The sequence below is a fragment of the Bradyrhizobium cytisi genome, assembly GCF_008123515.1.
Classification (GTDB): Bacteria; Pseudomonadota; Alphaproteobacteria; order Rhizobiales; family Xanthobacteraceae; genus Bradyrhizobium; species Bradyrhizobium cytisi.
Window position 1 is genome coordinate 1 of sequence record NZ_VSSR01000040.1, and the last position, 43,163, is coordinate 43,163.

Here is a 43,163-nt window from a genome sequence, read left to right on the forward strand (position 1 = left end):
TCGTGGCCGCAGGGTACTTGCAACCTGATCGGTTAACGCTCTAAACCGAGCATTGGCTTCGGCTGAACCTCACACGGTTTGCCGGTACTCAAACATTTCAACGTTTCAGACGGAAGGCCCCTGCACGTCGGGGCCTTTCAAGATCATCGGGCCGGTTACATCCGTCGCGCCTTCCGATCGTTGATGTCGCCGATCACCGGATCCGATCTGTTCAGAATGCGGCAACGGCTGCGACATCGGTGTGGGCGCACTCGGCTCGTGGCACGGGCTGCGACATCATTGGCGTGACCACGTTCGGCTCGAAAGCGGTTCGCTGTCAGTTCGCGCTTGCGCCACTCGGTTCGGCGCTCACGTTCTAACGCCAACGCCTTCTGCGCCTCCATATCCCAAATGACCTTGTCGATCTCGGCGCCGGCCAACGTGCGCTTGATCCGCAACACAAGTTGCAACGTCATGATGACCGGGCCATAGGGCAGCAGCAAGTCGCGCGCGACGACATCGCGCCCCAGGAACGTGTCGATCGCCTCCTCGCTCATGCAGATCAGCAAGGCCAGCTCACGAGCCTGCCGGAGGTCATCAGCGGGCACAGCAGGCTCACCATCGAGCAGCATGCGCTCGGCAGCGCGACCGGCCAGGAACTCGATACATTTGGCATAGACGCTGGCGAACACATCGGCCACAGGACGACTATCTTCGCCCGCCTGCGGCACGTGCGAGGCAAGCGCCTCGCGAACGTCAGCAGCGTCGCCCCGATCTTCCGTGAACGCCTCCGCATGCCCAACATCCCAGCACAAACCCTCGTAACCACGGGTCGCGTCCGGGGTGACGGTGACACCGCCAACCTGATGCCCGAGTAGCCGAGCGCAGACGGCGTGACCACTTTCGTGCACCGCAATTCGTACATCCTGCTCGTATGTCCGGTTGAGCGAGGCAAGCAAGGTCTCGTATTCGTCGACATCCGCATTGGCGCCGCTGCCGTCGTCGGTCGTGCCTCCGATGCCGGCAGCGGCCTCCATCCCGGCGAGAGACGCCGCTGGTGTGTTGCCTTTCTCGACCGGATTTCCTTCAGACATGTCAGACATGACCCAACACCTTCTTGTGCCGCGCGACCATGCGCCGATAGATCGCAGCGACAACGTCATCGCCAGGGTGCGGCATCGCACGGGCGATCATCGCGGCCACGACGGCCGGGACGCGAACTTCGTTCTCGGAGTCGATCAGCCAGCCATCGACACGCGTCACGATTTTGTGCGCCTGCCAGCCAGGAGGAGCTGAATTTCTGCTCACAGGCGCGGCCCCTCGATGGTGAGCGTGCGCGTTTCGGTGCTGCGATCGATCTCGACGAAGTTGGCTTCGCTCAGCACGGGATCGAGCTGCATGTGCGGCCCGCGCTTCGGCTCCTCGATGGCGTCGAGATCGACAACGTCGGAGGCATTCGGTTCGTAGTCACCGCCGCGCGTGCCACGGAATGGCAGGCTGGTAGCGATGGAGGTGTCGCCTGCCACCATCCTGAGGACTGATTATCGTCAGTAGCCACTGGCGTTCGGCACGAGGTTGTGACCCATGTCTTAGGTACGACCTGTTACCTATGTCTCCGGTCTGGACACAGGGGGCCGTTGGTAGCGGGAGACCGCTACCGCCTTTCCCCACACGACGCAAATATGCGATATTTCCTCCGATCGTCCACCTAAACGCACAAACTGTTCGAATTCCGCTTCAACTCGAGCGCTATGCGATCGTAACGCCGGACTTCGCCAGTCGCACGCGCGTACTGATGACAATACCCCGGGGAAGGAGCGCACCGACGTGGACGACATGAAGTCAAACAAAAGCAGCTACACCAGCCTCATTGTTCAGACGGCCATCAGCAGCGTCATCATGTATCTCGTGATGTTCGTCATGATCGATGGGCTCGACAGCTTCTACAACAATCTCAACATGCGCTACATGACGCTGATGATGGTCGTCCCGATGGTGGTGCTGATGATCGTCGCGATGCGGCACATGTTCCCGTCCAAGGGTGCCAATGCCGCGATCCTCGGGGGCGCTGTCATTGTGTTCGTCGGCAGCTTCGCCCTGATCCGCACCCAGACGACAATCGGCGATCGTGCCTTCGTTCGCTCAATGATTCCGCACCACTCGGGCGCGATTCTGATGTGTCAGCAGGCAAAACTGACCGATCCAGAAATCATTAGCTTGTGCGGTGAAATCGAGCGGTCTCAGCGCCGGGGAATCGACCAGATGAAGGCGATCCTCCGGCGGGTATAGTGGCCGCGCTTTGCGTCGCCTGTTTGCCGGGCCGCTCCCAGCTGACGAACTGGAATAGCCGCGCCGTGCTGCAGCGAAATTCATGAAACAGCAGCAACAGCCAATGTCCCTGGCTTTCTCATGGTCGTCCTCAGCGCAAACAACAGGACCGTCCCTCCTCTGTTCCCAAAATCCCATTGAAGATGCGCGGATCTTGCTTCACCGCCGGTCGGAAAAAGTCATTGCCCGGGTTCCTGCCGCCAGCGCCGGCCGGGCAGTTCGCGGCTGCATGTCCGCCGGCCGCATCGTTTTTGTAGATCGCGCCCGGTGCATCTTTGGAACGCGCAGCCAATGCGTCTGTTTAGGCGGTGTTGAAGAAGCCTGCAGTTGCGGGAGTCCAATACATCTGATCGACAAAGGAGATGACAATGAAGATCAGCGAAGTGATGACTCGCGACGCAAAGATCGCAAGCCCGACCGACACACTCCAGCAAGCAGCGAAGCTGATGAAAGCCTGCGATTGTGGCGTGTTGCCGGTGGGTGAAGGTGACCGGCTCGTGGGCATGATCACCGACCGCGACATCGCGGTGCGTTGCGTCGCAGAGGGTAAAGGGCCGGACTGCGAAGTCCGCGACGCGATGACCAAAGAGGTCAAGTATTGTTTCGAAGACGAGGACATATCGCAGGTCTGTGCGAATATGAGCGATATCCAGGTGAGGCGGTTACCAGTCCTGGATCGGAACAAGTGCCTGGTCGGAATCGTATCGCTCAGCGATTTGGCGCGCCGGTCGGCGGGAACGGCGAAGGCGTTGCACGGAATTGCTCAGCCGAGCCAGCAGCACAACCAGAGCTTCGCCGCAATCTGAGCCGCAAGCAAAACGGGACAGCTGGTGTTCAAGGCAAGCGACGCTTCGGCCCAACCGCTTCTTGACCCCATGAAGCCGGATGCGCAGGCGAGCGCCCCTTCGGTGCTCGCCGCGCCGGCGGAATGGCCTCTCCCGGAGCGGTCTCCGTCCTAGGTCCTATCACCGGAAGGGACTGCTCTCAGCCGCTGTCGCGACTGGACGCAGCCCTTGACGATGTCGCAACCACTTTTGAACGACGTGCCCGGGCTGGCGTACGCCTCCGGCGCGACCAGCGCAGCCGCGACGTTGTCGAACCGGTGGGCGCTCCTGTTACTTGCCTGCCCGGTCTCATCGCTTAGCTGGCGAACGCGACCGCGGTTCATGTTGTCAACGGCGGACGTGCCGCAAATCGCGGGTTCGCGGTCGCGTCGAGCATCGAGGCAGACGCTCACCGCTCCTTTCGGCCGCGCTGCGGATCCTTGACCTTCGCTTGCCTGCTGCCTTTCGGCGCGGCGGCACGTTCAGTGCGAACCCCGTCGCGGTTACCTCCGTGCGTGCCGAACGAACTCCGTTTCTTCGCCGTAAGGGCTGCCTTGCTCTTGCCCATGACCTATCATTTCCTTCGATACCTGCCAGGCTGGAGTCAGTCCATCGATTCGGGCAAGGTTCATCCCAGCTCGAGGCGACCTTTTGAATCAAGCGGGTGCAGCACAACAGAAGCTCGAAAACGAGCACACGCGCGGCAAGGTCGTGCGCAACTTGGCGGCCTGAGCACGGGACTGGCTACACTTGTTCATTTGGGCAAGGAGAATTCAACATGGCCAAGACCAAGAAGCAGGCGCAGGCGCTTGCGATCAAGTTGTCGCGCGAGCGACGAGCTAGCAAAAAAGTTCCTGCACCAGGGAAGCTACAGCGAGGCGAAGCGGCGGAGGGTGCGCCGCGATCTTGATGTCGGACAAACAAGCACGAAGCGCCGCGTGAGCAAGAAGAAGCGCACATAGGACAGAAGCGAGAGCCAACTTCAATCAAAGCGCTGTTTGGCACAACGCGACAACGCGGCACCAAAGCGGGCCCGCGGTCAAGCGGGCTCGCGATGCCTCTTAATGCATCCGGTTCTCGATAGGCTTGCCCTTCAGCCCATCGTGCGAGTGTTTTAGATCCAGTGTCGGCGTTGGCTGCTCCTTCACGAAGCTTTGCGCCATCTCTCCTGGACCGCCCTTCGCGATGGTCGTGCCGCCGTCGGCAAATATCAGCGCTCCGGTCATGACACTCGCCTCATCCGAGGCGGCGAAGGCGAACACATTCGCTATCTCCTCCGGGGTGCCACGGCGGCCGAGGATTGTACCGGCAAGGGTCTGCTTCTCCATCTGCGCATTCATTGGCCCGGTTTCCTTATGTGTCCAAGCCGTATCGACCGGACCCGGGCATACGCAAAGCGCACGCACTCCGTACTTGCCCTGTTCGTAAGCCACCCCTCGCATGAAGGCATGGATAAAGCCCTTCGAGCCACCGTAGGGCGCCGCCGTCGGCTCGCCCATTTCGCCGGCCTCGGATCCGGTCGAAATCACGACACCACGCGAGCGCTGAAGATGGGGCAGCGCGAACCTGGTCATGACGAATGCCGAACGGATGTTGTTACGAACGATGTAATCGAACAGCTCGATGGAATGATCCTGGCATTCGGCAATTTCAGGAAATACACCGGCATTGTTGATGAGGATGTCCAGTCCGCCGAATGCGTCAAGCGCAAGAGCGATACAGGCTTGTGCGTCGATTTCATCGGCGAGATCGCCCAGAAACGCTTCAGCCATGCCGCCATGCCTTTTAATCGCCTGGACGACATCGTCCACGGGATCGGTGGGTAATCCGGCAACAACGACCTTCGCGCCCTCCCTAGCAAATTTGTGCGCGATGGCCTCGCCGATGCCCGTTGCGGCGCCGGTCACGATTGCTGCTTTGCCTTCCAGTCGACCTGCCATGATTGCCTTCTCCGGGTTGCTTCGCTCATGGCGTTGAACGGCTCGTAGCAGACGATGTTCCATTCCGCCGCGGCAGATCACCGAACACAACCTGCTGCACAAGGTGCAGAAGCTCCGTTCAAACGTCCCGCCCTTGAAATTCTACGGAACCGCCCAATCTCTTTAGCTCTGACAGCCCCAACGGGAGCGTTCGATGAAGCATCATTCGAACCCGATCAGTGAGGACTGGGAGCGCATTGCGCTGGATTTTCAATCGACCGCACACGATTTTCCACCTGGTGACGAAAAGAAAGCCGCGGAGCAAAAAGCGCAGAAGATCAGGAAGGCCGCCGAAATCAAAAACTTGCTGATATGGCCGGAATTACAACCGCCTCGCTGATTGCTTGCGTCGCGGCACGTAGCGGGATGCGTTTGGCCGAAAAAAAAGAGAGCCGACAGCCATCCGCATCCATTCCGTCTGGAGCGCCGTCAGCGCCGCATCATCAGGTCACGTCTAAAGCGTCGAAGCGATCACCAGAGCGACAAAAGCGATGGCGGCGCAAACGGCCCGAGCGAGCTGTGAGTACTCCCAGCGGTCACGCACCAATCGCGCTCCGCTGCCGGCGCGCCGGCAAAAAAGCTTGCACCGAGTTCGCTCAAATGCGCACCAGTCAGCCAGAATCGGTTCACCGGCTGCGTCACCATCCAAAAGATCGCGTGCATGGCAATAAGCGAGACCAGCGCGGGGACCGCGAGCCAAAGCGCCACAGTATGCGACTGCATCAGCACCACTGGCAGTACGATGAGAATGCTCAACGGTTCTGCGGCGCCGCCGACCGTGAAGCCGGGATAGTAGACGGACTGCATTGCCAGGTAGCTGTCGCGATCCAGGCGATATTTGCCGGGAAGCTCCAGCGCATGAGCCAACGATAGCGCCATCGGAATCGATGTGACTATCACCGCGAGGATTTTAAGAGTTTGCATCATAGGCGATCACCGAACTATGCGGGCCAAAGAGATTGGCTTCCTTTGCTCGCAGGCGCACGATTCCAATTTCGGGACTGATGAAGCTCCGCAGTCGCTCCTCTCGTGTCCTCGTCCGACTTGCGCGCGCTGCGGACGCATCCCTCCCCGTTGCACCGCCGTAACGGCAATGTAGCGCCGGGATCAGCGTTCGAACTGCAGCACTTCGTGAATGGCGGTTTTGGTGTTCACGGTCGGCATGCCGTCTGATTGGAAGCCTCCGCCGGCCACGTGCAAGGCACCACCGATCAGTCCTGCCGCGAAGCCATGACGGGCGAGTTGCATCCTCGGCAAGGTCTGCCACTGTCCGGTGGCCGGATCATAGCTTTGGATCGCCCAGAAGGCTTTGGCGCCCTCCCAGTCCTGATACTCGCCTCCCGCGACGTAGATTCTGCCGTTTGACGCGCCACCGGCCATTCCGCTGCGCCGGACTGGTGCTCGCCCCTTGTTGAGCCACTGGTCGCGTGCGGGGTCGTATTCTTCGATGACGTTGGTTTCCTCGGCGACGGTGATCTGCGCCGAGCCGATTCGGCCGCCGATCGCGTAGATCTTGCCTGCGACCTCCGCCGCGAGCAGATGGTTGCGCGGCGTCGGCATCGGCGCGCGGGCACTCCATCGGTCGGTACCCGGATCATACTCCTCGACCGTCCCCAGAACCCGCTGCGGACTTCCCGGCGAGAGAGGCGCCGTCGCGTTGCCGCGGACATCCGCTTGAACCCCACCGATCACATAGATCTTGCCATTGAGAGCAACAGCCCAGCCTGCGCCCCGAGGCGTCGGCATCGGCGCAAGCGATTTCCACCTATCGGACAACGGATCGTAGATCCAGCTGCTGTCGACCGGTTGCCAGCCAGCTTCATTGGTCTCCTCCCGCCCGGCCGGTGGATTCATGAAGCCACCGAAGACGTAGATATTGCCGTTCAACGCAGCGGTCATGACGTGATGAGCGGGCTGCGGCATCGACGTCTTCTGAGTCCATCCGCCGGTCTTTGCGTCAAACACGTAGACCAGACCAAGCGGCCGATGGGTTGCGGTATCCAACCCGGCGAGCACGTACCATTCGTTACCAATCACCGCGCCCATGATCTCGCCGACGGGGGCGGGGAGCGGCGCAGCCATTCGCCATTGCGCCTGTGCGCCCGAGATCGCACTAAGTACCGTGAGCGCAGCCAGCCAAATCAACGATGCTCGGGCTTTGCGCATGATTCGATCCGCTGCTATGCCGGTTCCGCAACGCTGTGGTATTGGTTGCGCTGGAGAACGCGAAAACCGAACCAGCCCCAGTAGACACAGTGGCGCTGGATCAGGCCATCGTCATCGAGCTCCATCGCCTCCACGAAATCCATCTGCTCGCCCTTTCCAGCGTCACGCGGATATTCCCAGATCAGGCGCTTGCCGTCGGTGAGATATCCTGTTCGGTAATACTGCCGCACCGGCGGCTTGCGGATCGCGAGCAGATCGAACAGGGGACGAAGCTCCTTCCGGCCGCGGAGCCAGCCTCTCTCGATGCCGAGGAGATGCGGGACCAGCGGACTCTCGAACCAGGCGTCCTCGGCATAGAGTGCAAGCAAGGTATCCGCGTCATTTTGCGAGAGTGCGTCGTTCCAAGCGAAATACATGCGCTCGATTGGCGTCGCTCCGGCGGTCATCAGATCTCTCGGTAAGCTCGCTTCGTTCATGGATGCTCTCCATCTTTTTTGTCGGTTCGGTCTTGCTCCGCGAATTTCGACCGTGACGCCGGCGTTCGTCAGAAATCGCCCTCGCGGATGTAGGGCTGTGACCACAACGTCACTTGCAGGATCACCGACTTCCACCAGGCGTCGTACATCCGATCGACGATTTGCTTCGGATGCGCTTTCTTGGCGAGGAACGCCTTCATCGGGACGACGATCGCGGCGCTGAAAGCAATCAGATCGCGCGCGCGGATATGGCCGAGCGTGTGGCCGTTGTCGGTCTTGTTCTTTTTCGCCCGATGGTGGCGCAGGCCGATCTCATACTGATAGTCGAGCCAAGCCTGATCATATTTCGCCCGTGCGGTGTCGAGCACCCACTGGCCGAATCGTTTAGCCACCGCCTTGGCATATTCCGTATCCACCTGGTGCGTCTTGGGATCCTCGTCGTAAGCGCGCAGATGCGGATGGTCGAAGATGATGCCGCGCCACACCTTGAGCAGATCATCCACCTGATCGACCAGCACATCTTCCGACATCCGCAGATACACGACGTCCTCCTCCGAGAAGAGCGCCGATTTCTTCAGTTCCTCCCACTCCTGCATCGAAATGGGGGATCTGGCGATCTTGTTCGATCCGTAATCGTAGCCCGCTATCTTCTGCTCGGCCTGAGCGTTCATCGGTTGTCCTCCTGCTGCCGGCGCTTGCATTCAAGCGACGTGTTGCCCGCCATCGAGACCGGGCTTCGAATTGGGGCGATCAACTCGCTGATCCGTGATTGCTCCGCGGGAACGCGTCCGGCGGCTGTTTCATTGACGCATAAACGCCACCTCAACCGACCGCATGACCGAAGTTTCCAAAGAGCGGTCAAAGTTTCCGTGACAGCGGTGGCCCGCGCCACGTGCCGTGGACTAGGTGTTGGCTGTGAACCAAGTGGCGCGCCGGCGTAGACAAATTGTTCATCGCGGGGGCGCAAGCTGAGCCAGCGTTCGGATGGACGCACGAACTTTCGGAACGCGTGTCTGCACAAGCTGTTGGAAGCTATATGCTGTACGAGGCATCGGAGGTGCGCCATGCTGGACCTGGCCTACGCACGCGATCAGATGGTCGAGCGGCAGCTTGTCGCGCGCGGCATCCGCGACACTCATGTTCTGCACGCCATACGTACGGTGCCACGTGAGGCGTTCGTGCCCGAGGGCTTGCAGGAGTTCGCCTATGAGGACACGCCGCTGCCGATCGAGGCGGACCAGACGATCTCTCAGCCCTATATCGTGGCGGCCATGATCGAGGCGGCCGCGGTCCGTCCCGGCGATCAGGTCTTGGAGATCGGCGCCGGGTCCGGCTATGCCGCCGCGGTGCTGAGCCGGATCGCTGCTCACGTGTATGCGGTCGAGCGGCACGAGGCTCTGTCGCGCCTCGCGGCGCAGCGTCTAGCCCGGCTCGGATATGACAATGTCGAAATCCGCACGGGCGATGGCACGAAGGGCTGGCCTGAGGCCGCGCCGTTCGACGCGATCCTGGTAGCCGCCGGAGGGCCCGCCATTCCCCAGGCCTTGAAGGATCAACTCGACGTGGGCGGCCGGCTGCTCATTCCCATCGGCGAGGACCCGCGAGATCAGCGCCTCATTAAGGTGACCCGCAAGGACGCCAACCATTTCGAGGAAGAAGACCTCGGCGGAGTGCGGTTCGTGCCGCTGATCGGTGAACAGGGCTGGCGCGAACCAAGCGACGACCTGCAGCCGGCGGAACGGCGCGGCTTCCGGGCGCCGATGGTCCGGTCAGTTCCCGAGCTCATTGCGGAAGCCGCGGAGCCGCTGCCCGAACTCGACGACCAGGCGTTCGGCGTGTCGTTCGACCGGTTCGGCGACGCCCGGGTCGTGCTGCTGGGCGAGGCGAGCCACGGCACCAGCGAGTTCTACCGCGCGCGGGCGGCCATCACCCGACGGCTGGTCGAGCGGCATGGCTTTGGCATTGTCGCTGTCGAAGCAGACTGGCCGGATGCTGCGAGTCTCGACCGCTATGTGCGGGACTGCCCAGCGCCCGCCCACGCTGAGCCGCCGTTCCGGCGATTTCCCACCTGGATGTGGCGCAACACCGAGATCGAGGTCTTCATCGAAAATCTGAGGAGCTGGAACCTGCGGCAGCCAGCGGACAAGCGCGCCGGCTTCTACGGTCTCGACCTCTACAACCTCTCCGCCTCGATCCGCGCGGTCCTCGACTATCTGGATCGAGTCGATCCAGAGGCGGCGCAGGTGGCGCGTCAGCGCTATGGCTGCCTGACGCCCTGGGCCAACGAGCCTCAGGCCTATGGGCGTATGGCGCTCACGCACGGCTACGCCGCCTGCGAGCAAGGCGTGGTGAAAACCCTGACTGACCTCCTCGCCAACCAACTCGAATATGTCGGCAGCGACGGCGAAAGCTTTATCGACGCGGCGGCGAACGCGCGTCTCGTCAAGAATGCCGAAGCGTACTATCGGGCTATGTACTACGGCGCGGCCGAGAGCTGGAACCGGCGCGACACGCACATGTTCGAAACCCTCTGCGCCTTGCTCGAGGCGAAGGGATCAGACGCCAGAGCCGTGGTCTGGGCTCACAACTCCCATATCGGCGACGCTACAAAGACCGAGATGGGCACGGTGCGCGGGGAGCTCAATGTCGGCCAGCTCTGCCGCGAACGGTTCGGCAACGGCGCCGCCCTGATCGGCTTTGGCACCCACACCGGCACTGTGGCCTGCGCCAGCGATTGGGACCAACCGATGGAAATGAAACGGGTCAACCCCTCCCGGCCGGACAGCTACGAGCGGCTCGCGCACGATAGCGGGCGCGTGCGTTTCCTGCTCGATGTCCGCGCGGGCGTGCACGAGCGGCTGCGCGCGCAGTTGCTCGAGCCGAGGCTCGAGCGGTTCATCGGCGTCATTTATCGGCCCGAGACCGAGCGCTGGAGCCACTATTCAGCTTGCGTGCTCCCGGAGCAGTTCGACGCCTATGTTTGGTTCGACGAGACGACGGCGGTAACGCCGTTGCCGACGCGCGTTCGCGAGGGGCCGGAGGAGACCTATCCCTTCGGGCTCTGAGCTCTGTTGCCATGCATCTCCGGCGTTGTCGTGACCTGGAAAATGCAGGAAGACCTAAGGGGCCCTTATCCTGGCTATGGCCTGGGCGCGCTCGACGCCTTCAACGGCTACGTCGTTTATCGCCCGGCCACCGCCTCGGGCAGCCGTAGGAAGGTGCTGTAGACAGGATAATGACGGCATACGGCTTGTATCATCCGAATCGGTTCCGCAAGGCGCCATGCTCGCACAACCCGCGACTGAAACGCTTTGGGCGGGAGGGCGTTTCATGCCCGTAAGAAAAAGCGGGCTTGGCCGTAGCTTTTGGCCGTAGCTTATTTCAGCCACGACCTTTGATCGTTGGCGGAAAGCTGTCGATGACGAGGACTGGTAAATTGTCCGATCGATAAGACAGCGCGCGACCTGGACGCAACTGACGGCGGCGACATTTCAGGGATCTCCGATGGATATTCCAGAGATCTCCGATGCCAGAGAACACCGGAGGTGATGATATGGCGGAAGCTCCAACTGTTGTTGATGTCGTGGCCGACGGCCTGGTCCGCCACGGCGTCGAGTTCATCCTGGGACAGAGCGTGCCGACCGCGCTCGTGCTCGCCTGCGAAGATCGCGGTATCCGCAACATCACTTATCGCCAGGAGAATGCCGGCGGTGCTATTGCCGACGGGTTCGCGCGCGCCTCCGGCCGGGTGACGGCCATGATCTGCCAGAACGGTCCCGCTGCTGCGCTCGCGGTCGCCCCCTTTGCGGAGTCCATGAAGGCGGGAATCCCGATCGTCGCGATCGTGCAGGAAGTAGACCGCTCTCACATCGGCAGGAACGCTTTTCAGGAATATGACCACAGAGCTCTGTTCGCCCCGGTGGCCAAGTGGTTTCACCTGCTCGAGAGCGCAGACGGCGTCGCGGATCACCTCGACCGGGCGTTCATGGCCGCCACCAGCGGCAAACCAGGCCCGGCGGTGCTCATGCTTCCGGTCGATCTGCAGAAGGCTCGTGCCGGCAAATCGGCGCATCGTGAAATGCAGCTCGGCAGCTGGCCGCTCGACCGACCGCGGCCGGGCGATACGATGATCGCAGAGGCGGCAAGGCTCATCGACGGCGCCCGTTTTCCTGTCGTCATCGCCGGCGGCGGGGTGCTCAACTCCGGCGCAGGCAACGCGCTGCTCCGCTTTGCGGAGAAAGCCGCTACACCCGTTGCCACGACGAATATGGGAAAGGGAGCGATACCCGAAACCCATCCGCTCGCGATGGGCGTGATCGGCAATCTCACCGGTCCGGGCGGGCTCGGGAGGTATACCAAACCGCTTGTGCAGCCGGCCGACGTCGTGCTTCTGATCGGCAATCGCACCAACGAGGACGGCACCGACCATTGGTCGCTGATTCCGGACGACGCGCGGGTGCTTCACATCGATATCGATCCGCAAGAGATTGGCCGCAATTACGAAGCGATGCGGCTCGTCGGCGACGCGCGGGCCACACTCGAAGCGCTCACCGACGCGCTCGGCGGCCATTCCCGCGACCGGGATGCGATTGAGCGCTGCGTCGCCGACGCCTGGGCTACGTTCGAGCGCGAACGTGCGCCTTTCTTGGCGGATGCCGAACCGATCCGTGCCGAACGCGTCCTTGCCGCGATCCAGAAGCGCCTCGGCGCCCAAACCATCGTCGTATCGGATGCCAGCTACGCGTCGAGCTGGGTCGCCGGCCAGCTTCGCATCACCCATTCGACCACGCGCGTGATCTCGCCACGCGGACTAGCGGGTCTCGGCTGGGGCTTGCCGCTCGCGCTCGGCGCGAAGCTGGCGCGTCCCGCGGGAGAGGTCATCGTCGTGGTTGGCGACGGCGGCTTTGCGCATGCTTGGGCGGAGCTGGAGACCGCTGTGCGAAGCGGCATCAAGGTGACGGTGGTGGTGCTCAACAATGGCGTGCTCGGCTACCAGAAGGACGCCGAGAAGGCCAAGTTCGGCCGCTACACGGCGGCGGGCCATCTCGGTCACGTCGACCATGCGGCCATCGCGCGTGCCTGTGGTGGGCATGGTGAAACGGTCGAGCGTGCAAGCCATCTCGATGCCGCGTTCGATCGGGCGGCCAGGTCCGATGTCATTGCGCTTCTCGACGTGCTGACCGACGCGGGCGGTCATCCGCCGATCTCGCTTTACGACGGGACGCTCGATCGGCTGGAGCACGGACGCGTCGTCCAGGATCCCGTTCCATAGACGCGTCGGCGGTACGGCGATAACTTGGAGCCCGCAGATCGCCATGCAACGGCTGGACAACAAGGCTTGTATCGTCACGGGCGCCGCGCGAGGCATTGGCCGCGCTATCGCTGAGGCATTCCGTGCGGAAGGTGCAACCGTCGTTGCGACCGATAAGGATGCGGCCGGGGGTGCGTCCATGGCCGCAAGCACGGGCTGCCGCTTCATCGGCCTCGACGTTCGACGCGAAGCTGATTGGGAGGCACTCGCGCGTGAGATTCCAGAGGCCGATGTGGTGGTCAACAATGCCGGTGTCGCGGGGTTCGAAGCCGGCACAATTGCGCACGATCCGGAGCACGCGACCCTGGACGCCTGGCGCGAGGTTCATCAGGTCAATCTTGACGGGACATTTCTGGGTTGCCACTATGCCCATCCGCGCGATGAAAGCACGCGGAACGGGGTCTATTATCAACATTTCCTCGCGTTCCGGTCTGGTGGGCATTCCGCTGGCGGCCGCGTACGCCTCGTCCAAAGCTGCGGTGCGCAACCACACGAAGACAGTGGCGCTCTATTTTGCGCAACGGGGTTGGAAAATCCGTTGCAACTCGATCCACCCCGCCGCGATCCTCACGACAATGTGGAAGACAACGCCGGGAATCGGCCCGGACCGCGAGGCGCGCATGACCGCCCTGGTCGCTGACACGCCCTTGAAACGTTTCGGCCGGCTAGACGAGGTCGCCGCACTCGCCGTGATGCTCGCGTCCGATGAAGCGCCCTACATGACCGGCGGCGAGTTGACCATCGATGGTGGACTGCTCGCAGGGTCGGCGTCACCGCGGGGCCAGCCCAGAACATGAATCTATTCGCTCTATGTTGCCGCCTTCGTACGTCGGCGGCGCAGTTCCCGGCCGGCGCCGAAAGTCAGGATAACGGCCATCTGGAGCAGCATAAGCGCATTTTTGCTCTCCGATCTGACCGTCCCACACTGCTAGCAGGCGGAGGCGTCCTCAGTTGCGCCCCCTTCTCCTACCAGCAGATCGCGGTGCTCGAGACCGGTGCGCTTCAGTGCGTTTTGTTTCTCCTTCGGGTGCGGCGGTCGAGCGGTGTGCCGCTTCGATGCAAAGCTCTACCGCCTTGCGGAGGGACTTCGCATAGAAATCCGCGCCGATCGGTTCGTGATCCAGGCTCTCTTCATTCTCCGAATCTTTGGTCGACCCCCATAGGCCGACAAGCAGCGTGGCGTGTGGCATTTTGCGACGCAGACGCCGAAGAAGGAAGCGGAGATGCACCGGACTTCCGCTTCCAAGGCAAGATACGCACACCATCCCGATGTTGGCTGTATCAAGCCCAAAGATGTTGGAAGCCGAGGCAGCCGTCGAAGGCTCGACGCGGGCGCCGATGCCATGTTTTGCGAGAAGCTGCGCGATGATGTTCGCCGTCGCTTCATCAAGAGGATCTTGCGCGCCGATGCACAATACAGGCTTTCCGTTTCGCCAATCGGGTCTTGACGTTCCAGTCGGTACAACGGGCGGCGATAGATCGGGAGTTTCGATCACCTCGATTTCAAGTGTGTTGGAATCATGGAGGCCCTCGTGGCTCATGACAGGTGGTGCGCAGTCATCGTGATCGGAAAGATCGTCGATAACGCCCTCGACAGTTTCCTTAATCCGTTGCAGGCGCTCCAGGTCCAGAGCGCCGCGTCGCGCGTCAGACCGCGCCAGCAGTAACCCAGGGATCGCAATCTCATCGTAAAAGGCGCAGAGGGATTTTTCCTTCATAAACTTCTCGGCCTGGTCCGCGGCCTCGTCGGGATCACCGGCCAGCATACGTTGAAAGAAATTCTGTTCTGGCGTGAGCGCCGGCTGGTCACCTAGGATCACATCCAAGAACTCCAATCGCTCGACGTGACGCCCCAATACGACCAGGCACACCGTCAGGGGTGTCGAAAGCAGAAGTCCAATTGGTCCCCATAACCAGGTCCAGAAGGCTGCAGCCACCACCACAGCTACCGGCGAGAGCCCTGTGTTGTGGCCATACAGCATGGGTTCCACAATTTGGCTCAGGATTGGTTCTACGATCACGAACAATGCCAACGTCCATAAGAACATGGACCAACCCGGATCAACCGCGATGGCAAGCGCCGCAGGGACTGCGGCAGCGATGAATGCGCCGATATAAGGAATGAAGCGCATTAGAGCCGCGAAGATGCCCCACAACACTGGGTTGGGAATGCCGATCACCGCAAGACTGATCCCGATGACAATCCCAAACGTTGCGTTGATGCAGGTTTGCGTCAGGAAATACCGGCTCAGCCGTCGACCGGCATCGTCGATTGCTTCAGACGTGCGCCCCAAATCCTCTGCGCCTGCGAGCCGGACAAAACGGCCCCGCAGATCTTCGCGAAAAAGCAGCATAAAAATCACGAAAACGATAACAATGCCCGTCGTCGCCAGAGGCGCCAACAGCGGCCCGACGATTGTTTGCACGACATCGAACGGTTTAGGCGGCGGCTGTTGGATTTCCACCGGCAGTGGCTTAGCCTCGGGTTCTCCTGCAGAAGTCTGGGCGGGTCCAGGAGCATTCTTTCGTCCTTGCCCCTGCGGCTTGGACATTTCCTGCCGCAGATCTCCGAGCATATCCTTTAGCCGATTGAAGATTCCCGGACTGAGCGCGACGTCTTGGACCGAATGAATCTTATCGCTGATCGTCAGCTGATAGCGGGGCAGGTTCTCGGCGAGTTGTGCGACCTGCTGGGTCATAATGGCGCTGAGCCCGAAAATCAGCAGAAATGCAAGCGCCACTGCGGCAAGAACTGAGCCCACACGGCCGGCATAAAAGCGACGAAAAAGCCGAACGACCGGAGCGAGCACGAAGCTCAACAGCAACGCAACGACAACCGGCACGAAGAGCTCACGCCCGAAATAGAGCAATGCCACAAGGGCCAGACCGATGAAGAGATTGCTCGCGACCACCGCAGGCAAGAGAGAGCTCGCGATGTGGCTTCCAGGCAAAGTCCACAGGCGGGATGTACCCGGCATATCTCAAAGGCTCGGTTTCGGTTCTACTCAGCTCACCCCCTAATTACGGTCGGATGTTCCCTTTTGTTCCTCGGCTGCGATCGGCGTATCTGCCTTACGTGCCAGAAGAATTTGTTGCAACACGGCAGGAACACGGCTCAAACATTGATTTTCTCACATGGCCTTTTGCGAGCCGCGGGAATGCGCGGTTTGTCACATGATCTGCCGGTCGCGCCCAAGCAAACGTCTACGGGTCGTTTCCGATTGGATGAATCAATCGTACTCGTCAAGGATCGTGACGGGCGGGCCGTCGAACTGACGGCATGTTCTCACGTGAGGAAGAGCATGCAGGATGACGCCTCGGACGCATGAGTTGCTAGGGGTTCTGGGATCTACAAATCGGCCCCATGGCAAGCAGATTGGAACGGCCGACGGATCCTTTTGGTGGACGCTCTAGCCACCCATCGCAATTGATAGCCGCCTGATGGCCTTGATGGCGGCTCCAGGGCCGCGCCACCCTAGGAATTTAAGCTCCTTGTCTTCGAGCGCGTTCGTCGCGCGGAAGAACTGTTCGAGCTCCTCGACGGCCCGAGACGGCAGATCCCTGATGTCTTCAAGATTGCTCTCTAACGGCGAGCGCTCTGGCGCAACGAAGATGCGATCGTTGCGCTCCTCCTTGCCTTTCCGCTTCTGGAGGATTTCGAGGATTCCGATCGGCCGGCATCGGAGCACAACGCCCGGATACGTCTGGGATGCGTGGATGATGAGGACGTCCAACGGGTCGCCGTCTTCGGCTTGTGTCGAGGGAATGAAGCCCCAATCATACGGATAGGTGAGCCCCACCATTAGGGGCTTCGCAAGCGTGAACACCTTCAGCTCCGGATCGAACTCCAATTTGCAGGTGCTTCCACGGGGCGTTTCGATCACGGCGTAGATGTTGTTCTCGTCGGCCCACGTCGGGAGCTTGCTCAGGTTCGTCATGGGCTGCAGTCGCTGCGTTGTCTGGCCTTTGAAACGGCAACGTGAATCGTTTGTTCCTCCCTCCACGCCGCGCCGGCGTTACCCACGCCGACGCGCAATAGCCCCATGAGGCTCGACCGTGGTTTTTGTCGATCCGTCCGGCGCCGGCTGCATCCGTGGCGGGCTTTGCCCTTGGGGACTTTCCGGAGGCGCACCACCTGAACCGGTGTTGGTAGGCCCGGTCCAGCCCTGCGGCTGCAATTGACCCTTGTCTTCGGGTGCCGAACGCCCGCTCGGCGCGCCAAGGTCGTCCGCCGGCCCGACAGGCTGTGCTATCGCCAAGCCACCGGACAGCACAAGACATATCGATGCTAGTCGGACGCGCACTGACACCTCCGTTGACACTGATCAACGACTTGCCGCCGATCTTGCCGTTCCTGTTCATCGGAACCGAATTGCTGATTCCTTCGTTCAAGAATGACCTACAGGAGGACTTTAATGGCAAGAGCATCATGGAAGCGACCCGGCTCGCCGATCGGCAAGAAGGGCCCGCGCAAGGCAAATCCCTCATAATACAAGCGTCGTACGCGTGAACCGTGGTCGACCGCAGATGTAAAAATGCTCAAGCAGCTCGCGAAGGGCAACACGCCGACCGGAGTCATGAGTGTCAAACTTCAACGTCCCGTCGCGGCTATCCGCAGCAAGGCGCAGCGCGAAGGGATTTCCGTGAAGCCCGTCAACCGTTCACCCTACAATCGGCGCGGTTCGCGTCGCTAAGCCTCATTGGGCTCAGCCGTTACATCGTGAGCCTCCTCCTGCCGACAACTATGGCATCCCGCGCCGTACTGACGCCCATTGGGTCCTGGGTCCAAGCTAGCTGCGGATCGTTTTCACGAACCCAGCAAATGCGCAGATTGGGCTATTCTTGCTCCTAGAGGCTATCGGGGGTGCGCATCCGAGAAGATTTGTTCTGATTTCGCTACTCTTGTCGGGCCAATTCCCAAAATTCCTTGTCGCAGCCTTCAGGCCGCCCGGCCTTTTCCCAGAGCTGATGGGCGTAGGTTCGTATCTCGTCCTCATTCGCTTGAGCCATATGCTCTTGGGTTCTAGCCTCCCCGTTTGTGCAGGCCAAATGCCGGATGCACTTCATTGGCTCCAGTGGCTTCGGTCGCCCCCAGATGCGCGATGGCTGGTACTACGTACGGGAAATAGGACGGAAAGAATCCGAGATACATCGGTTGGGCGGTAGGAGGATTTCGCCGACACCAAACCGCCGCTCCCATCCCAAGGCGGAACTCACGATACGGACACGTTATCAACAGTGCACGGAGCTCTGCACCAAACCTCGGCCATTTAGGACCCGTCATGTCACAGGTCGGGCCGCTTCCTTGACAGCCTGGGCCGTGGTCGCCATTCCGGCGGCGTAGGCCGCTCCCGCGCCAAGAAGAAGGGCGCAGAAGCTTGCAAACATTGCATATGCGAAGTGCGTCCGGGCTGCATCAATTTGAGCGGGCGTTGCAGCTCTCGTTGTCGCGCCGACGGTTTCCCGTCCCGTATTGTTCGACCAGTACGCGATGCGCGTGCTGGCGGAATATGACGGGCCGACGAGGTTGCTGGCGATGCTGGTCGCCGAAGCCGGCAACATCGCCGCCGCACCGACCACCACGACGGTTGCGACCGCCCAGGCGGCCATCGCATGCCCGACTCGACCGAGGGCGGTCTGATCCGGCGAATTGGCTGCCGCAACGGCGCCACCCAGAAATGCGGCGATGATCCCTGAGACCGCCCACCACACGAATGCGGCCCAGCCTGCGCCAGCAGGCGCCGATGCAGCAGTGGGAATGTCGATCGCGAGCAGACCGATGCCAAACCCCAGCATGGTCAGCAGGATCTGGACAACCAACGAAGTGAACACGCCGGCCAGTACGGCTGACCATGTCCAACCAAAAAACACATTGGGAACGGTGCGTGTAGCCATGGCGAACTCCTCCAGTAGCTTATGCTCTGGTTCCAACGCGCGGTTGAATCGTCCGTTCCTGTTGCAGGAACTTCGGGCGGCTTCTGGACTTGGTTTTCCGGGAAACAACAGGAGGATAGCGCCATGACACTTGGCAGAGGCGCTTTATTGTGGCTGCTGGGCATTCCGCTTCCGGTGATCCTGCTGCTTGCATTGTTCTGGCGTTAGCCAGCAATCGATCGGAGATGAAGCCCAAAGCTCGGCGCTCAAAAACTGCCGGCCAGGATTTCGTGGTGAGCAGCTACCAGTCCGTGAAGGTTGCGGGTTTCAATGCCGGGGTTCGCTATCCGCGACCGACAAACCTAAGAAGAACGAACAAGCAGGACGAGATCCGCGGCCACTAGCAGTGGTGTGCGCGCTGGGCGCTATGCCACACCAAGCTTCCGTCTCGTCGCTCTCGCGATCAGATGAAAGGTTTCCCGCCTGTTACAGCGAGCGTCGCACCGGACGTATAGCTCGAGAGCGGATCGGCCAGCATGACATAGGCGGTTGCGAGCTCAGCCGGCTGCCCGGCGCGTTTCATCGGCACCTGCTTGCCGAAGTTCTTTACCGTGTCCGACGGCATGGTTGACGGGACCAGCGGCGTCCAGATCGGGCCCGGCGCGACGGCGTTAACGCGTATGTCCTTTTCGGCAAGCATCTGGGCAAGTCCGCCCGTGAAGTTCTGGATCGCACCCTTTGTGGTCGCATAGGCCAGCAGGATGGGATTTGGCATGTCGGCATTCACGGAGGCGGTGTTGATGATGGCGGACCCCGATTTCATATGCGCAACAGCAGCCTTGGAGAGATAGAACATCGCATGGATGTTGACCTCGAACGTGCTCTGCCATTCGTCATCGCTGATATCAGCGATATCCTTGAACGTGGCCTGATGGGCCGCATTGTTGACGAGGATATCGATCCCGCCGAGCTCATCGACGGCACGCTTGATGACGGCGCGGCAGTAATCTGGCTTTCGCAGGTCTCCGGGAAACAAGACAGCCTTGCGGCCTGCCTTCTCGATGAGAGCCTTCACCTCCTCGGCATCTTGATGCTCATCGAGATAAGAAATGAGCACGTCGGCTCCCTCGCGGGCATATGCAATTGCCACCGCTCGCCCGATCCCGCTATCTCCTCCCGTAATGACGGCCTTCTTGCCTGCAAGACGGCCCGATCCCTTGTAGCTGTCCTCGCCATGGTCCGGACGTGGCTTCATCGCCGAGGTCGAACCGGGCATCGGTTGCTGTTGGCTGGGATAAGGCGGGCGCGGATAATCGAGCATGGCATTCTCCCTGCGGTTATCGGTTAAACGCCATCCGCGGCGGAAACTCGTTCGCCACCGAGAGCGCGGCATTCTCATTGGTTTCTAGAGCGATCTTCTGCGCGAGCATCACGTCGCCGGGCACAAGGCGTGCTGAAGGCGCGAAGCACCAACCTACCCTCGGCGTTCCCGCCCCGTCGAGCTCGTGGATATTCGCAGCCGTCCCATAGTTGATGTGGTAGCGCTTAGCCGTATCGCAGCCGACCACATCGAAGTACCGGTGTTCATCGAACTGGGCGAGTTGTACCGGTGACAGCCACTCGCGCAGCAGATGGCGGCCGCGGGCCTCTGGCGAGTTTTCTCCGATGAAGCTGGCATAGAGTTCGCGGAGCGTCTGCAGCCGCGAACCCGCCCGGCGTTGAGCTCCGAACAGAAGCATGGCACAGCGCTCACCTAGCTGCCGACGAGGCGCGGGTAAAATAACGTCTCCTGGGCCGTCGGATCGAACGCCCGCACTACGGCGACTTCGCCGGGCCTCGTCCGCGTTGCTGCCGTGAATCCCTTGCCGGTCAATTTCTTAAAGCGCTGCTCCGCCTCGGCCAATGCTTCCAGGTCTGCCGCGTCAAATTCGTGCCGCGTGTCCCCGCTATGGTTCAAAACAATCTGCGTAGGCATGGATGCTCCTCCTATGCTCCGCGATGATTGAGCAAACAGTTGGCGGGGCGCGACGTTCCTCCCTTCCGGATATTCTTGCTGTGCCGGCCTGCCTCGAAAGAAGGTTAGGCTCAGCGTTCGCTCTTGCCGTTCTTGCCGTTGCGGTTCGTGAAGCGGGCGTTACCGAGGCCGGTGCCGATCGTCAGCACGCCCCAGCGTTTCACGTCCTTCATGAACGGAACCTCGGACAGGCCCTGCACCACGCCGTCGTTATGCATGACGATCGTCGTGTCGTGTTCTCCGATCTGAGGGATGGCTTCGACCAGAGCTGCCGGCAGATTAAATTTAGTGCTCTCCCAGTTGCCGGGCAGGTTCTGCGCGCTCTTTGCGATCGAGCCGTCGCTCTCGATGACGCCAGGACACGCGATGCCGATGAACGGCGCGAGCTTGAAGCCTTCGTTCTCCGCCTTCGTGGTCAGGTCCTTGAGCATTTTGACGAGACGCTTAATCGCTTCCTCTCGGCTCGGTTCGCCGTCGGCATGACGCCACAGCTCGGATTTCCACACGCACGCCTTGGAGAGATCCGGCGCCTTCTTGCGACGCGTTTCGACGACGCCACAGCGGATATTCGTGCCGCCGACGTCGACGGCAAGGATGGAATCATGAGCTTCGAAGATCCAGGAAGGAGCGAGATGCAGCGCGCCAATCAGGCCTGCATCGTCCGGGTGCTGATGGATCGGCAGCATCTCGATTTTGAAGTTCTCGGCCTTCAGGATGATTTCGGCGCGCGCGATGGCGAGTTCGCCGAGCCGGCTATTGCTAAAGCCGCCGCCCACCACGATGCGCTCAGTCTTCTCCCAGGCCTTGGTCTTGAGGAAGCGGCGCGTCACGTGGGCGAGCTCCTGTGCGAAGTCCTCGATCGCGCTCTGCACGACCGCCCAAGCGTCGGTATCGTCGCCGACCAGGATGGCGTCGAGTTCCTTCTTACTGATGTTTTCGGAAAGCTCCTTGCCGAGCGGGTCTTCGCCGGTGTTACGCAGCGGCTTCCGCCACTTTTCGAGAGTATCCCGGAAAGCGCCCTTGCTGGCACGATCCCCAAGAAAACCCTCCTCATCCTTCAGCTCAATGTTGAAGCTGTCGACCTCCACTGACGGGAGGCGGGAGGCGCCGTGAGCGGCGATGCCGGTGGTCTTGATCGTTTCGTCAGCCATCTTGAGCCCTAGACAAGCCGCAAGTAAACGTGCGGTTTGTATCAACGACGCTTAGGGTTATCCCGTTCCTCGCCTGGCTAGACCGGTCTCACCGGTGCACGCTTGGGAGACAGAGAAGCAGGCGCGCAAACCTCCTGACGCTCCCTGCCCTGCCCCCTTCATCGCGGTCTCGAACAACGCCTCCTGGATGCCCGCGGCATATCGCCCGTCCACCGCGCCCATTCCAGCAGGCTGACGAAATGTTCTTCCCGTTCATTTCGATCCTCCGAATGCGCTGCAGGGACAGGAACGGCAGCCGGTCAGCCGCGTTCCATTGCCATCGTTGGGAGAGGAGATTCAAATATGGGAATGTTCACGAAGGACATAAAATCGATGGAAGACCTGCTGATGCACGGTCTGCAGGACATGTACTACGCCGAGCAGCAGATCATCAAATCACTACCCAAGATGATCGAAAAGGCGACCAACCGAGACCTCGTCGCGGGGCTGAAAGGCCATCTCGAAGAGACCAACAAGCAGGTCGAGCGGCTTCAGAACGTGTTCGAGAAGCTCGGCAAGGAGTCTGGCGGCACGCACTGTCCAGCGATCGACGGAATCATCAAGGAGGCCGACGAGATTGCCGGCGAGATCGAGGACAAAGCCGTACTCGATGCCGCCCTCGTCGCGGCCGCACAGGCCGTCGAGCACTATGAAATCTGCCGCTATGGCACGCTCATAGCCTGGGCCGAGGAGCTCGGGCACGACGACATCGTGCGCTTTCTCACCACGAACCTCAACGAGGAGAAGGCGGCGAATACCAAACTCAATACGGTTGCGCTACGCAAGGGCGTGAACAGGAAGGCGTCGAGCGCGGCTTGATGGCAGCGTGGATCGACCTCAGCGGCTTCGCACAATCGCGGAGCCGCTGCCTTTTTGTTCCATCCGCCCTCTCCGCACTGATCGCGTCTTGCGCCGCACGCACCAGGCCATCATCGAGATGACCCGCCAAGCAAGCGATGCACCTATGAAGGCGGCTGCGATGCTGGTTTCCGCCGTTAACGAAAAGACCATCGCAAAGGCCAGCATGCCGAGCGCGCCGAGCGCGGCGCCGGCGGAATCGACCGCGGCCGCCATTTGCCCGCGACGCTCGCCGGCGAGGCCCGCCTCACGCTTGCGGCGAATTTCATGCTTCTCGATCAGCGTCGCGCTGGCGCAGAAGATCGCCGGAAGGGCGAGGAAAAGCCCGCCGATAGAGGCTCCATAGCGGCTGCTGACGAGGCCAGCGAAGATGGTCGCGGCGCCGCCGAGCGCGAAGCGGATCAGGTATTCGTACCAGCGGCCTTCCTTGAGAGATGACGGCGAAAAATGGATCGGCGTCATGTCTGCCCTCCGGCAAACATCAGTACGCCGAAGGCGACGATCAGCCAGACGACGAGGGATAGCACAGTGGCAAGCAATGCTCGCAGCCGCGCGCGAGCGAGGATTTGACAAACGACGACGCTGTAGATGGCGAGCGCAATCGCTCCCGCAATCATCGCCTGCGTTTGCAGGGCTGCGTAAGCGGCCCCATGCTGGTACACCGCGATTCCGAGTGTGGCGAGCGCGACCGAGGGTGCTGCTCCGAACAGACCGGCGAAGCTTTTGGGACGTAGAAGATCTCCCAGCATCGCGAAGGCCGACACAATGGCGCCTCCGGCGAGGAAGCGGATGACGTACTCGGTCATTTCACTTTCCTCCAGATTTTCGCGAGCGGCCCGCCAGTCCCGTAGACCGGATCCTTGCGCGGCGGCGGCACCTTCGGAATGGTCTTGAGGGCGCGCGGACGGTCCTCGACCGAGGTGCACTCGTCGTACGTCCCCGTCGGCGGGTAGGCTCCGATGACGAGGAAGTCATCGTCTGCTGATAGGCATTCGTGACCCGTGCCGGCCGGCAGAATGACGATGTCGCCGGCCTTCAACGTGAATATTCTACCCTTCTTACCGCCGAAACGGACGGGCCCCTTGCCGCGCAACGCCGAGCACCTCGTGGATCCGGGAGTGGTAATGCTCGTAGTCGTAGATGCTGTTGCGCCAGGTATCGCCCCATCCGTTCGCTTCGAACAGATCTTCGAGAACGGCGGCAGGGTCGTGGCGCTCATCGAGATCGACGGCGCCGCGGTAGATGACCGGTGGCCATCGCGGATGATTGGGAACAAGACCGTCGTCCTTGAAGCAAATAGTGTGAGGCTTTCGCGCTTGCACAAGGTCCATAGCTTTCCGCTTGCCGGGGCGCCGCAAACCTGTAGCGCGTTCCGCATACCCCTTTAGATCCTCAAGGGTCGGCATGATCGTTCTCCGTTGAAGCGTCGAGCGGGTAGCCGGTGCACAGCCGCAGGAACCGTTCAAGAGCCGCTCCCAGCGCGAAACCTGCGACGACATCGCTCGCCCAGTGCGCCAGGACGACTAAGCGCGTCGGCGAGATGCCGACCGCAACGGTGCGGATCGCCCGACGGGGGCCGGCTGGCATCGCGCCGGCCGCCGATGCCAAGGCTCCCATGTGCAGCGCGTGGCCGGAGGGAAAGGCGTCCTCACTTTTCCCGGAAAATGGGACGCCGTGGAGGTGCCCGATCACTGTCCTGCGGTCCGGTCGGGTCTGGTCGAACAGAAGCTTCAAACCATGAGGCAGCAGCGACGCCGAGACCGTGACCAGGAGAGCATGGTTGCCGGCGCGCCGCAGCGGCTCGCCTCGCCCGCGCGACGCAAGCCAACCAGCCGCCGCCAGGACCAGAAGGACCTTCTCGTCGGCGCCCCAAGTCAGGGCGCGGGCTACCATCTCCGGAGCCGGCGCAGTGTTGCGGGCGATGAAGCGCGCGGCCACGACATCAGCTCTGGTCGGCCGGACAGTGACCGGAAAGCTTGGCCCTCTAAGGCGACTTGGTGAAACTCTAGCAATTTTGAACATGGCTCAAGCGATCAACTTCGCTCCATAAAGACCTCTGATCGCAGCTCCGCTGCTTTTCATCGACAACCAGCCTTCCGCCGCATGATCTCGCCCAATGCAAACGAATGCTCGGAACGAACCTTGCTACCCATTGCGGTGGCAGGCCTCTTCCTCCGCGGCTGTCACCTGTCGCTATTCCGCGGCCTGGACACTTGGCGAAATTTCCACCGGCGCGAGCGGAGATACGGCGGGCCCATTGAGCGCGGTGCCGTCCGGCGCGAATTGAGACCCGTGGCAGGGGCAATCCCAGCACTGCTCCAGCGAGTTCCAATGCACAACGCAACCAAGATGAGTGCAGCTTGCCGACAGCAGGTGCAATTCGCCCTGGCGGTCGCGGCAGGCGGCAATCTTCTTCAATCCGCTGCGAACCAGCCGGCCCTCGCCCAAGCGAAGCCGCTCTACCGAGGCAAGTGCATCGGCGCCGAGATACTCCGCAAAGTTCTTCAGCGGCGTGATGTTCTCGCTGACGAAGGTGGTGATGTTCTTGAAGACCTTGCGCTCCGGCAAATAGACGGCCTCCCAGCCATTGCCGCCGACCGTGATCAGATCCGCAATCAGCAGGCCCGCCACCATGCCGTTGGTCATGCCTTGCCCGGAATCGCCGCTGACGAGGAAGACATGCTCTTCGTCCGGGCTGCGTCCGACGAAGCCGGTGAAGTCCATGGGTTCGAGCACTTGCCCCGACCAGCGATGGGTGATCTCGCCGATGTTCGGCAACCGCGCGCGCGTCCACTGCTCAAGTGCGGAAAAGCGCGCCTGACCGTCGTCGGCCTCGCCGGACTTATGGTCTTCACCGCCGACGATCACGATGTCCTCGTCTGCCGAACTCGGCTGCAGGCGGACATAATGATAGGGGTCGAGCGTATCCCAATACAGCGCATCCGGCAGCGAACCGGCCGGGACCTTGACCGCAATCACATAGGTGCGATAGGGCGCCTGTTTGGTATGGATCGCGACGCGCAGATTGACCGGCGAGTTCGTCGCCACGACGACGTCCGTGACCCGCACCTCGCCGCCTGACGTCTTGAGAACGATTTCTCCGCGGCCGTGCTCGATCGTCTCGACGCAGGTGTCACCGTAAAGCCTGGCGCCGCGCCGATGCAGCGCTTTGGCCAATCCGGCAAGATATTTGGTCGGATGAAAGCGGGCCTGCCGGGGGAACCGAAGCGAGCGCGCAAGACCGCCGTGATGGATGGGTGTCGGATCGCTGCAGAGCTCGACGGGGATTCCCAGCTTCCTGCAGCTTTCGAATTCCTCATCCAGATGCGATGGCAGCGTCTCCGGCGCCAACACCCAGTAGCCATCGACGCGGCGGAAATCGCAGTCAATTCCCTCGGCGGACTGGATCGCCTGCGCGCGGTCGATCGCGGCGGCGACGCTCTCGTAGTACAGCCGGGCGCAATCTTCACCGCGGACCCTGATCAACTCCTTGTAGTCGTCGTCCAGGGCTGTCGCCAAATGCGCGGTGGTGCGCGCCGTCATTCCGCTGCCGATTCTGCCGCGGTCGAGCACGATGACCGAGCGCCCGCGCGCCGCCAGTTCATAGGCCACCGACAGACCGGCGATGCCGGCGCCGACCACGCCGACATCGGCACGTTCCTGACCCGAAAAGCGCGAAGCCGCCGGGATGAACGTCTCCATCCAAAGCGATTTGGTATCCTCATCCAGCACGTTCATGGCATTTGTCCTCCGGCGTACAAACGAAGGGCAAAGCGCAACCGTTCCTTTGAATAGAGGCCTCCGCGTTCGAGCCCATGTGTGCCGACGACGCCCGAATGGAATGCCGTGGTGCAGCTTTAGCCTTTGAAAAAGGAGAGGCGTTTGCTTGCTCCCAAGGCCGGCTCGGTAGAGGATGCGCACATAGGAGGGGGGCACGCCCGGTTCCGGTTCTGCTGAATCGACCAGAGATTGGCGCCGATCGACGTCGCCGTGGGCCGAATGAGCTTGCCGATTTTACCATCCGCCAGAGAAGTCGTGGCGGTCGAACGCGAGCCGTCGCTCGGACGGCCTTCTCGCCGCCTTCGCGGACAGCTACGGCCGCGGTGGATCGTACGGACGCGATTGACCGGCCTGGATTTGCAACGCTCCGCGGCACCGCGGCGCAAAAGAGCCCCGCCGAAGCGGGGCTCAGCATGATGTGCTCAATACTTCTTGCCCTGATTGTCGGCGGGCTGGCTCGATGCCGGAGGATTGTTCTGGTTGGGCTGCCCGGACGGCATGTTCTGGTTGGCGGCCGGCGGATTGTTGCCTTGATTGTTACCTTGGGCCGGAGGCGCCGCTTGTCCGGTCGTCTGACCGGAAGGCTGTTGCGTCCCGCCCTGTCCGGTCGTTGTCGGCTGGTTCTGCTGGGCCTGCCCGGTCGTTGCCGGTTGGTTCTGCTGAGCCTGCCCGGTTGTCGCGGGCTGGTTCTGCTGCGCTTGGCCAGTTGTCGGCTGGTTCTGCTGGGCCGGAGCATTGGCCTGACCGGTGTTCTGTCCGGTCGTGCCCTGCTGCGCCGGCTGCTGCTGGCTCGCCTGTCCCTGACCAGTCGTGGTTTGGCTCTGGGTGGCACTGATCTTGTTGGATACGCCGAGCGCCGAGACCGTGCTGGTATCGATCGAACCGCTGGCCTGGATGCCTTGCTGCCGCTGGAAGGTCATCAACGCCTCGCGCGTCCGCGAACCGAGCACGCCATCCGCTTCACCGGTCAGCAATCCGCGCTCGATCAGCACCTGCTGCACGACACGGATTTCTTCGGGGCTCAGATTGAGCGCAGCGACGCTGCCACCGCTGACACCGCCACCGCCCACGCTGCCGGCGCGGCTGAACCGCGTCCGCGGCCCTGCCGGAACAACATCCACAATCCGGCGACTGCGATCGAGGACCACGATCTCGTCGTCGACCACGAAGAAGCTGTCGTCGCGGAAGTCCGGGAACACGTCGATCAGCGCCGGGAAGGCCGAGACGGACACCACATTGATATTGCTCGGCACCAACACACCCGTATTGATCTGGAAGTTGATCGAGCTGGCGTTAATCCGCGCCACATTGCGGGAGTTGAGTACCGACTGCTGTAGCGTTGTCTGCTGCTGCGCATTTACCGATACGCGGCCCGACATGCTCTGGGTAGTCGTCGTCTGGTTTTGCGCTAGCGCAGTGGCCTGGGTGCCGGTCGTTGCGCCCTGGTTCTGCTGCGTGGTCTGACCCTGCGTCATCTGACCCTGCGCGGCCTGACCCTGGGTAGGGGCATTGCTCGGCCTGGTGTTGGCGCCGGCTGTCGTGCTCTGGTCCTTCTGGCCTTGGTCCTTCTGGCCCTGCGACGCCTTTTGCTCGGACTGTCGCGTCTGCTCGCGCTCGCCGCGCTGTCCGACGGCCTGACTGTTTTGCTTGCCCGAGGACTGATCCTTGTCTTGCGCCTTTTGCTCGGATTGACGAGGTTGGTCGCGATCGCCACGACGCTGGCCGATGGTTTGGTCCTTTTGACCCTGCTGATCCTTACCGATCTGGCCTTTCTCCGCAGCGCGGCCACCCTCCCTCGTACCTTCGCTACGCTCGGTGCGTGACGGACCAGCCGCTTGACCGTGCTGATCCTTGCCGATCTGGTCTCTCTCAGCAGCGCGCCCGCCCTCTCTCATACCTTCGTCACGCTCGGTGCGTGACTGACCGGCCGCAGGGCTTTCCGCTCGGCCTCCGCGCGGCTCTGCGGCCCGGCCCTGCGTCATGCCTTCACCGCGCGATGCACCGCCCGGACCTTGCGACGTTCCGCCTCCGGACTTGTCGTGCTCCGCGGCGCCGCCGGCACTCATTCCGCCGCCGCCACCTTCACGCATGCCTTGCGCTGCCGCCACGCTGACGCCGGCGAGCAGTACTGCTGTGGACAGCAGGAACCTACTCTTTCTCATGCTCATCTGCATCTCCTCCGATATTCATTGCTCGCAGTGTCTTCGATCGGCACTTTCGGATTAACAAAACTTGAAATCCATCGCGCGCTACGACGCGGCGCGAAGCGCAATCCGACTTTGCGGTCTGTTTGGAAACGAGACGATACTGGGAATGTTCCTGACCGCAGCCCCAGACGGAACCGTCAGGCTAAGGAAGCTTCATGTTCCCTACGGTAAGTCCAATAGGCTGACACGGCTTCAGGCCAAGTGCTGACCGCAGCAGAAGGCGGCAGATTGACGCGACTGGACGGCGACCTCCAGCCGCCATGTGTGTCCAGTCGCCAGCAGGTGCGCGATTTCACGCGAACCTCTCAACCACCGTCGATACCCATTGAATCGGCGGGAACTTAGATGAATTCCGCCGCGTTGGCCGGAGAAAAGAAGAAGCGCACGAAGTTCGCTTCGAAGCGGTGAAGACCGGCCAATGAAAGCAGCCGGTCAAAGAAGGTCGGGAGCAACCGTAAGAAGGTCGAACGCCGGTTCAGACGCTGGGGGCAGGACAGCGCTAAGGGAGGCCTTGACCAACCTTAGCGGCCGCCGCGGGACGCTCATCGCTCCAGTGATGCTTACGGCCAGTCGTTCCAGATATAGGAGGACTGAATGCAGCAGCGCCATCAGGAAAGCGAGCGACCACGTCGACTTTTCGCGTCGATTGCGAACAGGGCATCGCAAGCGGCGGGCCGTGCATCGGCCTTTATTCTGGCCTGCACGGTGATTGTCATCTGGGCTGTTACAGGGCCTCTGTTTCGATTCTCCGACACTTGGCAGCTGGTCATCAATACCGGAACGACCATCGTGACGTTTCTGATGGTCTTCCTGATCCAGAACTCACAGAACCGGGACAGCGCAGCCATCCAGGTGAAGCTAGATGAACTTATCCGAACAGGCGCCGTCCAGAATTCATTCGTCGGAATCGAGCATTTAACCGCGGACGAACTCGAGGATCTGCGCAAGCGTTGCGAGGAACGCGCGAAGGCTGTCGCCACGAACAGACAGGTCGAGCGGAGAACCGAGAGAGTACGTAAGGCGCACCGTGGCGCGACGGGTTAGTGTACGGTTCGCCTCGTCGTCGGTTTGTGGAGCGGGTATTCCTTGGACTTCGCGCGCCACTTGCTCGGCGTGTTTTTAGCCTTGTTCGGGCGTAGGAGGACAAGGTTATGCGACGGCGCAAGCCGAGAACACCGTTAAGCAAGCGGCCGCCCGAATTCACGCTGCTTTCACGCGGAAAGACGCGTGCGGTCAAGAAGCAGAGAGCTCTCATCGTCGGGATTAAGACCGCCGATCCAGACTTGGTAGATTAGCCGCGGGACCTCGCCATTCATCCGCGTCTCTCGTGTCCGGCCCTCGAAACGATGAGCTGGGCAGTTACAAGCAGCAATCGCTCTTCTGGCTTGTATGTCGCGATTCTTGCGCGCGCCGTCCCAAAGCTCGACTTCATGGAATACCGGGTCAACCGGGAAACAAAAGTGGTCCTGCCGTCAAATCAGGAGAAACGGTTGGTTCTAGCTCGACAACGAACCAGAAGAACCCGCCGGTTCAGATGCAGGACTCTTCAAACGTCAAGGGCCTGCCGGGCAATATGAGAAGAACGAGGCCGCCTGGCGACGGTAAGCTTCTTGCTTCCCCGGCATTCAGGAACAACGCGAAACCGTTCCGGTTCTCCCACATCAAAGCAGTCCAACTGGGAATCAGATCGCGATGTCCCCGACCGTATCCGACTTCATCATCCAGCGCCTGACGCAATGGGGTGTGCGCCACGTCTTCGGCTATCCGGGGGACGGCATCAACGGCGTGTTCGGTGCGCTCAACCGTGCCGATGGCAAAATCAATTTCGTCCAGGCGCGGCACGAGGAGATGGCCGCGTTCATGGCAACCGCTTACGCGAAATTCTCCGGCAAGCTCGGCGTTTGCATTGCGACCTCGGGCCCCGGCGCTTCGCATCTGATCACCGGCCTCTACGACGCACTGCTGGATCATCAGCCGGTGCTGGCAATCGTGGGACAGGCCCGCGACCCGCTCGGCGGCCACTACCAGCGGGAGCTCGATCTCGTCTCCATGTTCAAGGACGTTGCCGGCGCCTATGTCGCGCAGCCTCCTCGCCGGCCCAGGTTCGGCATTTGGTCGATCGCGCCGCGCGTATTGCGCTTGCGCGCAAGACGGTGACAGCGCTTGTCCTGCCGAACGACCTTTAGGAAGAAACCTATGCCGATCCTCCCCGCACTCACGGCACGCTGCGATCGAGCACAGGGTACTTGCCTCCCAGGATCATGCCGCATGACGAGGATCTCGATCGCGCCGCTGAAATTCTCAACTCTGGCACCAAGGTCGCGATGCTCATCGGCGCCGGCGCGCTGGCCGCAACCGACGATGTGATCGCCGTTGCCGACCGGCTGGGCGCCGGCTGCGCCAACGCGCTGCTGGGCAAGGCAGCCCTGCCCGACGACCTGCCATGGGTGACCGGGTCGATCGGCCTGTTGGGTACCGAACCCAGCTACAAGATGATGATGGATTGCGACACGCTCCTGATGGTCGGCTCAGGCTTCCCTTACGCGGAATTCCTGCCGAAGGAAGGCAGTGCCCACGGCGTTCAGATCGATGTCGACGCCAGCATGCTCTCGATCCGTTTTCCCATGGAAGTCGGCCTCGTCGGAGACGCGGTAGAGACGCTGCGCGCCCTGCTGCCCCGGCTCCGTCAGAAGACCGACGATACTTGGCGCAAGGCCATCGAGGCGAACGTCCGGACCTGGTGGGAGATGCTGGAAGAGCGCGCCAAGCAGCCTGCCGCCCCCGTCAATCCGCAACGCGTGACCTGGGAGTTGTCGCCGCGACTTCCGGACCTCGCCGTTGTCACCAGCGATTCCGGCTCATGTGCCAACTGGTTTGCCCGCGATCTCAAGATGCGCCCCGGCATGAAGGCATCGCTGTCGGGCGGGCTGGCGTCGATGGGGGCAGCCGTTCCCTACGCGATAGCAGCAAAATATGCCCATCCGGACCGTCCGGTGATAGCCCTGGTCGGCGACGGCGCCATGCAGATGAATAACATGGCCGAGCTGATCACGGTCGCCAAATACTGGCGCGACTGGCAGGACCACCGCTGGATCGTCTGCATCTTCAACAATGAGGACCTCAACCAGGTGACCTGGGAGCAGCGGATCATCAACGGCGACCCAAAATTCGAGGCATCGCAGCGCATTCCCAACGTGTCCTATTCGCGCTTCGCCGAGCTGATCGGGCTGCGCGGCATCTATGTCGATCAACCCGAGCTTTTGGCCTCGGCCTGGGAGCAAGCGCTTGCGAGCGAGACGCCAGTGGTGCTGGAAGTGAAGACTGATCCGGAGGTCCCCCCTCTACCGCCGCATATTACGCTCCAGCAGGCGAAGAATTTTTCGATGGCCTTGATCAAGGGCGACCCGAACGAGGAAGGCGTAATTAAGGGCGCTGCCCGCCAGATGCTCGAGTCCATCCTGCCCGACAAGACGTAGGCAGACGACGCACCCTTGGCCGGGTGCCCACCCATTTGGAACAAACGCCTCCAGCTACGGTTGGTCGGCACAATCCAACGCGCCGCGCGCACGCGCGGCATGGCTTAAGAGGATGTGACGCATGAAACGCACCATGATCGTCCTGGGCTGCATTCTGCTGGCAGGCCCGGCGCTCGCTCAGTCGGTCGGCGAAAAGACCGGCGTGAACTCCATGCTCGGGGTCGCACCGACAACGGCCGATTTCGTCAAGGAGGTCGCGATCAGCGACGTGTTCGAGATCGAGTCCAACAAGCTCGCCGAGCAGAAGGGCAATGCGCAGGAGAAAACATTCGCGCAGCAGATGGTGACCGATCACACCAAGACCAGCAACGATCTGAAGGGACTCGTGACGAGCGGCAAGGTCAAGGCCGAGCTGCCGACGACGATCGACAGCTTCCCACCAGAGCAAGCTTGACAAGCTCAGGGGTGCTTCGGGCAAGGATTTCAGCTCCGACTTCGACTCCTATCAGGTCAGCGCCCACAAGAACGCGGTATCGTTGTTTGAACGCTATGCCAAGGGGGGCGATAATGCCGATCTCAAGGACTGGGCCGGCAAGACGCTTCCCGCCCTCAGGCACCATCTCGAGATGGCCCAGGAGCTCGGCAAAGCCCCGAGCGTCGGCCAGTCCAGCAAGTAATAGTCTATCGAGACGACAACTTGGTGCCGGCGATCTGCCGGCATCTTTCTGCCGGTAGCACCCGCGCAAATTCCGCCCACGTTGACGGCGTGACACGTACAGAGATCCCTCATGAAGACCAGGCAACCATTCTCGCGGCGGACATGATCGGCGCAACCGGGGCCACTCTCACGCAGCCGTCGGACAGCATTGACGCGATGACATGTCTCGCCGAGATTGCCGTTGCGCACGGGGCCAGCATCAGCCAGGTCGCACTGAACTGGCTGTTGGCGCGCGATAGTCACACGATTCCCATCCCCGGCGCGACCAATCGCGCCGGGGCCAATCTCGATGCACTCGGTTGGCGCTGATGCGCGCCGCGCACGGACGGGCAGCCTGTCACCACCATTCGCAACACTCATCGCCGCACTGGCGCGGCTGGTTCAAGCCTGAGAACTGGTTGTCCAACCAGGTGGTCTTGCAAACCAATAAGGTCGCGCCGACAGAAACAAGCGCGACCTTTCTCGAATTTGCCAAATTCGATTAGGAATGAGCCGTCGATTACTTCTCTTTGATAACGGTCGTGCTGCTGCTACCAACCGTGCCTTCCTCGCAGACTTTGGTCTGCTTGATGCGGTCTTCAGCTTCCACGCGGCTCTTGAAGGCCATTGGACCGATCTGCGTCACGACTTCCTTGTCCGCCGGCCGTGTGGTGGTAATCGTGCATTGATGGCTCGGACCTTGTACGACGTAGTATTCATCGGCTAGTGCTGGGGCGGCGCATCCGATGATTAATGCGCCAGCGAGCAGAAGTGGTGCTTTCATTGTCGCCTCTCTATTCAAGTACAGCCGAACAAAGGACGAGCGCGATCACGAGAGATGCCGCGTGCCACTGCGCTACACGACCGCTCATCCTTCAATCCTTTCGGCGGTTCTGTAACGCGTCCGAGAGTTCAGAGTTCCCCGATTTCCGGAGCATGCAGGCCAGCACCAAATCTGCTGAGAGGTTGGTGCGACGATCTAAAATGGACTGCCTTCGTGTCCAAGCGCTGCGAGGCGGCGTGGGGACAAGAGCGCGATTGGGCGGCGCGGAGGTCGCCTTGCCGGACAGACGTAGAGATCGCGTTCCTGATTGTAGGCGAAGTCTTCGCGGGACAACGTCCCATCCTCGCGGGCCGATTTATCGAACACTAGAATATGCGGCTTGATCGCATGCTCGTTAATGAGCCGCCCCAGCATCTCGGCCAAACCATAAGCACTGTCGGCGCCCGGGCGCTCGGGAGAGAGCCGAGGCGCTTGTCGGTGCGTTCAATCATTGGGCGCGCCGCACCGACCGCGGCCTGTTGATAGTTCGCGTCGCCTCAACATCGATGATGATCGCGGCCTTCGGGTCGATCAGGTAATTGTCGGCGTAGGCAAATTAAGGCATGCCCTTTGTAACCGCCGGTCCATTGTGAGGCTGGATCCGACTTGGAGATAAACTTCGCCTCGCTCGCCGCGCCCCACGCAGCCTCATCTGGGATGTCGAGACAGGACGGATCGGCGCGTCCTGGCGATTGCCTCCCAGTCGACGTCGTCTGACCCAGCAGCAAAACTGTTTATTGGGATCGGCGGCAATCAAGCTGGCGTCGACCGCAAAAGCGGCCCCCTCGACCCACCCCTTCTGCCATGCAGCGCCGGGACCACGGTCGCGAACACCTTTCGTAGCAGATCGCAATCGCGGAAGCGGCCATTTACCCTCGGTCGCGGATAATTGGGGGCTTAGGCCGGTAGGTCAGATTCCCGCTCAATCGCTTAGAGGCTTGTTCACGCACGACTAGCTACGCAGCATGACCGATTTCGCCCGCGGCATCTGCATCGATATCGCTCCGCTTGAGCAGGTAGTCGAGGCCGCCGACGCGATACCAGCGATAACCATAAGCTTCGAGCAGCAGCGTATGCCGGCCGTGTTCAGTGGCGCGACTGTGATCTTCCGTCAATAAATTGACCAAAAGATTACCAGCCTTGCCGGGAAGACCGACCGCGAAGGAGACCTCGCGCGGCGCCTCGTCGAGATTGTGCACGAATAGTACCGAGTTGTTGCGCCAGTCGTAGCGGATCGCCAGCACGGCCGGGTCACGCGTCGCGATTATCTTGAAGTTGCCCCAGCCAACTTCCGGGACCTCCTTGCGCATCCGGATGATGCGCTCGGTCCAATTTAGCATCGAGTTGGGATCGCGCCGTTGCTTGGCCGCATTGACGTGTTCGTATCCGTAGGGCCCATTGTCGATCACGGGCGTGCATGGATGGTCACTTTCGGTGAAGCCGGCCTGCAGTTCGGTCGACCATTGCATAGGCGTGCGCGCGCAAGCTCGCTCGGGCAGATCGAGACTGTCGCCCATCGCGATTTCGTCGCCATAGCGAATGACCGGCGTTCCCGGCAGCGTGCACATCAGGCTGTAGGTGAGCTCGAGCCGCCGCCGGTCGCCCCCGAGCATCGGCGCAAGCCGCCGCCGGATACCGCGGTCGTAAAGCTGCATGCTCGTCTCGGGAGCGAACGCCTTGAATACGGCCTCGCGTTGCGCCTGGGTCAGGCGACCGAGATCGAGTTCGTCATGGTTGCGCAGGAACAGGCCCCATTGGGCGGTCGCAGGCCGCGGCTTGGTCGCCGTCAGCGATTTCGCAAGCGGCCGGGAGTCCGCGGAGGCGAGCGCATAGAAGAGATGCTGGTTGACGTGAAAATTGAACATCATGTGCATCCGATCGCCGTCACGGCCGAAATATTCCATGTCAGTTTCCGGCAATACGTTGGCCTCGGCGAGGATGATGGCATTGCCCTGCCGCCATTGTAGGAATTCTCGAAAGGCGCGCAGCATGTCGTATTGCTCAATGGGCTTGCGCACCTTGGCGCCCTTGGTGGCGATCACGAACGGGACGGCGTCCATGCGAAAGCCGGAGACACCGAGCTGGATCCAGAAACCCATGATCTTGAGGATCTCGGCCTGCACATACGGGTTCGAGGTGTTAAGGTCGGGCTGGAAGTCGTAGAAGCGATGAAAATACCAGGCGCGGGCTTCGTTGTCGTGCGTCCACGTCGATTTCTGGACGCCGGGAAACACCATGCCCTTGTCGGCATTCGCGGGTTTTCTGTCGGACCATACGTACCAGTCGCGATAGGGCGAATCCTTGTGACGCCGCGCCTGACGAAACCATGAGTGCTGGTCGGACGTGTGATTGACGACGAGATCGATGATGACGCGAATGCCGCGCTGCCGGCAGCCGTGGGTAAATTCGACGAAGTCACCGAGCGTGCCGTAGCGCGGATCGACGCCGTAATAATCCGAGATATCGTAGCCGTCGTCCCGGCCGGGCGAGGGCTGGAACGGCATCAGCCAGATCGCTGTGATACCGAGCCCATGCAGATAATCCAGCCGCCGCAACAGCCCCTTGAAATCGCCGATGCCGTCGCCATTGGCATCCATATAGGTGCCGACGGAAAGGCAATAGAAAACGCCATTCTTGTACCAGAGGTCGTCGATCAAGTGCTGCCTCGTTGGTCCAGCCGGATGTCTTGGCGGCCACGTGACAATCAGTGGGCAGTCAATGGGTTCCGCGCGAACCAGTCCCGCTCCCGCGCAAGCTTTGAGGTCCAACAACCATCTTCGGGCGACGCATTATTTTCGAAGCGGGCTTCGTCACTGATGCACCTCACGGTTAGCAAAAACGGCCGCCGCGGGAAAACCAATGGCGGTGATGCCTTCGACGAGTTATGCGCAGATCTGGACAACGTGCAGCTGGAGAGGGGACCCCAGGTGATCCGTACAAGGATAGCAGCGTCGCGAGATGTTCCGGATAGGACAGGAACTGGGGCGGCAATTTCGGCATTTTATCATCTTATAATAGGAGGAAATCACATGGACTGGAACCAAGTGGAAGGAAACTGGAAAGAGGTCAAAGGTAAGGTCAAGGAGAAATGGGCCAAGCTGACGGACGATGATCTGACCGAGATCAACGGCAAGCGCGATCAACTCGAAGGCAGCCTACAGAAGCGATACGGCTATGCAAAGGATCAAGCCCGCAAGGATGTTGATACTTGGATTTCGACATTGCCGTAAGGATGGTCTGAAATGTCCGCTCTGCGAGCCGCGCCGGGTTCGGTGTAGCGTCGCTTGAGCTATCGTGTGAGATGTCTGCCGCCGCGCTCTGCGCTCCAATTTTCAAAGCGAAGTCATGTCCGCTTAGTCGGCTGGACTTGGCGAAGCCCATTGACGAGGTTTGCCGCCGGAACGTGGCACCCCATCGCGGAGGCCGAGGGTGGACAATCTTAACTTAACAAGAAAGGACCGTCCGACCCCAGCAAGATCAACATGAGTGAAGATTACGGGGCCAAGCACTGGACGACGACGCAACTGCAAAAGGCGATCGATAAGCTTGGAAACTCCGCCGTATCCGTCCGCAAGGAGCTTCTCCACGAAAAGAAAGAGGAGGAGCAACATGGCTGAGTCGCTCTACGGCGCACTGGCGAACTGCGAATGTGGCTGCGATCGAACTCCGGCCGCAGCCGACGGGTTGCGGCTATGCGGGATCGAAAGCTTGCGTGAGGCCAACCGGGTTGCTCGACCGGTTCATCGGCAGGTCTACCTCACGCCCAAACAGATTTGCATTTCCATCGAGACCCTGGCTGCGCTGCAACTCCTCAATCACAAGACATACGCCACCCACGCCGCCGGATTTTTCCAGCCCGACAGGAGAGACATGATCGTGCGCGAGGACGTCGGCCGCCACAACGCGCTCGACAAGCTTGCCGGTGCCCTCGCGGTGGAGGGAGTGTCGGGACGCGCTGGCGCCGTCACCCTCACGAGCCGGATATCGATGGAGATGGTGCAAAGGACCGCCGCGATCGGTGCCGGCGTCGCAATTTCGGCGCCTACCGGCTCGCAATACGGGCGGCTGCAACGGCATCACGCTGGTCCGCATCGCAAGCGGACGCGAATTCGAGATCTTCAGCCATTTCGCCGGAATTCTCTGATGATGTGCCGCACGAATATCTGGCCCGAAAGGGCGCAATCGCTGCCCTGGCGTCCGGCGGCGCCGCCACGATCGAATGGGCTGGCACGCCGGTCTGCCCACGGACTGAGCCTATGGCGCGGCCGTTCTCTTTGGCTCTAATCTGTCGGCAAAGGCCATCCACTCCGGGAGCGGCGCGCCGTCGCGGTGCCGACCGCCGGCAACTGCCGCGGCCCAAGCGCTCACAGCCCCGAGCAGTGTGGCCGCGGCCAAGGAGAACGCGAGAACGATCGTGCTGCGACGAGCATGAGCGATCGCCGTTTTCGAGCTCGCGAGCGCCTGATCGACCCGTCGCTCGGAGTCCCCGGCCGAAAGGCTCGTGAGCGCCTGGATCTGCTGGATCAGATAGGTCCGGTCATCACCATTCACACCGTTGTGGCTCGACGAGGTCATGAGAATCCGGCCTGCCTCGGCGCGTTCGGCACTGATATCGGCATTCGCAGATCGACGCGACGAGCGCAAGAGCCGATCGAGTTCGTAGCTCAGAAGCGGCTCGGCAACCGTATTGTTGGCCAATGTCGTTGGTGAAGATGCGCGATTGACCGGGGCTGCGCTAACAATGCCTGCCAGAACAGCGCCAAGCAGAACCGCGAGCGCCCATGCCGCCAGCCCATGAAGTCCGTCACGCATCTCGCCTTCCGCACTACTGGTCGCATCGATGTCGCCGCGAACTCGCCCCGCAATGTAGCCGCCCAGACCAAAACTGACGAGCGCCTGCAAGATCAAATAGAGGCCGGAGAGCAGCGACAGTGCAATAGACGCGTCTCGCCATGTTGGCGAGGTTGAGCTGACACCGAGACCGATGGCGACGCCAAAGGTCACAAGAGTAAAGTTGAATGCCGTCGCGACGAACGCGCCTAAGACGATGGGCGTCCATCGCAAATATTGCCCTTGATCGGGAATTGTCAGCGCTTCGTCTTCGATGAGCGTGGGAGCTTCGATGGTCATGATCGAAGTCCTCAGCGCAGACCGAAGAACGAAAGGATGGCCATTATCACGACGATCAGGCCGATCAGATAGATCACCTGGTTCATTTCAGTCCTCCAGTTCCGCTCCGGCCTGATAATTGCATTTGGTTCGGAAGGTTCCTGTCGGATGCTAATGATGCCACGCAACACGCCAGCGCTATCCGCTGCGATTGCCGTGCGTCATTGCTCCGACATTCGCCGAATAGGCTCTCGGCAGCTTATCGATTGGCTCGCCGACGCTCAAACGCGCCCGTTCGCCCATTCGTATGCTCAATGGCCGCTTAGCGCCAAGGGACTAAACCGCTCGCGCGGTAGGCCACTGCGGCGGGCGGTGGCGCACAAATCCCCATAGCCCACGCCGCGCCACCTACGTGCCAACTCCTGCGGTTTCCTCCCTTGGAGATTTGCGGACGCCGGCCCGGTGTGCGCAGCGCAACCTTCATGGAGCCGGAACTGTGTCGGTACCCGGGATGATAGGTCTTTCGCGGTTCAATGGCTGGCCTGTACAATCCTGCCGACGCTTCGCCGTCGCCCTTGCGGACGTCTGCGCACGGCTCAGGGCCGATGTGGGTCGCTACTCCTTCACCGTAAGGGACTTGCACCCTCTACTTCCCAGCGCCCTCCGAAAACCTGCGCAGAAGCAGAAAAGGCGTTCGGCCGCCCTCGATTTGCCCCCATGAAACCATCGTCGCCGCGCTCAGTCGCAGTCCTGCTCGGCCGCCGTCATCTTTTGCTCGGACGGTGCGGGCTCGGCCGCACCAGCCGTCGCCTTCTTTGATTGTTCAGTGGGCGCGGGGCGGGTCTGCTCGACTGTGCCTGCCGTCCGATCCGGCGACTGTGCGGAGGGTGCAGGCTTGGTCGCCGTTGATTGCTCGGCAGCAGTGGGCTGGCCCTGCATCTGACGCTGCGCGTCTTCCGACGACGTTGCGGTATGCTCCGAGGCTTTGCCCATCGAAGATGTCGGCGGATGCTGCCTGGAATCAGTTGCTGTGGAACCAGTGGTTTGTCCGGTATAGCCAGGGACATTCCCTGATCCTGCATCGCGGCTCACCGTGTTGCAGGGACCGGCATAAGCGGAGTTGGCACCGAAGGCGAGCACCGCGCCCAAGATCATAAGTCTATTAGCGATCATAGCTCTTCTCCTTTGAGCTCTCTGGACGATTGAACAAAAATACAGGCCTTCCGTTCCGAGCGCGCGCGAGAGCAGCGCCAACATTGAAGAGTGGCGGAGTTGGCGAGCCTCAAGGGCAACTTCCGTCAGCGAGGCTGAATGGACACCGCGATCTCGATGCAGGTCTCTCGCCATGGGGTCATTGGAGCTGAGGTTGTCAGAGTCGATGTCAGCGACGATAGATTGGCGATCGGCGCTGCGACATGTTCTCCGAAGCTGGAACGCCCCGATAGCAGCCGAGTTAAGCCGACAAAACCCGCCAGAAAGGGAGACGAAGCCATGGCTCGCCGCGCTACCGGCCGGCGGCATCCCCAATCGTGATCAGGATCGACACGTCATGATCGCGGCGGTGCGCCAACATCACAAATCTGCGCACCAATTTCGCCGGCCCTCGACCGGCAACCAAATTGCTTGCCGTCACGGCAACTTCGGCTACAGGCCTATCAACAAATCGACGCTCAACGCCGGCTCTGCCTCTGCCCATCGCGGTCGTCCGATCAAACGGCCAAGCTGCTCAATCGCGTCCGCAAAACGCGCGCAACGAAACCTTTCACGCACATCGTCAGCGACGAAATCCCCATAGCGTCTGACGCCCCACCTCGCCATAACTCCCGCGGTTTCCTCCCTTGGATGTTTGCGTACGCCGGCCCCGGTGTGCGCCGAGCCACCGTCATGGGGCCGGCATCCGAAAACCTTCACAATTGCGACCAACGCCGGGAAGGATACGCGGTTCTGGAACGATTCCGCCTATGCCACTTTGAATCACGTGTTGCGTGGAGATCGTTCGTGGCGCTTCTCGGCTATCTCGGCGATGTGGTGAAGGAGATCACCCGCTCCGCCGGTCTTCGTGAAGGGTGTCGTTCACCTCTTTCCGCCACGGCAGGCTCACTGAGGAGCCGACAGCGATCTCACGGATGCTGAATTGCGAGCGGCCGGACAGCACCGGTCGTCGAGACAGCTCCCGATATACGCGAAGCGCACGCGCAAGCAGCATATTTCGAGCACGAAGAAGCGTCGCGAGGAGCGAACAAAGACAGCCGGTTTGTCGGAGCCGCTGACCGCGTGTCGGAATGGGCATCTGGGGATCGTCCGACCGGAGCCGGGCGCGCAGCGATCGCCACAACTTGCCGATGTGCCGACGGCTCGGGAGACCGGATATCCTGCACTGGAAGCCAATGAGTGGTTCGGCGTCTTCGTCCCGGCAAATACGCCAGCCGGAACGGTGAACCGCCTAAATGAAATGATCCGCGCAGTAATGAATACCGCCAGCTTCAAAACGGCCTTGGCCAAGCTTTCGGTCGATCCCGCCGGGGAAACGCCGAAGGAATTTGCGCAACTGATCAAATCCGATTTTGACCGTTGGGGGCCGATCGTGCGGGCCTCCGGATTTACGCCGGAAGATTGAGACGCGTCATGGACAATTCAACTGCCACTCTCCGGCACCGCACGCCGGACCAGATTCTCGGCCCTTACTTCCCAACCGAGCAAACGCCGGTCCCACAAATCGACCTGACCTCGGTGAAGGGAGTCGAGGGGTATGCGCGGGGCGAAGTCATCGAGGTCACCGGGAGGGTGCTCAACCTCGACGGCGAACCGGTTCGCGATATTCGCATCACAGTGTGGCAGGCTAACAGCCATGGCCGTTACAGCCATGTCAACGACCCCAACCCCGCGCCACTCGATCCACACTTCGTCGGCTGCGTCGGCATTCAATCAGACGGCGACGGTCTCTATCGGATCAAGACCGTCAAGCCTGGCGCCTATCCCGCAGGTCCCGACTGGACGCGGCCGCCGCACATTCACTTCGAGGTTCACGGCCGGTTCGAGCGGCTGATCACCCAGATGTATTTTCCCGGCGAGCCGCTCAATGCCTGCGACCGGCTGCTCAACGCCGCGCTGCGTCCGGATCTGCTGATCGCAAAGCCGGTCCCATCGACGGATGCATCCAGCCACCGCGTGCTGAACTTCGATATTGTTCTTGCACGCGGATAGAGGTTCTTCAGTCGAAGGATCGAAGTCAGCTGATGACCGCTTCGCGCCAGAAGCAGACCCTTGGTCAATACTCATTGTGGATCTAATCAGGATATTTGCGAAGCTCCTGATTCCAATTCTTCATGACGACGCTGTCGCCGACTTCGAAGCGCATCAAGTCCTCGCCCGCTACCACCGGGCCCTGGTACGCGCTGCTCGTCCGGGACAAGACGTCCTCCGGTTTGACGCCAAGCAGCACGAGATGTGAATAGGCGGCAAGCTTAGGCCTGACGCGGGAGAATACTGTCCCGGCCTCCTCAGGCGAAGTATGATGCGCCGCTACCGGCTTCATTTGCGGCAGCTTTGCCAATTGCGGCGACATCGCAAAGACCTCATGGATCAAAAGGTCCGTCCCGCTGGCGAACTTGATCAGGTTTCCGCTGAATTTCGTGTCGCCCGACAGCGTTACGGACCTAGATCCATAGTCCACGCGGTAGCCGACCGAAGGCTTGATCAGGTCGCCATGATCGACCGTGAACGCCGTGACCTTCACGCCGGCTTCATCGAATACGACGTGATCCGGCTGAAAATCGTGTGCTTCGATCTCGGTTGCAATGGCCGCGATATGTTCGTCGGCTTCGCGGATGCGCGTATCGTCGGAAAAAGTCTCGGCGAGCCCCTTGGCGATCCTCGCTACCCCGCTGGGCTCCTTGCCGTCCGATGGTCCCCACAGCCGCAGCGGCCGGCTGCGCGAGCCGAACGGCCCGAACATGTAGCCGGTCATCCAAAGGTCGGGCAGGCCTTCCACATGATCAGAGTGGTAGTGGGTGAGAAACACCGCATCGATGCCTTTGCCCGACGAGATGCCGCTGCACCACAACCAGATGGT

45 protein-coding genes and 5 pseudogenes are annotated in these 43,163 nt (G+C 61.3%); 20 read left to right on the plus strand and 30 right to left on the minus strand.

The features are described from left to right. Positions 1-155: 155 nt before the first annotated feature. The 3 genes from FXB38_RS42965 to FXB38_RS23695 are packed head-to-tail and all read right to left on the minus strand — an operon-like array spanning position 156 to position 1,508. A complete protein-coding gene (locus tag FXB38_RS42965) occupies positions 156-1,082 on the minus strand; it encodes a hypothetical protein (RefSeq protein WP_187435093.1) in 927 nt (308 codons plus the stop codon). Then, complete coding sequence (locus tag FXB38_RS42970) at positions 1,075-1,242, minus strand: hypothetical protein (RefSeq protein WP_187435094.1); 168 nt, start codon at positions 1,240-1,242, stop codon at positions 1,075-1,077. The genes FXB38_RS42965 and FXB38_RS42970 overlap by 8 nt, the downstream gene beginning before the upstream one ends. A 41-nt stretch (positions 1,243-1,283) precedes the next feature. Then, entirely contained in the window at positions 1,284-1,508 is a 225-nt protein-coding gene (locus FXB38_RS23695; protein ID WP_148753381.1) for a hypothetical protein, read from the minus strand. A 307-nt stretch (positions 1,509-1,815) separates the two neighbouring features. Here FXB38_RS23695 and FXB38_RS23700 point away from each other — a divergent pair, with 307 nt between their 5' ends. From FXB38_RS23700 to FXB38_RS44630, 3 genes are all read left to right on the plus strand, one after another. Further along, positions 1,816-2,268, plus strand: coding sequence for a DUF305 domain-containing protein (locus FXB38_RS23700; protein ID WP_187435102.1), 453 nt, complete (start codon positions 1,816-1,818; stop codon positions 2,266-2,268). A 407-nt stretch (positions 2,269-2,675) separates the two neighbouring features. Further along, positions 2,676-3,113 (plus strand): CBS domain-containing protein, encoded by a 438-nt coding sequence (locus FXB38_RS23705; RefSeq protein ID WP_148753382.1) that lies wholly within the window; start codon positions 2,676-2,678, stop codon positions 3,111-3,113. A gap of 796 nt (positions 3,114-3,909) precedes the next feature. Then, positions 3,910-4,041 carry a hypothetical protein gene (locus FXB38_RS44630; RefSeq protein ID WP_283812759.1) on the plus strand — a complete coding sequence of 44 codons (132 nt, stop codon included), beginning with the start codon at positions 3,910-3,912 and terminating at the stop codon, positions 4,039-4,041. 151 nt (positions 4,042-4,192) lie between these two features. Here FXB38_RS44630 and FXB38_RS23710 read toward each other — a convergent pair whose 3' ends face one another. Then, positions 4,193-5,071, minus strand: a complete 879-nt coding sequence (locus FXB38_RS23710; RefSeq protein WP_148753383.1) for an SDR family NAD(P)-dependent oxidoreductase — start codon at positions 5,069-5,071, stop codon at positions 4,193-4,195. 193 nt (positions 5,072-5,264) lie between these two features. Between FXB38_RS23710 and FXB38_RS23715 the strand changes: the two genes are divergently transcribed. After that, complete coding sequence (locus tag FXB38_RS23715) at positions 5,265-5,450, plus strand: hypothetical protein (RefSeq protein WP_148753384.1); 186 nt, start codon at positions 5,265-5,267, stop codon at positions 5,448-5,450. Between the two features lie 131 nt (positions 5,451-5,581). Here FXB38_RS23715 and FXB38_RS23720 read toward each other — a convergent pair whose 3' ends face one another. The 4 genes from FXB38_RS23720 to FXB38_RS23735 form a co-directional block, all read right to left on the minus strand. Continuing rightward, on the minus strand, positions 5,582-6,037 hold the full coding sequence (locus tag FXB38_RS23720) for a DUF1772 domain-containing protein (RefSeq protein WP_246230073.1): 456 nt from the start codon (positions 6,035-6,037) through the stop codon (positions 5,582-5,584). A 180-nt stretch (positions 6,038-6,217) separates the two neighbouring features. Continuing rightward, a complete protein-coding gene (locus tag FXB38_RS23725; protein WP_148753385.1) occupies positions 6,218-7,276 on the minus strand; it encodes a Kelch repeat-containing protein in 1,059 nt (352 codons plus the stop codon). 14 nt (positions 7,277-7,290) lie between these two features. Continuing rightward, a complete protein-coding gene (locus FXB38_RS23730; RefSeq protein WP_148753386.1) occupies positions 7,291-7,752 on the minus strand; it encodes a nuclear transport factor 2 family protein in 462 nt (153 codons plus the stop codon). 68 nt (positions 7,753-7,820) lie between these two features. Then, positions 7,821-8,423 (minus strand): protoglobin domain-containing protein, encoded by a 603-nt coding sequence (locus tag FXB38_RS23735; RefSeq protein WP_148753387.1) that lies wholly within the window; start codon positions 8,421-8,423, stop codon positions 7,821-7,823. A gap of 393 nt (positions 8,424-8,816) precedes the next feature. Between FXB38_RS23735 and FXB38_RS23740 the strand changes: the two genes are divergently transcribed. The 3 genes and pseudogenes from FXB38_RS23740 to FXB38_RS23750 all read left to right on the plus strand — a co-directional run bounded on the left by FXB38_RS23740 (position 8,817) and on the right by FXB38_RS23750 (position 13,860). Then, positions 8,817-10,817, plus strand: coding sequence for a protein-L-isoaspartate(D-aspartate) O-methyltransferase (locus FXB38_RS23740; protein ID WP_148753388.1), 2,001 nt, complete (start codon positions 8,817-8,819; stop codon positions 10,815-10,817). A 488-nt stretch (positions 10,818-11,305) separates the two neighbouring features. Next, on the plus strand, positions 11,306-13,024 hold the full coding sequence (locus FXB38_RS23745; RefSeq protein WP_148753389.1) for an acetolactate synthase catalytic subunit: 1,719 nt from the start codon (positions 11,306-11,308) through the stop codon (positions 13,022-13,024). Positions 13,025-13,067: 43 nt separating this feature from the next. Further along, positions 13,068-13,860: pseudogene (locus FXB38_RS23750) on the plus strand (SDR family NAD(P)-dependent oxidoreductase). A 150-nt stretch (positions 13,861-14,010) separates the two neighbouring features. Here the strand turns inward: FXB38_RS23750 and FXB38_RS23755 are convergent. Then, positions 14,011-15,975 carry an AI-2E family transporter gene (locus FXB38_RS23755; protein ID WP_246230079.1) on the minus strand — a complete coding sequence of 655 codons (1,965 nt, stop codon included), beginning with the start codon at positions 15,973-15,975 and terminating at the stop codon, positions 14,011-14,013. A gap of 498 nt (positions 15,976-16,473) precedes the next feature. After that, the gene (locus tag FXB38_RS23760) at positions 16,474-17,001 is read right to left on the minus strand and encodes an inorganic diphosphatase (protein ID WP_148753391.1); all 528 of its coding nucleotides are present in this window, start codon (positions 16,999-17,001) and stop codon (positions 16,474-16,476) included. 377 nt (positions 17,002-17,378) lie between these two features. Here FXB38_RS23760 and FXB38_RS42975 point away from each other — a divergent pair, with 377 nt between their 5' ends. Both FXB38_RS42975 and FXB38_RS43945 read left to right on the plus strand, forming a co-directional pair. After that, positions 17,379-17,573, plus strand: coding sequence for a hypothetical protein (locus tag FXB38_RS42975; RefSeq protein WP_187435104.1), 195 nt, complete (start codon positions 17,379-17,381; stop codon positions 17,571-17,573). Positions 17,574-17,598: 25 nt separating this feature from the next. Next, positions 17,599-17,757: a hypothetical protein gene (locus tag FXB38_RS43945; protein ID WP_246230075.1), complete on the plus strand. Its 159-nt coding sequence runs from the start codon at positions 17,599-17,601 to the stop codon at positions 17,755-17,757. Positions 17,758-17,959: 202 nt separating this feature from the next. Here FXB38_RS43945 and FXB38_RS44635 read toward each other — a convergent pair whose 3' ends face one another. The 6 genes from FXB38_RS44635 to FXB38_RS23800 form a co-directional block, all read right to left on the minus strand. Beyond that, positions 17,960-18,130: a DUF2934 domain-containing protein gene (locus FXB38_RS44635; protein WP_347340237.1), complete on the minus strand. Its 171-nt coding sequence runs from the start codon at positions 18,128-18,130 to the stop codon at positions 17,960-17,962. 213 nt (positions 18,131-18,343) lie between these two features. Further along, entirely contained in the window at positions 18,344-18,958 is a 615-nt protein-coding gene (locus FXB38_RS23775) for a hypothetical protein (protein WP_148753393.1), read from the minus strand. A gap of 442 nt (positions 18,959-19,400) precedes the next feature. After that, positions 19,401-20,258: an SDR family oxidoreductase gene (locus FXB38_RS23785; RefSeq protein ID WP_148753395.1), complete on the minus strand. Its 858-nt coding sequence runs from the start codon at positions 20,256-20,258 to the stop codon at positions 19,401-19,403. Between the two features lie 16 nt (positions 20,259-20,274). Continuing rightward, positions 20,275-20,676, minus strand: a complete 402-nt coding sequence (locus FXB38_RS23790) for a hypothetical protein (protein WP_148753396.1) — start codon at positions 20,674-20,676, stop codon at positions 20,275-20,277. Positions 20,677-20,690: 14 nt separating this feature from the next. Next, positions 20,691-20,912 (minus strand): hypothetical protein, encoded by a 222-nt coding sequence (locus FXB38_RS23795; RefSeq protein ID WP_148753397.1) that lies wholly within the window; start codon positions 20,910-20,912, stop codon positions 20,691-20,693. 110 nt (positions 20,913-21,022) lie between these two features. Then, entirely contained in the window at positions 21,023-22,102 is a 1,080-nt protein-coding gene (locus FXB38_RS23800) for an ROK family protein (protein WP_148753398.1), read from the minus strand. Between the two features lie 342 nt (positions 22,103-22,444). On the opposite strand from FXB38_RS23800, the gene FXB38_RS23805 reads away from it, so the two are divergent. Beyond that, entirely contained in the window at positions 22,445-22,960 is a 516-nt protein-coding gene (locus FXB38_RS23805) for a YciE/YciF ferroxidase family protein (protein ID WP_148753399.1), read from the plus strand. Between the two features lie 18 nt (positions 22,961-22,978). On the opposite strand, the gene FXB38_RS23810 is transcribed toward FXB38_RS23805, so the two are convergent. The 7 genes from FXB38_RS23810 to FXB38_RS23835 form a co-directional block, all read right to left on the minus strand. Then, on the minus strand, positions 22,979-23,461 hold the full coding sequence (locus tag FXB38_RS23810) for a DUF3147 family protein (RefSeq protein ID WP_148753400.1): 483 nt from the start codon (positions 23,459-23,461) through the stop codon (positions 22,979-22,981). Further along, positions 23,458-23,805 (minus strand): DUF3147 family protein, encoded by a 348-nt coding sequence (locus FXB38_RS23815; RefSeq protein ID WP_187435096.1) that lies wholly within the window; start codon positions 23,803-23,805, stop codon positions 23,458-23,460. Before FXB38_RS23815 ends, FXB38_RS23810 begins: the two co-directional genes overlap by 4 nt. Further along, complete coding sequence (locus FXB38_RS44880) at positions 23,802-24,038, minus strand: hypothetical protein (protein ID WP_347340238.1); 237 nt, start codon at positions 24,036-24,038, stop codon at positions 23,802-23,804. Before FXB38_RS44880 ends, FXB38_RS23815 begins: the two co-directional genes overlap by 4 nt. A gap of 19 nt (positions 24,039-24,057) precedes the next feature. Then, positions 24,058-24,405: a hypothetical protein gene (locus tag FXB38_RS44885; protein WP_347340239.1), complete on the minus strand. Its 348-nt coding sequence runs from the start codon at positions 24,403-24,405 to the stop codon at positions 24,058-24,060. After that, positions 24,392-25,021 (minus strand): phosphatase PAP2 family protein, encoded by a 630-nt coding sequence (locus FXB38_RS23825; RefSeq protein WP_148753402.1) that lies wholly within the window; start codon positions 25,019-25,021, stop codon positions 24,392-24,394. The genes FXB38_RS44885 and FXB38_RS23825 overlap by 14 nt, the downstream gene beginning before the upstream one ends. A 171-nt stretch (positions 25,022-25,192) precedes the next feature. Beyond that, positions 25,193-26,737, minus strand: a complete 1,545-nt coding sequence (locus tag FXB38_RS23830) for an FAD-dependent oxidoreductase (protein WP_187435097.1) — start codon at positions 26,735-26,737, stop codon at positions 25,193-25,195. A gap of 464 nt (positions 26,738-27,201) precedes the next feature. Further along, positions 27,202-28,947: a peptidoglycan-binding protein gene (locus FXB38_RS23835; protein ID WP_246230077.1), complete on the minus strand. Its 1,746-nt coding sequence runs from the start codon at positions 28,945-28,947 to the stop codon at positions 27,202-27,204. A 633-nt stretch (positions 28,948-29,580) separates the two neighbouring features. On the opposite strand from FXB38_RS23835, the gene FXB38_RS23840 reads away from it, so the two are divergent. The 5 genes and pseudogenes from FXB38_RS23840 to FXB38_RS42985 all read left to right on the plus strand — a co-directional run bounded on the left by FXB38_RS23840 (position 29,581) and on the right by FXB38_RS42985 (position 33,665). Continuing rightward, a complete protein-coding gene (locus FXB38_RS23840; RefSeq protein WP_148753404.1) occupies positions 29,581-30,030 on the plus strand; it encodes a low affinity iron permease family protein in 450 nt (149 codons plus the stop codon). A 648-nt stretch (positions 30,031-30,678) separates the two neighbouring features. Continuing rightward, positions 30,679-32,462: pseudogene (locus FXB38_RS23850) on the plus strand (thiamine pyrophosphate-requiring protein). 121 nt (positions 32,463-32,583) lie between these two features. Beyond that, positions 32,584-33,139, plus strand: a pseudogene (locus FXB38_RS23855) (DUF4142 domain-containing protein). 23 nt (positions 33,140-33,162) lie between these two features. Further along, entirely contained in the window at positions 33,163-33,489 is a 327-nt protein-coding gene (locus FXB38_RS43475) for an aldo/keto reductase (RefSeq protein WP_246230081.1), read from the plus strand. Beyond that, the gene (locus FXB38_RS42985) at positions 33,480-33,665 is read left to right on the plus strand and encodes a hypothetical protein (protein ID WP_187435098.1); all 186 of its coding nucleotides are present in this window, start codon (positions 33,480-33,482) and stop codon (positions 33,663-33,665) included. The genes FXB38_RS43475 and FXB38_RS42985 overlap by 10 nt, the downstream gene beginning before the upstream one ends. A gap of 14 nt (positions 33,666-33,679) precedes the next feature. Here the strand turns inward: FXB38_RS42985 and FXB38_RS42990 are convergent, their stop codons facing one another. The 3 genes and pseudogenes from FXB38_RS42990 to FXB38_RS23870 all read right to left on the minus strand — a co-directional run bounded on the left by FXB38_RS42990 (position 33,680) and on the right by FXB38_RS23870 (position 36,639). Then, on the minus strand, positions 33,680-33,943 hold the full coding sequence (locus tag FXB38_RS42990; RefSeq protein ID WP_187435099.1) for a hypothetical protein: 264 nt from the start codon (positions 33,941-33,943) through the stop codon (positions 33,680-33,682). Positions 33,944-34,204: 261 nt separating this feature from the next. Then, a pseudogene (locus tag FXB38_RS43950) lies at positions 34,205-34,852 on the minus strand (transposase); the annotation flags it as partial. Between the two features lie 86 nt (positions 34,853-34,938). Next, positions 34,939-36,639 (minus strand): alpha-amylase family protein, encoded by a 1,701-nt coding sequence (locus tag FXB38_RS23870; protein ID WP_148753407.1) that lies wholly within the window; start codon positions 36,637-36,639, stop codon positions 34,939-34,941. 372 nt (positions 36,640-37,011) lie between these two features. On the opposite strand from FXB38_RS23870, the gene FXB38_RS23875 reads away from it, so the two are divergent. The 3 genes and pseudogenes from FXB38_RS23875 (at position 37,012) to FXB38_RS23885 (ending at position 38,266) form a co-directional block, all read left to right on the plus strand. Next, on the plus strand, positions 37,012-37,212 hold the full coding sequence (locus FXB38_RS23875) for a CsbD family protein (RefSeq protein WP_148753408.1): 201 nt from the start codon (positions 37,012-37,014) through the stop codon (positions 37,210-37,212). Between the two features lie 228 nt (positions 37,213-37,440). Continuing rightward, positions 37,441-37,599 (plus strand): annotated as a pseudogene (locus FXB38_RS23880) (DUF3606 domain-containing protein); the annotation flags it as partial. Beyond that, the gene (locus FXB38_RS23885) at positions 37,592-38,266 is read left to right on the plus strand and encodes a formate dehydrogenase accessory sulfurtransferase FdhD (RefSeq protein ID WP_148753410.1); all 675 of its coding nucleotides are present in this window, start codon (positions 37,592-37,594) and stop codon (positions 38,264-38,266) included. The pseudogene FXB38_RS23880 and the gene FXB38_RS23885, both read left to right, overlap by 8 nt. Here the strand turns inward: FXB38_RS23885 and FXB38_RS23890 are convergent. From FXB38_RS23890 to FXB38_RS42995, 3 genes are all read right to left on the minus strand, one after another. Continuing rightward, complete coding sequence (locus FXB38_RS23890) at positions 38,237-39,112, minus strand: hypothetical protein (protein ID WP_148753411.1); 876 nt, start codon at positions 39,110-39,112, stop codon at positions 38,237-38,239. The two genes, FXB38_RS23885 and FXB38_RS23890, sit on opposite strands and share 30 nt — an antisense overlap. 11 nt (positions 39,113-39,123) lie before the next feature. Next, positions 39,124-39,282 (minus strand): hypothetical protein, encoded by a 159-nt coding sequence (locus FXB38_RS23895; protein ID WP_148753412.1) that lies wholly within the window; start codon positions 39,280-39,282, stop codon positions 39,124-39,126. Positions 39,283-39,829: 547 nt separating this feature from the next. After that, positions 39,830-40,348 (minus strand): hypothetical protein, encoded by a 519-nt coding sequence (locus tag FXB38_RS42995; RefSeq protein ID WP_187435100.1) that lies wholly within the window; start codon positions 40,346-40,348, stop codon positions 39,830-39,832. Positions 40,349-41,345: 997 nt separating this feature from the next. Between FXB38_RS42995 and FXB38_RS23910 the strand changes: the two genes are divergently transcribed. Next, positions 41,346-41,708: a Bug family tripartite tricarboxylate transporter substrate binding protein gene (locus FXB38_RS23910; RefSeq protein ID WP_187435101.1), complete on the plus strand. Its 363-nt coding sequence runs from the start codon at positions 41,346-41,348 to the stop codon at positions 41,706-41,708. An 8-nt stretch (positions 41,709-41,716) separates the two neighbouring features. Next, entirely contained in the window at positions 41,717-42,295 is a 579-nt protein-coding gene (locus FXB38_RS23915; RefSeq protein WP_148753415.1) for a dioxygenase family protein, read from the plus strand. Between the two features lie 82 nt (positions 42,296-42,377). Here FXB38_RS23915 and FXB38_RS23920 read toward each other — a convergent pair. Next, the coding region (locus FXB38_RS23920) for an MBL fold metallo-hydrolase (RefSeq protein WP_148753416.1) at positions 42,378-43,163 on the minus strand (786 nt) is incomplete at its 5' end.

Excerpts from the sequence above, each read along its gene's own strand:
- FXB38_RS44630 (WP_283812759.1), top strand. The coding sequence starts at position 3,910 with ATGGCCAAGACCAAGAAGCAGGCGCAGGCGCTTGCGATCAAGTTGTCG.
- FXB38_RS23805 (WP_148753399.1), top strand. The coding sequence starts at position 22,445 with ATGGGAATGTTCACGAAGGACATAAAATCGATGGAAGACCTGCTGATG.
- FXB38_RS23810 (WP_148753400.1), bottom strand. The coding sequence starts at position 23,461 with ATGACGCCGATCCATTTTTCGCCGTCATCTCTCAAGGAAGGCCGCTGG.
- FXB38_RS23885 (WP_148753410.1), top strand. The coding sequence starts at position 37,592 with ATGGCTGAGTCGCTCTACGGCGCACTGGCGAACTGCGAATGTGGCTGC.
- FXB38_RS23700 (WP_187435102.1), top strand. The coding sequence starts at position 1,816 with ATGAAGTCAAACAAAAGCAGCTACACCAGCCTCATTGTTCAGACGGCC.
- FXB38_RS23705 (WP_148753382.1), top strand. The coding sequence starts at position 2,676 with ATGAAGATCAGCGAAGTGATGACTCGCGACGCAAAGATCGCAAGCCCG.
- FXB38_RS23695 (WP_148753381.1), bottom strand. The coding sequence starts at position 1,508 with ATGGTGGCAGGCGACACCTCCATCGCTACCAGCCTGCCATTCCGTGGC.
- FXB38_RS23790 (WP_148753396.1), bottom strand. The coding sequence starts at position 20,676 with ATGCTTCTGTTCGGAGCTCAACGCCGGGCGGGTTCGCGGCTGCAGACG.
- FXB38_RS23795 (WP_148753397.1), bottom strand. The coding sequence starts at position 20,912 with ATGCCTACGCAGATTGTTTTGAACCATAGCGGGGACACGCGGCACGAA.
- FXB38_RS23760 (WP_148753391.1), bottom strand. The coding sequence starts at position 17,001 with ATGACGAACCTGAGCAAGCTCCCGACGTGGGCCGACGAGAACAACATC.
- FXB38_RS43945 (WP_246230075.1), top strand. The coding sequence starts at position 17,599 with ATGCTCAAGCAGCTCGCGAAGGGCAACACGCCGACCGGAGTCATGAGT.
- FXB38_RS42990 (WP_187435099.1), bottom strand. The coding sequence starts at position 33,943 with ATGAAAGCACCACTTCTGCTCGCTGGCGCATTAATCATCGGATGCGCC.
- FXB38_RS44635 (WP_347340237.1), bottom strand. The coding sequence starts at position 18,130 with ATGAAGTGCATCCGGCATTTGGCCTGCACAAACGGGGAGGCTAGAACC.
- FXB38_RS23710 (WP_148753383.1), bottom strand. The coding sequence starts at position 5,071 with ATGGCAGGTCGACTGGAAGGCAAAGCAGCAATCGTGACCGGCGCCGCA.
- FXB38_RS23830 (WP_187435097.1), bottom strand. The coding sequence starts at position 26,737 with ATGAACGTGCTGGATGAGGATACCAAATCGCTTTGGATGGAGACGTTC.
- FXB38_RS23835 (WP_246230077.1), bottom strand. The coding sequence starts at position 28,947 with ATGAGCATGAGAAAGAGTAGGTTCCTGCTGTCCACAGCAGTACTGCTC.
- FXB38_RS23740 (WP_148753388.1), top strand. The coding sequence starts at position 8,817 with ATGCTGGACCTGGCCTACGCACGCGATCAGATGGTCGAGCGGCAGCTT.
- FXB38_RS23875 (WP_148753408.1), top strand. The coding sequence starts at position 37,012 with ATGGACTGGAACCAAGTGGAAGGAAACTGGAAAGAGGTCAAAGGTAAG.
- FXB38_RS23730 (WP_148753386.1), bottom strand. The coding sequence starts at position 7,752 with ATGAACGAAGCGAGCTTACCGAGAGATCTGATGACCGCCGGAGCGACG.
- FXB38_RS23745 (WP_148753389.1), top strand. The coding sequence starts at position 11,306 with ATGGCGGAAGCTCCAACTGTTGTTGATGTCGTGGCCGACGGCCTGGTC.
- FXB38_RS23890 (WP_148753411.1), bottom strand. The coding sequence starts at position 39,112 with ATGACCATCGAAGCTCCCACGCTCATCGAAGACGAAGCGCTGACAATT.
- FXB38_RS23775 (WP_148753393.1), bottom strand. The coding sequence starts at position 18,958 with ATGGCTACACGCACCGTTCCCAATGTGTTTTTTGGTTGGACATGGTCA.
- FXB38_RS23720 (WP_246230073.1), bottom strand. The coding sequence starts at position 6,037 with ATGATGCAAACTCTTAAAATCCTCGCGGTGATAGTCACATCGATTCCG.
- FXB38_RS23715 (WP_148753384.1), top strand. The coding sequence starts at position 5,265 with ATGAAGCATCATTCGAACCCGATCAGTGAGGACTGGGAGCGCATTGCG.
- FXB38_RS23785 (WP_148753395.1), bottom strand. The coding sequence starts at position 20,258 with ATGCTCGATTATCCGCGCCCGCCTTATCCCAGCCAACAGCAACCGATG.
- FXB38_RS42995 (WP_187435100.1), bottom strand. The coding sequence starts at position 40,348 with ATGTTGGCGCTGCTCTCGCGCGCGCTCGGAACGGAAGGCCTGTATTTT.
- FXB38_RS23915 (WP_148753415.1), top strand. The coding sequence starts at position 41,717 with ATGGACAATTCAACTGCCACTCTCCGGCACCGCACGCCGGACCAGATT.
- FXB38_RS23825 (WP_148753402.1), bottom strand. The coding sequence starts at position 25,021 with ATGTTCAAAATTGCTAGAGTTTCACCAAGTCGCCTTAGAGGGCCAAGC.
- FXB38_RS23815 (WP_187435096.1), bottom strand. The coding sequence starts at position 23,805 with ATGACCGAGTACGTCATCCGCTTCCTCGCCGGAGGCGCCATTGTGTCG.
- FXB38_RS42965 (WP_187435093.1), bottom strand. The coding sequence starts at position 1,082 with ATGTCTGACATGTCTGAAGGAAATCCGGTCGAGAAAGGCAACACACCA.
- FXB38_RS23725 (WP_148753385.1), bottom strand. The coding sequence starts at position 7,276 with ATGCGCAAAGCCCGAGCATCGTTGATTTGGCTGGCTGCGCTCACGGTA.
- FXB38_RS23840 (WP_148753404.1), top strand. The coding sequence starts at position 29,581 with ATGCAGCAGCGCCATCAGGAAAGCGAGCGACCACGTCGACTTTTCGCG.
- FXB38_RS23735 (WP_148753387.1), bottom strand. The coding sequence starts at position 8,423 with ATGAACGCTCAGGCCGAGCAGAAGATAGCGGGCTACGATTACGGATCG.
- FXB38_RS23800 (WP_148753398.1), bottom strand. The coding sequence starts at position 22,102 with ATGGCTGACGAAACGATCAAGACCACCGGCATCGCCGCTCACGGCGCC.
- FXB38_RS44885 (WP_347340239.1), bottom strand. The coding sequence starts at position 24,405 with ATGCCGACCCTTGAGGATCTAAAGGGGTATGCGGAACGCGCTACAGGT.